The organism is Methylobacter sp. Wu8 (genome assembly GCF_036440755.1).
Taxonomy (GTDB): Bacteria; Pseudomonadota; Gammaproteobacteria; order Methylococcales; family Methylomonadaceae; genus Methylobacter_A; species Methylobacter_A tundripaludum_A.
This window is the reverse complement of the sequence record NZ_JAZGVT010000069.1, coordinates 1-57,671: the sequence shown is the minus strand read 5'-3', so window position 1 is coordinate 57,671 and position 57,671 is coordinate 1. Positions and strand designations below refer to the sequence as shown.

The following is a 57,671-nucleotide window of genomic DNA, read 5'->3' as shown; positions in this document are numbered from 1 at the left end:
GCGCATCCTCCATCGCCCGGTCTATTTCGACATTAAACCAGCTATCGATCCCCTGATGCAGAAACTGCATCGAAAAATAAAACACAATAGCCGCAGGAGCCAAAGCCAATACAACAAACAGCGACACCATGCGCGTGGTCAGCCTCGACCCCGCCTCGCGTTTTTTTAACTGCCGCGCCAGAGAATAAATATTGGCCCCAACCAGTCCCAACAACACCACCGAACCCAGCGCGTTGACCAACAACAGCCATGAATACATCGCGCTCAGTTCTGAAGATTCCTGCGTTGCCGAACTCATCAGCTGCAGCAACAGCAAAATCAGGCCAAACAGCGCTAATATGGATAGACTGACGGGGGGTTTTATTTTGTCAAAGGCCATAATGTCCAATCACTGGATAAGTACCATTGAGGGTTAGCATAGGCGACCGGGCGGAGCGGTAAAGGCAGAGCGTCCCGGTCCAGCGTTACTTTTATGCCTACCGCATAGCGCTTTCCCGACTCATAAAACGCCTTATCCATTACGCGAAAATCACGTATCGTTGACATCAGATCAAGCGCCGCAGACAGCGTGGAAAAATTATATATCTCCCCGCCGCCCTCATTCCTGACCCGGTACATATTCAACAACGCGTGATACTGAATGCGGTAACGTATAGCGGACTTACTCAGCGTCTTGTCCCAAAAAAAATCGCGATGCTGTTGCGTCTTGACATGTATATCCCAATACAAAGGCACACCGTTTTGCAACGCCTCCTTTGCCCGTGGACTAAGCTGATAATCTATATCCGCAGCCAACACATAGCTATCGCCTTGCAAAGCAATCTCGGCATTTTTCACCACCACGCCGAACCCTTCAACTCGGCTCAGGACAGGCACTTCGGATGTGCTCGGGACAGGCGTGTCGGCATGACCTAAAGCAGGCGGCAGCCAGACCAAAAAACAATACAGCAATAAAGACTTATTGTTTGCCGATGCGCGCATAATAAAACCCGTCCATTGCCGATTCACCGGTAAAAATCTGCCGCCCGCATGCTCCGGCGCTCCCCCAGTCTGCCTCTATAGGCGACTCGACCGCATCGTTGCGCCCGGCTAGAAAAGCTTGGACCTGTTGCTCGTTTTCCTGCTTCAAAATGGAGCAGGTCGCATAGAGCAATAACCCGCCGGGCGCTAATAGCGGCCAGACGGCTTGCAGGATGGATTTTTGCAAAACCTGCAATTGCCCAATATCCTCGGCTCTGCGCAATAATTTAATGTCGGGATGACGGCGAATAACGCCCAAGGCCGAACACGGCGCGTCCAGTAAAATCCGGTCGAACAGCTGGCCGTCCCACCACTCTTCGGGCTTTGCCGCATCGCCGACGACCAGTTTGGCTTGCAGGTTTAAACGCTGCAAATTTTCGCTGACCCGCTGCATTCTGGCCCCGTCTATATCGACAGCAACCAACTCTTTCAGCTGAAGTTGAGTTTCAAGAATGTGCGCCGCTTTTCCACCCGGCGCGGCGCACACATCGAGCACCCGTTGTCCCGGCCGCACATCCAGCAATCCGGCCGCCAGTTGCGCGGCGGCATCCTGGACGGAAACCAGCCCGTCGGCAAAGCCGGGCAGCAACTCCACAGGCGCCGGCTTGTCCAGCCTGATCGCCGACGGACAAAAGCTGACGGCTTGGGCCGCTACATCCTGCCCTGTTAGTCGTTGCAGATAACTTTCGCGGCTGGTTTTCGCCAGATTGACCCGTAACACCATCGGCGGTTGCCGGTTGTTTTCCAAGAAAATATTTAACGCCTGCTCCGGCCAATCCCGCTCAATTTGCTTGATCAGCCAATCGGGATGACTCAGCGCTGCGACCTGGAATTTATCAGCCTTATGTTCAAGTCCTTCCTGCTCGCGCAGATAGGTTCTGAGCACCGCATTGATCAGCGACTTGGCCCACGGTTTTTTGCGCGCGGCCAAAACCGTTTCGGACACTGCCGCATGGGGCTTTACCCGCATGAATTTAAGCTGGTACAAACCCACCAAAGCCAGCGCCTTAACGTCGGCATCTTTTAGCGGTTTATCCAGTAATTGACTTAAAATAAAGTCCAGCCGGTGAAATTGCCTGCAAACGCCATAGCACAGCGCTTGAATGAAAGCCCGGTCTTTACCTGATTCTATGGCCGAAAAAGCATTATCCAAGGCGGCGGTTAAAGACTGTCCGTCTTGCAAAACACGGGACAATACCCGGGCCGCGACTAATCGTGTATTCACCGGGTGTTCAACCTAGTTGTACTCCGTTAACGTCGTGAGCGCTCAAAAAAGCCTGGACAGGCATACGTTTTCCGCCCGGCAACTGCACTTCCAGTAACCTTAAAAAGCCGAAGCCGGTCGCCACGTCCATCTGTTTATCGGCACAACGCACGGTGCCGGGTTCCAGCTGTATGGACGAATCATCCGCTTCCGCCGCCCGCCAAATGCGCAACACATTGCCTTGATAAAGCGTCTGCGCGACAGGCCACGGATTCAAGCCTCTTACTTTTCGCGCTATATCCGCAGCAGGTTGGGTCCAGTCGATAGCCGCTTCGCTTTTTTCCAGTTTTTCGGCATAGGTCACCAGCGCCTCGTCCTGCGGCTCGGGATGAACGGTTCCGGCCTCTATCTGCGCCAGCACTTTAGACAGTCCGGTTGCGCCCAACGCAGCCAATTTGTCATGCAAATCGCCGGCCGTATCGGCCAGGCCGATTTCGCATTCTTCCTTATGCAGCATATCGCCGGCATCGAGTTTGCGCACGATCTGCATGATGGTCACGCCAGTCTTTTGATCACCGGCCATCAATGCCCGCTGAATCGGCGCGGCTCCGCGCCAGCGCGGCAGCAATGACGCATGCACATTGATGCAGCCCAGCTTGGGCGCATCCAGAACGTCTTGCGTTAAAATCACGCCGTAAGCGACCACGACCATCAAATCGGCATTCAATGCACGAATCTGCTGCAAGTCCTCGGCGGTCTTCATCGTAAGCGGCTGATAAACAGGGATTCCGGCAGTTACCGCCAGTTCCTTGACCGGACTTGGCTGCAACTTGCGGCCCCGGCCCGCCGGACGGTCGGGCTGGGTGTATACGGCGCAAACCTCGTGCTCGGAGTCCAGCAACGCTTGCAAGCAAGGCACGGCGAACTCAGGCGTTCCGGCAAAAATAATCCTCATACTCAACCCACTTCCTTTTTATGAATTTTTTCCAATTTTTTCTTAATCCGCTGCCGTTTTAACGGCGAAATATAATCAACAAACAGTTTTCCGTCCAAATGATCCAGCTCGTGCTGAACGCATACGGCCAGTAAATCCCTGGCGCTTAATTCAAAAGACTTTCCTTCCTTGTCGAGCGCTTTCACGATGATATGTTCGGCCCTGTTCACTTTTTCAAAAAAACCGGGTACCGAAAGACAGCCCTCTTCGGACTCCTTAACCCCGTCTTTTTCAATAATCTCAGGATTGATTAAACATAACGGACTGTCCTTTTCCTCGCTAACATCAATGACGACTATCCTCTGATGCACGTTGACCTGCGTTGCGGCCAATCCTACGCCATGCGATTCGTACATGGTTTCAAGCATATCATCGACCAATTTTTTGACGTTATCATCGACCGTTTTTACGATTGCCGCCTTCTTGCGCAACCGCTCATCCGGAAACTCGAGAATAGATAGAATACTCAACAAACTCTCCACTATAATAATTGAATACTGGAATTCTATCTGAATTCCTCTAAACTTTGAATTCACACAGCATAAAAAGACTCCTCAGGACCCCAAATGGCTTTTCGAACACTCACAGGATTGGTCGCTTCTCTGCTCATCAGCTTAAGCGTGTGGGCCGATGACCAATCCGCCTGGAGCGGATTGGCACGCAATGCGCCCACAGGGGCACGGACATGGACAGCCCGTGATGAAATACAAGTAAACCCGTCCCACCCCGACCAATATACCGTCGTCAAAGGCGATACATTATGGGAACTGTCCGGTAAGTTTTTAAAGCACCCCTGGCAATGGCCTGAGTTATGGGGCCGCAATTCCCAGATTAAAAATCCAAATCTCATTTATCCCGGAGATACGATTTATTTTTCGATGGTCGACGGCAAACCGCAGCTCAGTCTTTCCAGAAGCGAGCTGCCCCAAACCCAAGCCGTCTCCAATTCTCCCTGCGTGCTTCGGGAAGAAGACTATAAATACGGACGTAAAGACTTCGCCGTCGCCGAAGATGGCAAGTTACTGCCCTGCATCCGGGAAACCAATCTAAAACAAGCAATCCGGTTAATTCCTGTCGAAACCATAGCAAGTTACCTTTCATCGCCCAAAGTAGTCGGTGAAGATGAACTGGCCAATGCGCCCTATATTGTCGCCTTTGCCGGCGAGCATATCATTGCGGGAACCGGCGACCATGTTTACGTCCGTTCGATAACCGACTCGAAAAACCCGGCACACACCATTTACCGGCCGGGAAAAACTTATATCGACCCGGAAAGCGGGGAAATCCTAGGCTATGAAGCGCAATATATCGCCGACAGCTTATTGCAACAAACCGGCGACCCTGCAACCTTGGCCGTAACCAAAGCAGCCGGAGAAATTCGCACCGGCGACCGGACCATGCCCAATACCGAGGAAGATATTGCGTTAAATTATTTTCCCCGTCCGCCTGAGCAAAGCGTAAAAGGCAGCATTATCAGTGTACTGGGCGGCGTTTCCCAAATCGGCCGGTATAGCGTGGTCGTCATAAACAAGGGCGCCACAGACGGCCTTTTAGCCGGACACGAGTTGGAGATTTATAAAAGCGGCAAGGTTGTCAGAGATTTTTACAGCCCGACTAAAAGCGATACCGTTACTCTTCCCGATGAAGTCGCCGGCACGCTGATGGTTTTCCGCCCGTTTGAGCGCGTCAGTTACGCCCTGGTCATGAAAGCGACCCAGGCCCTTCATGTCTTAGACAAAGTCCAAACCCCCTGAACATTACCTCACAACAAACCGGCCTAGACATAAAATACTGGCTTGCGCTATTACGCACGCCCGGAATCGGTTGCCGAACATTCCTCCGCTTGCTCGAAAGTCATACGCCCGCACAATTATTTGCGGAATCGTCATCCGCACTGAGCGCCTTGGGCCTGAAAAGCGACATCGTCAATGCGATCAGGAATCCTGACTGGTCTCGTATCGACTACGACCTGAACTGGCTGAATCAAGACAACAACAGCGCAATCACCCTCGACGACGCGGACTATCCGCCGCTGTTAAAGGAAATCGCCGATCCTCCGCCTATTCTGTTCGTGCGCGGCAACCCTGAATTGCTATCGCTGCCGCAGATTGCAATCGTAGGCAGCCGCAACCCTTCGACTTCAGGCCTGGACATCGCCTTTAACTTTGCCAAAATCCTGAGCCGATACGGTTTTGTAATTACCAGCGGACTCGCTTTAGGCATTGATGCAGCCGGCCATCAGGGCGCATTAAAGGCCAACGGCTATACGATTGCGGTAGCCGGAACCGGGCTGGATCGTGTCTACCCTGCCTGTCATAAGGACTTGGCCACCGAAATCGTCAATACCGGCGCGATAATTTCGGAATTCCCGCCCGGCACGACCGCCAAAGCCAACCATTTTCCCCGACGCAACCGCATTATCAGCGGCCTGTGCCAAGGCTTGCTGGTGGTTGAAGCCGCCAAACAAAGCGGCTCGCTGATTACGGCCCGGATGGCGCTCGAACAAAACCGCGAAGTGTTTGCGATACCCGGTTCCATTCATAACCCGCTGGCCCGCGGTTGCAACGCATTAATCCGCGAAGGGGCGAAGCTTGTCGAAACAACCCAAGATATTCTCGAAGAACTAAATCAATATAATCAACAGGATGAAAATTTCACCCCACCGACAATGCAATCAACACTTGACCTGGAGCAACAAACATTATTGAATCTTGTCATGTTTAGCCCAACTTCTATCGATACGCTGGTTGAAAACGCCAACGAATCCGTCGAGGTTATTTCGTCAATGTTACTGATTCTGGAACTGCAAGGTTACATAGAGGCAACTCCCGGAGGTTGCTATACTCGAATCAAATAACCAACCAAGAGCCCATGAAAGAAAATATTTTTGATGTCCTGATGTACTTATTCGAAAACTACATGGAAGATGAAATTGAAATTCTTCCGGACAGCGACATCGTCAGAACAGAATTGTTGGAAGCGGGCTTTGAGCAAATCGAGGTCAATAAAGCCTTCGACTGGCTGGAGTCGCTTAGCCTGCAACGGGCGATAAAAGCATCCGCCTCGCCAGCATTCCGCATTTTCTGCACTCAGGAAAAGGCCAAACTCGATCTCGAATGCCGCAACTTGCTCACATTTCTTGAAAACAGCGGCATCCTGAACTCAGCCAACCGGGAAATTGTCATCGACCGGGCCATGGCGCTGGAAAACGAAGAAATATCGATGGAAAAGCTAAAATGGATCGTGCTGATGGTATTGCTCAGCCAACCGGATGAGGAAATCGCCTTCTCCAGAATGGAAGATATTGTGTATGACCTTATCCCAACTTATTTGCATTAAAAAATAGGCGAAAGGCGAAGGGCTAAAGGCAAAAAACGTACACTTTCGCCTTTAGCCCTTCGCCCTTCGTCTTTAGCCCTTCGCCTTTCATCCTTTTAAATAAATGAGTAAAAATCTCGTCATCGTAGAATCGCCTGCAAAAGCCAAAACCATAGAAAAATACTTAGGCAAAGATTTTCAGGTTCTGGCCTCATATGGACATGTGCGCGACCTGATCCCCAAAGAAGGCGCTGTCGACCCGGATCATGACTTCGCAATGAAATACGAAGTCATCGACCGCAACCAAAAACACGTACAAGCCATCAGCAAAGCCCTTAAAGCCTCGGACGCCTTATATCTGGCGACCGACCCTGATAGAGAAGGGGAAGCCATTTCCTGGCATTTGCTTGAGCTGCTAAAAGAAAAAAAACTGCTCAAAGACAAGCCGGTGTACCGGGTTGTGTTCCATGAAATCACCAAAAAAGCCGTCACCGAAGCCATCGCCAACCCGGAAGAAGTTGCGATCAATTTGGTCAATGCCCAACAGGCGCGCCGCGCGTTGGATTATCTGGTCGGCTTTAACCTGTCGCCGCTGTTATGGAAAAAAATCCGCCGCGGTCTGTCGGCAGGCCGCGTACAAAGCCCCGCCTTACGCATGATCGTCGAGCGCGAACTGGAAATCGAGGCATTTAAATCCCGCGAATACTGGACGATCGACGCTGCATTGACCGCGCAGGATCAAGCCTTCAAAGCCAAACTGACCCAGTTTGACGGCGAAAAAGTCACGCAATTCAGCATCACCGATGAAGAGCTGGCGGAAAAAACCAAGCAAACCTTGCTGGATGCCGCCGACGGCCAATTAATGGTCGCCAAGCTGGAAAAGAAACAGCAAAAACGCAACCCTGCCCCGCCGTTCATCACCTCGACGCTGCAACAGGAAGCCTCGCGCAAACTGGGCTTCACCACCAAGCGCACGATGATAGTCGCCCAGCAGCTTTACGAAGGCATCGATATAGGCGGCGAGACTGCCGGTTTGATCACCTATATGCGTACCGACTCGGTCAACCTGTCGGTAGACGCCGTCGAGGAAATTCGCGCGCTGATTGCCGAAAACTACGGCGCTGAAAATGTGCCGAAAGAACCTCGAGTCTTTAAGACCAAATCGAAAAACGCCCAGGAAGCGCACGAAGCGATACGCCCGACTTATCCAAGGTACTTGCCGAGCCAGCTAAAAGCGCACCTGAGCATCGAACAGTTCAAACTCTACGAACTGATCTGGAAGCGCACGATCGCTTGCCAGATGATTCATGCGACGCTGAACATGGTCGCCGTCGACTTGACCTGCGGCGACGGCAAACACGTATTCAGGGCGACCGGCTCCACAATCGCCCATCCCGGCTTCATGGCCGCCTATCTGGAAGGCAAAGACGACAGCAACGAGAGCGACGACAAGGAAAGCTTCCTGCCGCCGATGGAAGAAGGCCGCCCGGTCCAGCTTAACGACATCAATGCCGCACAGCACTTCACCGAGCCGCCGCCACGCTACGGCGAAGCCAGCCTGGTAAAATCCCTTGAAGAACACGGTATCGGACGTCCATCGACCTATGCGTCGATTATTTCGACCCTGCAAAACCGCGAATACGTGACTCTGGACGGCAAACGCTTCTACCCGACCGATGTCGGCCGAATCGTCAACAAATTCCTGACCGAGCATTTCACCAAATACGTCGATTACGATTTTACCGCTAACCTGGAAGACGAACTGGATGCTGTGTCGCGGGGAGAAAAGGACTGGATACCGTTAATGCGCGATTTCTGGCAACCTTTCACCACGCTGATTCAGGAAAAAGAAGAAAGCGTCCAGCGCAAGGATGTCACCCAGGAAGCCATCGACGAAAAATGCCCCGATTGCGGCAGCCCGCTGTCGATCCGTTTAGGCCGGAACGGCCGGTTTATCGGCTGCACCAACTATCCCGAGTGCTCCTATACCCGGAACCTGAACGACGATGGCGGCGCCGGCGACGAGCCCGAAGTCGTGGAAGGCCGCGTCTGCCCTAAATGCGAATCGCCTTTAGTCATCAAGACCGGACGCTACGGCAAATTTATCGGTTGCAGCGCTTATCCCAAATGCAAGCATATCGAACCGTTGGAAAAACCGATGGATACCGGCGTCGAGTGCCCGCAATGCAAAAAGGGCAACATTCTCAAGCGCAAGTCCCGGAACAGCAAGATATTCTATTCATGCTCGGAATACCCGAAATGCGATTACGCATTATGGAACGCGCCGATCAAAGAAAGCTGCCCGGAATGCGCGTGGCCTATATTGACCGTCAAGGAAACCAAACGGCGCGGTGTTGAAAAAGTTTGCCCGCAAAAAGACTGCAAATACGCAACGCCGTATGAGGGCGATCCGGCGGATGTACTGGGGCCTAAGTAGCGTCGGCATCCGGCTCACTCGGCTGGTTCCCAATCTCAAGAGACTGTGAAAGTATTAAGAATTTGGAGTGCAAACCTAGGTTTGCAATCCAGAAATTATCTAAAAAAATCAATAACTTGAAAAAAGTTTTTTAAACCGGTTTTTACAATACTTTCACAGTCTCTCCAGATTGGGAACTGCTAATGGCGAAGCTCCAGCTTCGCGAAACGGAAACGAACCCACTTAGCCCAAACTGTTCGGAGCAAAAATGGAGTCGCTGCTGGACGGACTCAACGAGGCACTGATCGCATGAACACACAACAAGACATCCGCTGGAAACAACGCTACGAAAATCTGCAATCGGCTTATCAAAGGCTACAGCACGCCGTACAGGCCAACGCGCAAACTCCCAACAATGACTTGATCCAAATGGCGCTGATCAAGGCGTTTGAAATGACCTTTGAGCTGTCATGGAAAACCATGAAGGACTACCTCAAGTACAACGGCATCGACGTGAAGCTGCCGCGGGAAGTCATCAAACAGGCTTTTGCTAACGACATCATCATCGACGGCCAGCTGTGGATAGACATGCTTGAAGACCGCAACCTGATGGCCCACACTTACGACGAGGCCCGCGCGCTCAAAGCGGTAAGCCATATTTGCCAGCGTTATATGGGAGGGCTGGAGCAACTTCATCAATACCTGCTCGCAAGGCTGGCTTGATGTTCGGTTTAAGCGCGGAGACTCTGGCGGCTATTCAGGCTTGCTTGCAGCGATATCCGGAAATTGTTTGGGTCAAGATTTACGGCTCTCGCGCCAAAGGCAATTATGAACGAGGCTCCGACATCGACCTGGCCTTCAGCAGCCCTACCGACTGCTCGGCGGACTTGCTCGAAGCACTGGACAACCTGCCCACCCCTTACCTGTTTGACGTAACCCATTACGAAAGCCTGAAACACGAAGGTTTGAAAGCCCATATTGATCGCATCGGGGTAGTGATTTATCGGCGCGGCGAATTGAATGAGGCACTGATGGCGTGATGAATGAGTTCAAAGAAAAAGCAACTTAGCCTCGGTAAACTAAAAAATGCCCTATCACCCCCTATTCAAGATAAAAAACGCCGTCCGTCATCTCAAGGCCGGCGCAGTGATTGCTTACCCCACAGAAGCCGTCTACGGCTTAGGCTGCGACCCGCTTAACGAAGCGGCGGTGATGACCCTGCTCGACATCAAACAACGCCCGATAGAGAAAGGCCTGATACTGATCGCCTCATCCCTGGAGCAACTGCGGCCCTACCTCGTCTTAAACCAAACCATCATCGAGCGCATAACCCCCACTTGGCCCGGCCCTGTGACCTGGGTTATTCCGGCCCAGCCCTGGGTTCCGAAATGGCTTAAAGGCGAACATCAATCCTTGGCCGTCAGAGTAACCAATCACCCGATAGCCCGCGATTTATGCGCCCAATTCGGCAGCCCGCTGGTATCCACCAGCGCCAACCCCACGACCCGGCCCGCCATCAAAGAATCGAGAAAACTGCTAAAAACCTTTGTGGATTCCAATATTTTTATCGTTCACGGCAAAGTCGGCGAGCTGGCACAGGAAACTGCGATTTATGATGCGGTAAGCGGCACGCGGTTGCGTTGATTCGACAGATGCAATCGCTCGGAGTTTTACATCGCTCCTGAGTTGGAGTGATAAAGCAATAAACTCAGCGACTTGCTCGTTGCAATGCTTTGTTAGCAGCCAATTCTTCAAGGCGCTCAGCTAACCATACCTTTATGATGGACTGACGCGTCACCCCGATCCGGTCGGCTTCTTTATCTAAGGATTCGATCATCCAAGCGGGAAAGTCAACATTCACACGCCTCTGATCCTGCATAGTTCTCTTTGCTTTGGATAAGTCCAAAGCATCCAGAATGTCACCATCCTCATCAAATTTTTTATCGAATTCATCAGCTTTCATACAAGGCTACCTCTTCTTTTCGTGACTGGCGAACGGACACAATTCTTATGCAATCCTTTCGATATGTAATCACGCCAGACCAATGTTTTCCGGCAATCATGCCAATAACCAAGAAACGTGGTTCATCTGCTGTTTTTGCCGGGATCTCAAGCAAATCAGCATCATCCCAAAGCTGCTGAGCATCCACAAAATCAATACCATGCTTTTCAAGATTTGAGTGACTCTTGTTTTCATCAAATTCAAATTTAATCATGGTATAGAAAATATACCAAAATGACTCTTATGACAAGCTTGCAAAAAATCCAGAGATATTGCTATTGGAAGGAATTATTACTACCATGAAATCAGGAGGTTCTTATCATGGCTCATGTTGAAAAATTTAGTATCGCTTTATCCCCTGAAATGGCGGAGGCTGTTCGCCAATGCGTCGAAAGCGGCGAATATGCCAACAGTAGCGAGGTTATCCGCGAGGCTTTGCGCGATTGGAAGCTGAAACGTTCCTTGCAACAGAATGAAATCGAGGAGTTGCGTAACCTTTGGCAGGCCGGACTGGACAGCGGCCCTGGTCATTTAACCGATATGAGCGCGATTAAAGCAAAAGCCCGGCAACGGCTTTTGTCTCAAGACACAGAGCAGCACTAGAAATATTAGACTTTCATACCTGTGATTCAACGAACCGCACAAGCCGAGGAAGACCTGATTGATATATGGATTTATATCGCTCAGGATAACCCCGGAGCCGCGGATCGTGTGCTTGACGACATCGAGAGCGCTTCCATGCGCTTGCAGATAATCCGTTGATGGGACGATTGAGGCCCGATATTGCCCCGGAACTTCGCTATTTTTCGGTGGGTAGCTATTTGATTTTGTGCCGCACCGTACAGGATGGTATCCAGATTGTCCGTGTCATACATGGAGCTCGTGATTTGCCCAATTTATTCTGAGTCAAAATGTCGGGCAACGAAAAGATGTTGCCCTACCTACTCGGCTGTCGGATAGCTAAAGACCAATGAAATGAGATTGACTTTGAACAGAGTATCCATGCTCTTGTCATGCCACAACCACCAATAATCTTAATCTTGTTCACTAATATAGTTTTCTAATTTCGTTGCAAAAACCCTAAAACAGTCCATTTCTTCTTTTGTAACTAATTTAGCATGAGCATCTGCTCTATATTTATTGACTGCCTGCATTGCCGCATTAAAAGATTGCTTATCTTTACCAAAAAGATTCTCGAAAACTTGCCACTCTTTTTCAATTATTTTTCTAATATCCTCAAAATATATTTCTGACTTCTTAGGGTCAAAAATATCCTTATATGAATAAGGACTATACTTACTTTTTCTTTTCTCGCCATATATATCTAAGACTTTGCTTTTAGCTTCACTTTCTCCATAACATTGCCGCAAACCCTTTCGAACAATTTCTCTAAGTTTAGGTTCTATGCTATTTCGTCTTTCAGATATTTCAGCAAGCATTTCTTTCTCTGAAAGATTTAACTTTTTATATTTATTAGCCTCAACCAGAAAAATCTTAATTGATTCAATCTTAAACGTAAAGCTACCCAAGTTTCTGTCGAGAATGCCATATCCGAGCAAATGATTAGTATATTCTTTTGAAATATTAGAAAACCCATTAAACATCTCCATATCACCCAAGGCGAGATACTTTAACATTTCATACTCATCATTATAATACTCCTTTAGAACAGTAAGAATCATTTCAATATAATTAGAGTATTGTTCATTAAAAATCCTGACTCCTTGCTCATAAACAGATTTGTCTATACGAACTGGTCGTTGCTCTTCAGAAACAAGTTTATTTATAACACTACAAACATTTCTTATTAAAAAAGGATGTCCTCCAAAATCTTCTGTTAACTTGGAATAAATAGGTTCATCAAACTGTAGTCCCATAATCCGACCGAGTGTTCTGACCATCTCTCTAGTCTGAGGAACGTCAAAAGACGGAATGTACTCATATGGTATTTGACAAAAAATAGGATTATCAACACCGTTTATCCTATCTATTTCTACACATTTTGGGTTTGTTCCTGCTATTAAGTATGTGAACAGCTGATTATGCTTTTGAAAAATATAGCGTAGAGCTTGCCAAAAGAAAACAAAATCTGATCCGTTTTTCCAATGCTCGGACGCTGATATTCCAGGTGTAATATGCTCAATTTCATCAAAAATAAGTAAAAAATTTTTCTTTTTTATTCCGCCATATATTTTAAGCAAGTCTTTTTCAAATGTGGTAGCTGCTTCTTCCTCAGAATACTTAGATTCGTCAGATGTTTTTACACTAAATTTGTTTTGAGACTTTAATTCATCAATGACATACCGCAAAGCTGAAAACCATCGTTTTTTGTGAAAACTGGGATTTTGGCAGTCAATAAAGACAGAAACACCACCCTGTACTTCTATAACTCTTCTGATTCCAAAAATAATTGATGTTTTACCAGTTTTGCGTAAACCAAACAAACCAGCGTTTTCGCTGCTGCGATGCCGATTGACTAATGTATGTACTAAATCAGTTCTACCAAAAAAATACAGATCTTTCTTTAAAGGTGCTTGAAAAGAAAATAAATCTCTACTGTAAAAATACTCTCGAAAACGATTGCGAACAAAAAATGAGTCAGAATTCTCTAGAATCTCCTTGAAATTAAAAGGCACGATGATTTGATACTCCGCATCGCTCTTTAAAAGATCACGGATTCTTACTTCTATATTTTTATCTCTGCTAATTAATACACTGCAAACTCTTTCAATACGGAGCTCTTGATGTTTATTAATTGCATAATCAAAAGCATCTAACGTTCTTGGTTCAAAGTCACTATAGTCACTGAAAACCGCGATAATTTCCCTTTCTATATTGAATAACTCTTGAAGAGTGGGTGTAGGTTTGAGTAAAAAATATTTATAAGAACTCGTTGCGGCAAGCTTTATAACTCCACCACCATTGGTGATATACCAATCTGAACTAAGTTTTTTTATAACGTTCTTCTCTTCCTCACTAAAGTGTTCAAGATTTAGATTTGGATTAATACCTGGTGTAACTTTAGAAGTTTCTGCCATCTGTTCACTCAAATTGTTTAGGAAGTTTAATAACTATCTATCTGCCAATCAAAAGCGCACAGGATGCGCCGAGGTACGAAGCGCATCCTGCGTCTATCAAGATAAATCAAACATTACAGACGAGACGATATGCCTCGTCCGCAAAAGCGCTATCCAATAACTTCCAAACCGCCCATATAAGGCCGCAACGCCTCAGGAATATGGATACGTCCTTCTGCATCCTGATAATTTTCCATGACCGCAATCAGGGTTCTGCCCGCCGCCAGACCTGAACCGTTCAGGGTATGCGCCAGCTCGGGTTTGCCGGTTTCCGGGTTGCGCCAACGCGCTTGCAGACGGCGCGCCTGGAAGTCTTTGAAGTTGCTGCATGATGATATTTCCCGATAGGTGTTTTGTCCCGGCAGCCAGACTTCCAGGTCATAGGTTTTGCTTGATGAAAAGCCGGTATCGCCTGCGCATAACAACATCCTGCGATAAGGCAGGTTGAGTTTTTTCAGCACGGCTTCCGCATGGCTGGTTAACTCTTCATGAGCACGGACTGAATCTTCTGGTGCAACGATTTGCACGATTTCGACTTTTTCGAATTGGTGCTGGCGGATCATGCCCCTTACGTCGCGGCCGTAGGCGCCGGCCTCGCTACGGAAACAGGGGCTGTGGCAGACGAATTTAAGCGGCAGGTCCTTTGCGTCGATAATCACGTCCCTGACGATGTTGGTGACCGGCACTTCGGCGGTCGGGATCAGGTATAAGGCAGGATCATCGCTGGCCTTGAACAGGTCGGCTTCAAACTTGGGCAGCTGGCCTGTGCCGCGCAAGCTGTCGGCATTGACCAGGAACGGCACGTAGGTTTCGCTGTAACCGTGTTCGGTAGTATGGGTGTCGAGCATCAGCTGGATGATGGCTCGTTGCAGGCGCGCCAGCGGCCCGTTTAATACGACGAACCTTGCGCTGGCGATTTTTGCGCCCAGCTCAAAATCCATGCCTATCTTCGCGCCTAAATCGACATGATCTTTTGGCTCGAAATCGAAGCTCGAGATCTCACCCCAGCGGCTGATTTCGAGATTGTCGTCCTCGCTCTTGCCGTTCGGCACGGATTCATCGAGGATGTTGGGGATGCCTTCCATCAGGGCGGTCATTTTCGCCTGAATATCGGACAATTCGGTTTCCGCGGCTTTCAGCTCGTCGCCCAAATGCTGAACCTGATCCAACAGCGGCTGCACGTCTTCGCCTTTGGCTTTGGCGATGCCGATGGCTTTCGAGCTGCTGTTGCGTTCATTTTGTAATTCCTGAGTTTTAACCTGGATGTCTTTGCGCCGGGCTTCCAACTCGGAGTAATACTCTGGGTTAAAATCGAATGAACGCCTGTTAAGCTGTTCCTTAACAAAATCAAGCTCGGTTCTGAATAAGCGGGGATCTAACATGATTGCGTAGTTACCTTTAATAAAATTGTGTAGTTGACTTCGCGCCGCTGGAGCGGCGCAGACTGCATTCCCACGCCGGAGCGTGGGAACGATAAAATATATATGAGGCCAAAGGCGAAAGGCAAAGGGCGAAAAAAACATGAGCCTTTCGCCCTTTGCCTTTCGCCTCTAAATCTGCCTGCCCACCAGCAAACCCATCCAAATCACCAAAACACAAATCAGGCCATTGCCGACAAACGTGCCCAGCATTAAATTCAAATTGGCGTCGAATGAATATCCATGCTCCACCAAATACAGCAGCAGATATAAGCCGGACAGGGTTAAAAAGACGCCCACCAAGACCACGGTCAATACGACGCGGTATTCCACGGCCAGCGCCACTTTCTGCAATAAAATAGTCGCGATGATGCCGATCAAAAACGCGCCTATCGCGTTAATGGTCATCAACGCATAAGGGATCATGCCGCCCGACCATTGGATAACGCCGCCCGCATAATAAAACAGCCCTCTGCCGCACAGCAAGCCGATCCAGATCGCCACTATGCAGGCCGTAACGCTGGTGAATATATTCAGCGCCGCTTTGGTTAAATTGCCCTGCTCTATCAGATAAAACGTTTCCAAGGAAAACGTGGAGAAAGTGGTAAACGCGCCGATAAAGCCAACCAAAATGGCTGCCCTGTATTCGAAGGTGATGGTGATGCGTTGCTGCATCAGCGATTCGGTCAGCAAGCCGAGCATAAACGAGCCGATCACGTTGACGACTAAGGTCCCATACGGAAAGCCGCGCCCCAGCCACTGGTAAATGCCCGATGACACCAGGAAGCGAATCACTGCTCCGAACGATCCGCCCAGCGCAACAGCAAGGATCTGGTTCATAAGTTAAAACCTGATGAAGTGCTCGCGGTAATAACGCAGCTCTTCAATCGACTCGATAATATCGTCCAAGGCCTGATGCGAGGACGCTTTTTGAAAACCGTCTTTTACCTGCGGCGCCCATCGGGCGGCCAGCTCTTTAACCGTTGAAACATCGATATTGCGGTAATGAAAATACGCTTCCAGCTTAGGCATGTAACGGTACAAAAAGCGTCTGTCCTGGCCGATGCTGTTGCCGCAGATCGGCGAGGTATTTTCCGGCACCCATTGCTTTAAAAATTCAAGCGTTTGCCGTTCCGCTTCCGCGGTATCGATAGTGGAGGCTTTGACCCGTTCGATTAAGCCGGATTGTCCGTGGTGCTGCTGGTTCCACTCGTCCATTTCCGCCAACGCCGCATCGGACTGATGCACAGCCAACACCGGACCTTGGGCCAGAATATTCAAATCTTTATCGGTAATAATCGTAGCAATCTCGATAATCAGATCGCTGTCAGGGTCCAGCCCGGTCATTTCGAGGTCTATCCAGATAAGATGCGATGGGTCCTGCGCCATTTGTCGATTCCATTGTATATAAGGGGGCGGTTAGTGTAGCATTGGCTAATCTGTACGTCTAACCTTAAACTTTGAAGAATCCGGCTCATGAACAGCTTTACCATCGTCTTTTTAATCGCGCTAACCCTTTCTTTTTCAGTCCAGTTTTGGCTGGCTAAGCGACACGCCAATTATGTTGCCAAACACCGATCAGCGGTGCCCGAAGCGTTCAAAAACACCGTCTCGCTGGAAGCCCATCAAAAAGCGGCCGACTACACGCTGGAAAAAAGCAAACTGGGCGATATAGACAGCCTCATCGGCGTTATCCTGCTGTTAGTGATGACTCTCGGCGGCGGGATTAATTTCGCTTTCGAGTTTTGGGCATCGATAATTTCCAGCCCGTTGATGGCGGGTTTGGTGGCTGTAGGCAGCGTGTTCCTGGTCATGACGCTGGTTGAAATCCCCAGCAGCGTCTACCAAACGTTTGTGATTGAGGAAAAATTCGGTTTTAACAAAAGCACCCCGCAGCAATTCATCAAGGACCAACTGCTGCAACTGGTTTTGATCGCCGCGATCGGCATGCCGTTGCTGGCTTTAATCCTGTGGGTCATGGACAGCATCGGCTCGCTGTGGTGGTTATGGGCCTGGGGCATCTTGATGGGCTTTGCGCTGTTGATGAGCTGGCTGTTCCCTACCGTGATCGCGCCGTTATTTAATAAATTCACCCCGATGGAAGAAGGCTCGTTAAAAGAGCGTATTCAGGGTTTGCTTGCCCGCTGCGGTTTCAGCAGCCAGGGCATCTTCATCATGGACGGCTCCAAGCGTTCAGGCCACGGCAACGCTTACTTTACCGGCCTCGGCAACAACAAACGTATCGTGTTTTTCGACACCTTGGTCAACTCGTTGGAGGATGAAGAGCTGGAAGCCATACTGGCTCACGAACTGGGACACTTCAAGTGCAAGCACACGATCAAGATGCTGGTTGCCAATGCCGTTATGACGCTGATCAGCTTTGCGATTTTAGGCTGGCTGATCGACCAGCCATGGTTTTACAACGGCCTGGGCGTACAGCAGCCGTCGCACGCCGCCGCATTATTATTGTTCATGTTGGTGTCATCGTCGTTTACCTTTTTTATGCAGCCGATCACCGCCTATTTTCAGCGCAAATTCGAATTTGAAGCCGATGATTTCGCGTCAAACAACGCCAAAGCCGAAAAACTGGTCAGCGCGCTGGTCAAGCTGTTTGAAGAAAACGCCAGCACCTTGACGCCGGACCCACTGTATTCCGCTTTCCATTACAGCCACCCGCCTGCGGCTATCCGTATCGCCAATTTAGAATCCAAAATACGTGTCTGAGTTAATCGAAGGACTGGTCATCTCCCATCTAGGCCAGGGCATTGCGGTTGAACACGGCGACAAAATCGTGCTTTGCCAAACCCTGCGGCGGCTTGAAACCGTCGCAGTCGGCGACCGGGTGTTATGGACGCAATCCTCGCCCGACCAAGGCCGCATAGAAGAAATCCAGCCCCGGCGTTCGCTGTTGATGCGCCCGTCCAGAAACGGCAAGACCCGCCCGGTTGCCGCCAATATCGATACCGTTTTTGTCGTCTTTGCGGTCGAGCCGTACTGCGATTTTTTGCTGATAGACCAATACTTGGCGATTTGCGAAAACCGCAATATCGACGCGGCTCTGGTGCTGAATAAAACCGATCTGGCACAATCGGCCGGTATTGAACAGGAACTGCTGGACTATACCAACCTAGGCTACGCGCTGTACCGGGTCAGCGCAGCGAAGAGTTCTGGCCTGGATGAATTGAAACGCGCCTTAAAAGATCAAGTCAGTATTCTAGCGGGGCAATCCGGCGTCGGTAAGTCATCGCTGACCAATGCGATTATTCCCGACAAGGAACTGAAAACCAACACCATCTCGGCAACCACCAAACACGGGCGGCACACCACCACCGCCGCAACGCTGTACCACATGGCCGAAGGCGGCGATTTAATCGACAGCCCCGGCGTCGCCATCTTCGGGCTGGCAGGCCTGACCGAACAACAACTGGCTTACGGCTACCGCGAATTCCAGCCGTTGATTGATAAATGCCAGTTCAAGGACTGCCGCCATCTGGTTGATAAAGGCTGCGCGGTGCGTGCGGCTGCGGAAAACAGGGATATTTCAATGACGCGGTATCAGCGATTTTTAAAACTCAGGGAAAAAATGCCGACATCGTATGCCTGATTGCGGATCGGTAACTTGTCTCAATCTCCTACAATAAAAACGATTATCGGTGGCTAAAGAAGTCATATCTGCTTATAATATATAGTTTTGTTAGTCTTTTCGGTAACCTTTTAAGTACAGATAAAGCCGTTTCTTATCTGGCCTGCATGAACAAACGAACTAATCAAACACGAGAACTATGGAACAACACAATCTTACCCTAGGCATCCCCGGCTTTAACTACTCCGATTTATACGATTCTGCGCGTCTAAAAGATTTGCTGGATGTATTTGATGCGTCGGTTGAACGCCATGATTCAGAGCTGCATAGCGAATTCAAGGCTTACCGCGAAAATCAGGGCGAAGGGTTGGCACCAGAGACTGTTTCCGATCTGCTGGTGCGGATGGGGCCTTATGTCGGTCAGTTTGTCGCCACACTTTTTAATGTTTCCGAGCAACACCAGGCTCAGGGCGCAAAAATCAAGGATGAAATCGATACCATTTTTACCTATAAGAATGAAATCGTCGATAAGCTCGCGTTCTTCTTTAAAGGCCAGGATGCCAGCGACTGGGCCATCCCCGACGTTCTGAACCGTTTTGACCTGCTGATTGAAGCGGGCTTTCCCGAGGCCAATCAGGATGAAGACGCCGAACATCGCGTTGCCCGCGTCGGCGCAGCTATCGGATTGCTGTACAGTCATTACAAGCTGGTTGCCAAAGGCAAAGACAGCGATTACGAAAATGCCGATTTGGTTGCAGAAGCGCTACGCGCCAAACTCTCCGCACATCAAGAAGCGGCAATCGAATTTAAAGACATCATCGGCCAGCAAGACTTGGCTGAATTTATCAACGGCCTGATGGACATCGTTCTGCGCTGGAGTTTTGTCGCCCAGCAGGATAACGACGTGGTAGCGAGCTGGCCGAGCTTCAAACTGCCTGGAAAACGCGATTTCGACCATCTGGTCGAGCATGAACTGGTCGATCGCGGCGAATTCAAGGCCTGGATGGGCGAGCAGGAACACCGCCGCCGCAGGGACGGTTTTAAACTGACCGATCCGCGTTATAACCAGCGCCAGGTACTGTCCGAAGTCAACCATTGCATTTACTGCCACGAGCGCGATACCGATTCCTGCTCCAAAGGCATGCGCAATAAAAAAACCAATACCTTCAAGGTCGATCCGCTGGGCGTGACCACCATCGGCTGCCCGCTGGACGAAAAAATCTCCGAAATGCACTTGGTCAAACGCCAAGGCGACAATATCGGCGCGCTGGCGATTATTGCGATCGACAACCCGATGTGCCCCGGCACCGGCCACCGTATCTGCAACGAATGCATGAAAGGCTGTATCTACCAAAAAACCGATCCGGTCGACATTCCGCAAATCGAAACCAGCGTACTGACCGACGTGTTGTTCATGCCCTACGGCTTTGAAATTTACAGCCTGCTGACCCACTGGAACCCGCTGAACGTCAAGCGTCCGTACATGCTGCCTTACAACGGCAAAAACGCGCTGGTGGTCGGCCTCGGCCCCGCCGGTTACACGATGAGCCATTATTTATTGAATGAAGGCTTCGGCGTCGCCGGTATCGACGGCCTGAAACTGGAGCCGCTGCCGGTGGAATTGACCGGCGACAGCAACAACCTGCCCGCGCCGATCGTGAACTTCCAAGACCTGTACGAAGATCTGGACAAACGCATCCTGGCCGGTTTCGGCGGCGTGGCCGAATACGGCATTACCGTGCGCTGGGACAAAAACTTCCTGAAAGTCATTTACCTGACCCTGCAACGGCGCGCGGCGTTCCGCTCTTACGGCGGCGTCCGTTTCGGCGGCACGATTACTATTGAAGATGCGTGGAAAATGGGCTTCGACCATATCTGTATCGCTTCGGGCGCAGGCCAACCCACTGTTATCGGCCTGAAAAACAATCTGATGCGCGGCATACGCAAAGCCTCGGATTTCCTGATGGCGCTGCAATTAACCGGCGCAGCCAAGAGTTCTTCGCTGGCAAACCTGCAGGTGCGTTTGCCTGCCGGCGTTATCGGCGGCGGCTTGACCGCGATGGACACCGCAACCGAATTGCTGGCCTATTATCCGGTACAGGTCGAAAAAATCCTGCATCGTTACGATACGCTGGTTGCCAGATATGGTGAGCAAGCCGTGCGCAGCCGTTATGACCAGGAAGAAACTATCATACTCGATGAATTCCTGGCGCACGGCAAAGCCATACACGCCGAACGCCAACGCGCCGAAGCGGCCGGTGACCTGCCCAATTTCCAACCACTGGTCGAAGCCTGGGGCGGCGTCACGCTGTTCTACCGCAAAGGCATAAGCGATGCACCCGCGTATCGGCAAAATCACGAAGAAATCGTCAAAGCCCTGGAAGAAGGCATCGCCTTGGCCGAAGGCATGAGCCCGCTCAGCGCAGAAGCCGACGAATTCGGACACCTGAACGCAGTCGAGTTTGAAAAACTGGTATTGGAAGACGGCCGCTGGAACAATTCCGGGCAGAATGTCACCGTGCCGTTGCGCAGCTTGTACGTTGCAGCAGGCACATCGCCGAACACCATTTATCAAAGCGAATATCCTGACACCTTTGTGATGGACAAATGGTTCTTCCAACGTTATCAACCTGAATGGAACAACGACTCAGTCGAATTGGTTCCGATGCACGATGAAGCATTGCCTAAGCTGGGCAAACCCGCGCCGCTGACATCTTACCAAAAAGACGGCAAATTTATCAGCTTCTACGGCGACAACCACCCGGTTTACGCGGGCAACGTGGTCAAGGCCATGGCCAGCGCCAAGAACGGCTACCCTTACGTGGTCAAGCTGTTTGAAAAAGAATTGGCCGGATTAAATCCCGTGCAACAGCCGGAACGCGATGCGGCGTTGAAAGCCTTATTCGCCCGGATGGACGAATCGCTTAAAGCCACTATCGTCGCCATTAACCGCCTGACGCCGACCATTGTCGAAGTCGTGGTCAAAGCGCCGATGGCTGCGGAAAAATTCCAACCCGGACAATTTTACCGCGTGCAAAACTACGAAGCTTTCGCGCCTGTCGTCGAAGGCACGGTGCTCGCCGCCGAAGGTCTGGCGCTGACCGGCGCGGAAGTCGACAAAGAAAAAGGCACGGTTTCGCTGATTGCACTGGAAATGGGCTCATCTTCTCGGCTGTGTGCCACCTGGAAAGTCGGCGATCCGCTGGTGCTGATGGGCGTGACCGGCACACCGACCGAAATCCCGACCGGCGAAACCGTATTGTTGCTCGGGGGCGGTTTGGGCAACGCGGTATTGTTCTCGATCGGCAAGGCGTTACGGGCGGCCGGCAATAAGGTCATTTATTTCGCCGGTTACAAATACGCGCAAGACCGCTTCAAGGTCGAGGACGTCGAAGCCGCCGCCGACATTATCATCTGGTCGGTCGATAGAGGCGAAGGCGTCACCGCGATTACCCCGACCCGTCCGCAGGACAAGACCTTTGTCGGCAATATCCTGGAATGCATGCTGGCTTACGCCCAAGGCGAATTAGGCGAACAGCCCATTTCGCTGGCCGATGTCGATCACCTGATCGTAATCGGCTCGGATCGCATGATGGCGGCAGTGAAAAGCGCCCGCTTTGATGTGCTGAAGCCCTATCTGAACAAAGCGCATCACGCGATCGGCTCGATCAACTCGCCGATGCAATGCATGATGAAAGGCATTTGCGCCCAGTGCTTGTGCAAACATGTCGATGCAGAAACCGGCAAGGAAGTGTTCGTATACTCCTGCTACAATCAGGACCAGGATTTGGACAAGGTCGATTTCCCGCATTTGAATGCCAGGTTGCGGCAAAATACCGTGCAGGAAAAATTGTCTAATCTTTGGCTGGATTATTTGCTGGAAAAACAGTAACTATTAAAGCCAATATCAATGCTCTACAAGAGCAAATATTGGCTTAACAGTTGCATAACAAAAATTTATAGGTATAATAGCCAGCTCGAAGTTGCATTAACTTCAGGCGCGTAGCTCAGTTGGTTAGAGCACCACCTTGACATGGTGGGGGTCGGTGGTTCGAGTCCACTCGTGCCTACCAAACATTAAAGCACTGCACCGCAGTGCTTTTTTTATTGTAGACACTAAAACACAAATACAATATGCCGGTAATTACCCTTCCCGATGGCTCCAAGCGAGAATACGACCACGCTGTAACAGTGATGGACGTTGCGCTGTCTATCGGCTCGGGCTTAGCCAAAGCAACTTTGGCGGGCAAGGTTAACGGTGATCTGGTAGACGCCAGCACCTTGATCGATCAGGATGCAACGCTGCAACTAATTACTGCAAAGGACGAAGACGGCATTGATGTCATTCGTCATTCAACTGCACATCTTTTGGCTCAGGCCGTCAAACAGTTATTTCCTTCCGCACAAGTGACCATCGGGCCGGTTATCGAAAACGGCTTTTTCTACGATTTTTCCTATGAAAGACCTTTTACGCCGGAAGACCTGAGCGCCATTGAAAAAAAAATGGAACAGCTGGCTAGCGAGGATTATCCAATCCATCGCTCAGTGCTGTCGCGGGATGAGGCAGTCAAATTTTTCAAGGACCTGGGCGAGGCGTATAAAGCCGAGATTATCGAATCCATCCCTGTCAACGAAGACTTGTCTTTATATCAGCAAGGCGGCTTTACCGACCTGTGCCGCGGCCCTCACGTACCCAGCACCGGCAAGCTGAAAGTCTTTAAGCTAATGAAAATTGCCGGTGCCTATTGGCGAGGCAACTCCGACAACGAAATGCTGCAACGCATTTACGGCACGGCATGGGGCGACAAAAAAGACTTGCAGGCCTACCTGCATCGCCTGGAAGAAGCGGAAAAACGCGATCACCGCAAACTGGCGAAAACTCTGGATTTATTCCATTCTCAGGAAGAAGCTCCCGGCATGGTGTTCTGGCATGAAAAAGGCTGGGTCATCTATCAACAAGTTGAGCAATACATCCGTGAAAAACTGCGGGTAAACGGATACGGCGAAGTCAGGACGCCGCAGGTCGTGGATCGCTCCCTCTGGGAGAAATCCGGGCACTGGGAAAAATTCGGCGACATGATTTTCACCACGCATTCCGAAAATCGTGATTACGCGATCAAACCGATGAACTGCCCTTGCCACGTACAGATCTATAATCAGGGCCTGAAAAGCTACCGCGATTTACCTATCCGCTTGGCGGAATTCGGCTCCTGTCACCGTAACGAACCTTCCGGCACCCTGCACGGTTTGATGCGGGTCAGGAACTTTGTCCAGGACGACGCGCATATCTTCTGCACCGAAGGCCAGATTCAGAGTGAGGTCTCGACCTTTATCGACATGCTGTTCGATGTTTACAAAGATTTCGGTTTTGAAGAAGTTATCATTAAATTGTCCACCCGCCCCGAAAACAGGGTCGGTGACGATTCGGTCTGGGACAAGGCGGAAAACGCCCTGGAGCTGGCGCTTAACACCAAAGGCTTGAAATGGGATTTGCAGCCGGGCGAAGGCGCTTTCTACGGCCCTAAAATCGAATTCTCATTAAAAGACTGTATCGGACGAGTCTGGCAATGCGGCACCATTCAGGTGGATTTTTCGATGCCGGGCCGACTCGATGCCACCTATATCGCCGAAGACGGATCAAGGCAAGTGCCGGTTATGTTGCACAGGGCGATACTCGGCTCGCTGGAACGCTTTATCGGCATCTTGATCGAGCAACATGCCGGAACCTTCCCGTTATGGCTGTCTCCAGTACAGGTAGTGGTACTTAATATTACCGACAAACATGCCGAATATGCGTCGAAAGTCATGCTAGACCTTGAAAAACAAGGCATTCGGGCAAAAATTGACTTGAGAAATGAGAAGATCGGGTTTAAAATCCGCGAGCACTCTATGCAGCGCGTACCGTATCTTGTCATCATCGGTGACAAAGAATTAGAACAACAAAGCATTACAGTACGCACGCAAAAAGGTGATGACTTAGGTAGCCTGTCAGTCCATGAATTTACCGAACGGTTGAAACAAGAGATTGCAGGCCGACAATGAATATTTTTGGAGGATTAGGATATCGCTGCTAAAAAAGATGAAACGCGCCTGAATGACCAGATAACCGCCAGACGAGTGCGGGTAACGGGTCCTGATGGTGAAGCGTTAGGTATTATCTCGTTAGATGAAGCCAAACAGATTGCGTATGCCGCAGACCTGGATTTAGTGGAAATATCGCCGAATGCGGATCCTCCGGTTTGCAAAGTGATGAACTACGGCAAATACCAGTTTGAGTTAAACAAAAAGCTGGCCATTGCCAAAAAGAAACAAAAGCAGGTTCAGGTCAAGGAAATTAAATTCAGACCCGGAACCGATGAAGGGGATTACCAAGTTAAATTGAAAAGTTTAACCAAGTTCCTTAACGAAGGCGATAAGACCAAAATTACCTTGCGTTATCGCGGACGCGAAATGGCTCACCGGGAAATCGGCGTTGATCTGTTGAAGCGGATAGAAAAGGATTTAGAAGAACTCGCAATCGTCGAGCAGTTTCCTAAAATGGAAGGCCGCCAAATGGTTATGGTTATGGCCCCGAAAAAGAAAAAATAACTGCGCAAACGATTACAACGAAACTCGTAGAGGCTTTGCCTTGCAAAGTCTCTACAGAGCAGCACAGGATGAGCTGCTAGGCATCATATACTAATGCCGGTAATTCTTCAGGGCCATGCATTTTGCCTTGCTGGGTTACAACTCAGGGATTTATTTTAATTAATTGGAGCAAACAAATGCCAAAGATCAAAACTAACCGTGGAGCTGCCAAGCGTTTCAGACGCACAGGCAACGGCGGTTTTAAATGTGGACAGTCCCACAGACGTCATATTCTGACTAAAAAATCGACTAAAAGAAAAAGACAGTTACGCTCGCCGGCAACTATTCACCCGTCAGATGTGCGCATGGCCGCACGCATGATGCCGTACAGTTAATCAAGGAGTAGATAATGCCTAGAGTTAAACGCGGCGTAACAGCCAGAGCAAGACATAAAAAAGTATTAAAGCAAGCGAAAGGTTACTACGGCGCACGAAGCCGGGTTTATCGCGTTGCCAAGCAAGCGGTCATCAAAGCAGGCCAGTATGCATACCGCGACCGTAAACAGAAAAAACGCCAATTCCGCGCTTTATGGATCGTCCGTATCAATGCGGCGGCCCGTCTGAGCGGAATGTCCTACAGCCGCTTCATCAATGGCTTGACTAAAGCCAACGTGAAGATAGACCGTAAAGTTCTGGCCGATATTGCAGTTCGCGACATTAACGCTTTTGCGGAAATTGCGAAAATTGCGAAGGAACATCAAAGTAAACCTTAAGGAACAATCAGGATTTTTAGTTAACTGAAATTCTGTTATTCCCCCCTCCCTTTCTGTGGAGGGGCGGGATTAAGGTTTTAACCCTTTCCCGATAGATAAAAATTCCCCCCACCTTAATACAACAGCGAGCTAAACCGTGTCCGCTACCCTAGAAGAAATTCTCGCGCAGGCATTACAACAGCTTCGCGACGCACAAGACCTTAACCAACTCGACCTGGTTCGTGTCCAGTATCTCGGCAAAAAGGGTTTATTTACCCTCCAGATGAAAGAACTCGGCGCACTCGATCCTGAGCAAAGACGCGCCGCCGGTCAAGTCATCAACCAAGCCAAAGATCAATTTCAAGAGCAACTGGAAGCCAAAAAAGACCTGCTGCAAAATGCCGCATTAGAAGCCAGGCTGGCCAGCGAAAGCATCGACGTTACCCAGCCGGGCCGAGGTCAAACTGTTGCAGGCTTGCATCCGGTGACAACTACATTACGGCGCATCTCCAAGATTTTTGCCGGCGTCGGCTTTCAGGTCGTTGAAGGACCTGAAATCGAAGACGATTATCATAATTTCGAGGCATTGAATATTCCAGCCCATCACCCGGCCAGGGCGATGCATGACACCTTTTATTTCGATGCCCACACCGTATTAAGAACCCACACTTCGCCGGTACAAATCCGGGTCATGGAATCGGAACAGCCGCCACTGAAAGTGATTGCGCCGGGCCGCGTGTATCGCTGCGATTCGGACATTACTCACACGCCGATGTTCCATCAGGTCGAAGGCTTTCTGGTCGATACCGACGTCAGCTTTGCCGACTTAAAAGGCGTGGTTTACGAATTCCTGCGCGCCTTCTTTGAAAAAGACATTCAAGTGCGCTTTAGACCGTCCTATTTCCCGTTTACCGAACCATCCGCGGAAGTCGATATTGAATGTGTGATGTGCGGCGGTCAAGGCTGCCGGGTATGCAGTCACACAGGCTGGCTTGAGGTGATGGGTTGCGGCATGATCCATCCCGAAGTTTTCAAAGCGGTAAATATCGACAGCGAGACTTATAGCGGGTTTGCATTCGGCATGGGCGTGGAGCGCCTCGCGATGTTGCGTTACGGCATTAACGATTTGAGACTGTTTTTTGAAAACGATCTTAAATTTCTGGAACAATTTAAATAAGTCGTCGTTACACGGGAAAACTTGAGTCATGCAAATTAGTGAAGCCTGGTTAAGAGAGTATGTCAATCCAGCAATAACAACAGAGCAACTGGTTGAGCAATTGACCATGGCTGGCCTTGAGGTCGATTCGGTAACGCCTGCGGCAGCGGTATTCAGCGGCGTAGTCGTCGGCGAAGTTCTCGCGATGGAGCAACATCCCGATGCCGACCGCCTGAGAGTTTGCCAAGTCGCGGTAGGCGAAGCGGAACCGCTGCAAATCGTCTGCGGCGCCAGCAATGTTCGGGTCGGTTTGAGAATCCCTGCGGCATTGATCGGTGCGGTATTGCCGGGCGATTTTAAAATCAAAAAATCCAAGCTTCGCGGCGTAGAATCCTATGGCATGTTGTGCTCTGAAAAAGAGTTAGGTCTAGCCGCCGATGCCAACGGTTTAATGGAATTGGCCGCCGATGCCCCGGTAGGCGTCGATATACGCGACTACCTATCGCTGAACGACAACATCATCGAAGTCGACTTGACCCCCAACCGGGCTGATTGCTTGAGTGTTGAAGGCATAGCGCGCGAAGTGGCGGTACTGAACAAAATGGACTGGTCGGCCACGCAAGTTGAAAAATCCGCAATCACTCACACCGACACGCTAACAGTCTCCGTCAAAGCGACAGACGCTTGTCCGCGCTATTTGGGCCGATTGATTAAAGGCGTAAACCCTAAAGCCGAAACCCCGTTATGGATGCAGGAACGCCTGCGCCGCTCTGGCGTAAGAAGCTTGAGCGCAGTGGTCGATGTCACCAATTACGTGTTGATCGAATTAGGCCAACCCCTGCACGCCTTCGATGCCGCCAAATTATCCGGCGGCATAAATGTGCGCTATGCCCAAACCGATGAAAATGTCGCCCTGTTAAACGGCCAGACCATTAAGCTGGACAACGAAACCCTGGTTATCGCCGACGACAAACAAGCCTTGGCCTTGGCCGGCGTAATGGGCGGCAGCGAATCCGCAGTTAGCGACGAAACCCAGGATGTGTTTCTGGAATGCGCGTTTTTCACCCCACGAAGCATCGCCGGTAAAGCGCGTAACTACGGACTGCATACCGACTCATCGCACCGTTTCGAACGCGGCGTTGACCCAACTTTGCAGGAACGCGCCATAGAACGTGCGACCCAATTAATTGTCAGTATTGCTGGCGGCAGCGTCGGCGCAATTACCGACGTGACAACAGCATCAACCCTGCCGCAACGCCCAGCCGTATTGCTCAGAAAGCAGCGACTGGAAAAAACCTTGGGTATTGCCTTGGCCGACGAGCAAGTCGTCGATATTTTTCAACGCCTGGGAATGTCCGTGCAAACACAGCCGGATAGCTGGTCTGTGACGCCACCGGGATGCCGTTTCGACATCGCTATTGAAGCCGATTTGATCGAGGAAATTGCCCGCATTATCGGCTATAACAACCTGCCGAACAGCAGCCTGCTGATGCGCTCCGAACTTGGCAAAGCCACAGAAGGCTTGATGGACCTGGATCGCGCTAAAGATTTGCTGGTTGACCGTGGCTATCAGGAAGCGATTACCTACAGCTTTGTCGATGAAGAAATACAACAAGCCATCGCCCCTGACGATGACGTGGTCCGGTTAAAAAACCCGATTTCCTCTGACTTGTCGGTCATGCGCACTACTCTTTGGTGCGGTTTGTTAAAGGCCGCCCTGCACAACACCAATCGCCAGCAAAACCGGGTGCGTTTTTTTGAAACCGGCCTGCGCTTTGTTAATAAGGACGGCGCCACACAACAGCAAAAAATGCTGTCCAGCTTGACCTTGGGCAGCGCTTATACAGAACAATGGGGGGTCGCAACCCGAAAAGTCGATTTTTTCGACGTTAAAGCCGATGTTCAAGCCCTGTTTTCATTGACCGGCGCAGATGTACAATTTGTCCCGGCCAAACACCCCGCATTGCATCCAGGACAAACGGCTGAAATATTATCCCCACAAGGTGACAAAATCGGCTGGCTGGGCATGCTGCATCCAACTCTGGAAAAACAACTGGGATTTGATACCCAGGTTTTCCTGTTTGAACTGGATCAGAATCTGCTGCTGAACAAACAAATCCCGAAGTTCAAGCCGCTGTCAAAATATCCTTCTGTACGTCGCGACATAGCCTTGATTGTTAAGGAAGAAATTGCCGTCAGCGAAATAATAGACTGCATTAAAGGCTGCGCTGAACAGACCTTGCAAGACGTAGTTGTCTTTGATATTTATCGTGGAAAAGGCGTCGAAGAAGGCAGTAAAAGCGTCGCTTTGAGTTTAATCATACAAGATTTTTCACAAACCCTAACAGATTCTGAAATAGATGCTATATTTAGCAGACTGTTAGAAACATTGACCACAAAAATAAGTGCAAAGCTGAGGGATTGATAATGGCATTAACTAAAGCTGATTTTGCCGAAAGGCTGTTTGACGAGCTTGGCTTAAACAAGCGCGAAGCTAAAGATATGGTCGAAATGTTTTTTGAGGAAATCAAAGGCTCTCTGGAACACGGCGAGCAAGTAAAAATTTCCGGTTTTGGAAAATTCGAACTGCGCGACAAAAGCAGCCGTCCCGGCAGAAATCCAAAAACAGGCGAAGAAATTCCCATAACCGCCCGCCGGGTGGTCACATTCAGATCAGGTCAAAAACTAAAAGCCAGAGTGGAAGCGTATGCTGGAGCCGAGTAATAATAATGAGCTGCCGGTCATACCGGCAAAACGCTATTTCACCATCGGTGAAGTCAGTGAATTATGCGGCGTAAAGCCCCATGTGCTTCGCTACTGGGAACAAGAGTTCACCGAGCTTAGCCCGGTAAAAAGACGCGGCAACCGTCGTTATTACCAGCGCCACGACGTGCTGATGATACGGCAAATAAGATCCCTGCTGTATGAGCAAGGCTACACCATCGGCGGCGCCAGAGCTCATTTAGGCAGCGACGACGCCAAAGAAGATTCAACCCGCACCAAGCAGTTGATTCATCAAATGGTTAGCGAATTGGAAGAAATTCTGGAGCTGCTCAAGTAGATTTTTCCCATTCAATGCCGCAAATGTAGTACAATCTGCGGCATTGAATTATTGGGGATTGTGTTCACAATCCTTTCAGCTTTAAATTCTTTATTTCACTGTCGGGGCGTAGCGCAGCTTGGTAGCGCACTTGTCTGGGGGACAAGGGGTCGTAGGTTCAAATCCTATCGTCCCGACCAATTGAAACAAAGAACTGCACCATATAGAATCGAATAAAAAGAAACCTGGGTATTTCCGGGAGAGCATTCGGGATAGCACTTTTCAATTGTTGCTGTTTATTACTGTAATCAAAATAATTTATTATCGTAACTATGCCGCCTAAAGCTTCTCAATCTCAAAAAGTTGCAAACTTCTTAAAAACTAATCCGCTTACTCGCTTTAGTGCTAGAGAAATTGCAGATGCCATTGTTACACAACACCCTGAAGACTATTGTGAGAAACGCGAAAATCCACGTTTTTCCGACAATAAGTCATTTATTTCACAAATAGTTGCTGAAATAGGTGCACAAAAAGATCAAATATTAAAAGCTAATCCACATATATTTTGGCAAGACAAACCACGCCCCCGCGTTTACTGGTATGACCCTGACGCAACGCAATCGCAAAAAAGAGCGGATAATACGTCAGAAGATGAAGAGATAACCGAAGAAGAACAGGAATTTATTCAACCAAGCAGCGCATTAAGCAATTCCGCTTTTAGCGAACAACAACTTTATCCGTTATTAGTTGAATATCTGAAATCCGACCTTAATTTATTTTGCCAGCGCATTGATGAGAAGCGCTCTAAGAATCAACGCGGCAATGGCGGTAATCAATGGTTACACCCTGACATAGTGGCCATGCAGCCTGTTGACAAGGGTTGGAATGATTTAGTTAGGACTTGCGTATCACAAGGCGGCGGGCAAAGTGTAAGACTATGGTCATTTGAAGTAAAAAAAGAACTCAATAGCTCAAATGTTAGAAAGAGTTTTTTCCAGGCAGTGAGTAATTCCAGCTGGGCAAACGAAGGTTATTTAGTAGCTACGCTCTTAGCTGACAACGTCGTTGAGCAGGAATTGCGCATGTTGTCCGCATTGCACGGCATCGGTGTTATTTTACTGAATTCGGAAAATCCATCCGAAAGCGAAATTTTGTTGCCCGCGATTGCCAGACCTGAGATTGATTGGCAATCAGTCAATAGGATCGTAGTAGAAAACGAAGACTTTAAAGATTTTGTTGAATTGGTTTCTACTTACTACCAAACAGGACGAATTCGCAGTAAAGATTGGAATAGAGTTTAGCCCCATACAGAGAATAGCCCGGCTGGAGCTTTGCGAAATCCGTGACGCCCCCATCATCTTAAAAAATAGACGCAAAAGAACCGGTATCACTTGAGCATACTCCGTAAGCTGAAGAGGTTAGACTTATCTCGCATCATTCATAAACCCCTTCATTTTCATATCTGATTTTAGAATGTGATCAATAAGCCAATCTCTTAAGACATGGTTAATCTTTTCACTCATGCTGTCAGCTTCATTCTGCGAAGCGCCTGTCTTGTTGATAAATGTATAGATTTCCTCTCTAATGGCATCCAGTTCAACTATAAGCGCCTCATGCCCTGTTTTATTTTCCTCATAATAAGGAAACATATACTTGATTTGCAGCTTTTCTTCATGAATAAAATGTTCCCTGGCGGATTCATATAACTGATCGATAAAAAACCTTACAGAATCCTTTTCATGCGGATTACGCAGCACTACTTCCAGCACATTAAGCAACGTTAATAATAATTTGTGTTCCATATCAATAGTCGAATTGTCCACACTGAATCTGGAATCCCATTTAATTGGCATAGGTACCCTCTAGGTTAATTTAGTTATTGATCCATCATAAACATTCATCCTCATTGCACAGCAAACGCCCGGATGGAACTTTGCAAAACCTTGGGCTTCATGGCTCCGATCATCCCGTATTCCGGCTACGCTACATACAAGCTACGCGATTTTCAAACGCCGCATCTCAATGGTACGAAAAACATCGGCAAACATGCCTTTAGTCAGTCTCTTGGTCTGCACGTTGTACCGGCTGCTGTGATAGGAATCGACCAGCGTGCGGCCATCAGGCAAGGCATGCTGCGCATTATGGGCAAACTTGGCGCTGCTCAGTTTCAGTCCGTAAGCTTTTAATACCGCTTGATGGGCAATCGAACCTAAGGCCAGTATGACCGCCTGCTCCGGCAAGGTTTTTATCTCGGCAGATAAAAAATTATTACACTGGTTGATTTCGGCATTGGTCGGTTTGTTTTGCGGCGGCAGGCATTTAACGGCATTGGTGATACGGCAGTTTTTAAGCGCCAAGCCGTCTGTCAATGACTCGGATTTTATTTGGTTGCTGTAGCCGAACTCGTAAAGCGCCTCGTACAGCAGCAGCCCCGCATAATCGCCGGTAAACGGCCTTCCTGTGGCATTGGCTCCATGCATGCCGGGAGCCAAGCCGACTATCAGCAATTGGGCGCCGCTGTCGCCAAACGGCGCAACCGGACGCGCATGGTAGCCGGGGTGCTTTTGCTTAACGTCACACAGGAAATCATCCAGCCGTTTACACTGCCTGCAATCTTGATCGAATATTTGTTTGGAATACATGTTTTGTTTTTGATTAATTCACCACGAAGATACAAAGAGCACGAAGTTTTTACTCGGTCTTTTCTTCGTGAACTTCGTGTCTTCGTGGTGAGTGGTCTTCATTAAGTTCATAACGGATTGAACCCACCTTGTTACTATCCGAAGCCAGCAACTGCAACTTCTCAAGCCTGGGCAGTTTTTTTATGACGATTTCCCGTTTACTGGCGGAACTGCGGTCATGGCCGTTCTCGACATAGACCAGCTGTTTGGGCTGTCTGCCGCGAAAATATTTGGCGCCTTGCCTGTCTGCATGCTGATTAAAGCGCCTCACAACATCGATGGTGATGCCGGTATAAAGCGAGTCATCGGAACAAAGGATAATATAAACCTGCCAGTTCACGACGTCACACGGCCGTTCCGAAGACGGAACCGACGGCTGCGGTCAGCCCCATAGCCAATGCGCCCCAAAAGACGACACGAAAAGCGCCTTTCATGATGCCTGCCCCGCCGCTATAGGCCGCCAACATGCCCAGCACCGTTAAAAACAGCAACGATGCCGCTGACACCGGCACGATTAAATCGGTCTCGGGGGCAAATAGGACGATCAATAAAGGCAACACCGCGCCAACGGCAAACGTGGCGGCCGAAGTCAGCGCCGCCTGGATGGGTCTTGCGGCGCCCGTTTCAGATATACCCAGTTCGTCGCGGGCATGCGCGGCTAACGCATCATGCTTCATCAGTTGCTCTGCAACCTGCCCGGCCAGTACCGGATCGAGCCCGCGCGCCACATAGATGGCCGCCAGTTCTTTGTGTTCATGGTCCCCATCTTCATCCAGTTCTTTACGCTCACGCTTTAAGTCGGCCTGTTCGGTATCGGCTTGCGAGCTGACCGACACATATTCACCGGCCGCCATCGACATCGCCCCGGCAACCAGGCCCGCAACACCGGCCAGGACTATCTCGTCATGCGTCGCATCGGAGGCCGCGATGCCGACTATTAAACTGGCCGTGGACACGATGCCGTCGTTCGCACCTAATACCGCCGCGCGCAGCCAGCCGATGCGATGACTCCTGTGTATTTCGTGGTGAGGTGACATTGGGTTTCCTTTTTTGTAACTATCTAGCCATCAAAGCTATGGGGTACGGATAAACCTAAACCGGAGCCAAAATTAAAAGCTTTTTAGTCACTACGAAAACACGAAGAAAAAACTTCGTGTTCTTCGTGGTGATATGTTTCTAACAGCTGAGTGGCTAAAAATCCGAAAGCGTTTTCGGCGGAACGGCCGCCCGTAACGCATTCAATACCGCAAGCACATCGATGATTTCCTGGATTATGGCTCCTGCTACCGGCGTCAAGTAACCCAATCCGGCAAACACCATGCCTATCAAACTCAGCGCCATGCCGCCCACCGCGCTTTGCAGCGCAATTTTACGCATCCGCTCGCCGATATGAAACAACTCATCGACTTTTAGCAACGAACTGTCCATGATCACCGCATCCGCCGATTCGCCGGTAATGTCGCTGTTCTGGCCGAAAGCTATGCCGATGGTCGCGGCAGTCAGCGCCGGGGCGTCATTGATGCCGTCACCCAGGAACACGGTTTTTGCAACTTTAGTCTCATTGCGCACCAGCTCCAGTTTCTGCTCCGGGCTTTGGCTGAAATAAACGTGCTCAATGCCGACTTGTTCGGCCAGGAAGCGCACTTCCGACTCCCTGTCGCCGGACACCAGCATCACCTTATCAAACATATGGCTGGGGCGCAGGTGGTTGATAAATGACGAACTGTCGGTACGCACCTCGTCGCGAAATTGCAGGGTCGCCGCGTAAGCATCGTCAATCAGCACCACGCATTCCAAACCGCCGGTGACGGGCGGCAACTCTTTGGCAATATCCGGGTGCTGCTCGACAAAATTTTTACGGCTGGTGATCTGAACCTGTTTTCCGGCCACATTGCCTTTAAGCCCCTCACCCGACAACTCGGTGATATTGGTCACGCTTAATAACGATAACGCCGACTTTTCCGCCGCCGCAACGATAGCGCGAGACAGCGGATGTTTGGAATATCGCTCCAAACTGGCAATTAAGATTAACGCTTCCTGCTCGTTATAACCCTGGCTAGGAATCAACGCCGTCAGCGTCGGACGGCCATAAGTCAGGGTGCCGGTTTTATCGAAAATCGCCGTGCGGCAAGTACCGATGGCTTCCAGTATGGCGGGATTCTTGATGATGATTTCCCGCCGCGCGGCCAGCGAAATCGAACTGATAACGGTGACCGGAATGCCGATCAGCAACGGGCACGGCGTGGCGATAACCAGCACGGCCAGGAAACGGATCACATCGCCGCTGACCGCCCAGGCACTCAATGCAATGATGACCGCCAGCGGCGTGTACAGTGCGCCAAGTTGATCGCCCAGCCGCCTGATGTTGGGCCGATACTGCTCGGAAGACTTCATTACGGCCATGATCTTCGCATAGCGGGAATCGACAGCCCGCTTGTCCGCGCGTATGGTCAGCGCCGAATCGCCGTTGATCGCGCCGGAAAGCACTTGTGAACCGCTGACTTTCGACATCATATACGGTTCGCCGGTCAGGTAGGACTCGTCCATCGTGCTGGAGCCTTCCAGTACCGTGCCGTCAACGGGACAGATTTCATGCGGCAGTATCAACAGGGTGTCGCCGATATGAACCTGCCCGGTGGTAATGTCGGCCAGTTGATCGCCGGACTTTCTATGCGCGACGGACGGCATCCGCTTGGCCAATGCCTCAAGCACCGAAGAGGCTTTGCGCACCGCATAGGATTCCAGCACCACGCCGCCGGACAGCATCAGCACCACCAGGCTGCCGGCCAAGTATTCGCCCAATAAAACCGCCGTCACTATCGACATGCCTGCCAGCAGATCCGCGCCCCAATCGCCCTGCCCCAATTTCGCGCCGAGTTGATAAACCAACGGAATACCGCCCAGCGCCAAAACGGCAAGCAGGGGCAGTTGCACCAGCTCAATCGGGAAAGCGAATTGCCCTTGGTAAATTTCGGAAAACGCCGAGCTTAAACCCGCATTTAGAGATAGCGTATAGACTTCATGCCCTGTATCCAACGCATAATGCAGGACCAGATAGGCGCCAATGCCGAGCAGGCTCAAAATAGCAATGATGTTTTCGGATATTGCGCGGGGAATCGTTGCTGGCTTATCGGTCATCGTCTCGGCTTCGCAAAATGGACAGTGCTTTAGTTTAATATAAAAAACCACGAAGACACGAAGGACTCGAAGTTTTTACCTTAGCTTTTCTTCGTGTCCTTCGTGTCTTCGTGGTGAATTAATCCACTTAAATAATTCAAACCACTTGCTACGCAACAAAGAAGGCGGCGCACGGCACGCTACGCAGGATTTTCGCTATCGATAAAAAAGCAATCCACTGCGAATTGCTGCCGGGTTCTTTCCATTAACGCCTGGATGCCGAACTGTTCCGTGGCGTTATGTCCGCCCGCAAACATGTGTATGCCCGCCTCCTGACTTTCGTGCCAGTCGTGCTCGCTGATCTCGCCGGTAATGTAGGCATCCAGCCGCTCTTTTTGGGCCAAGCGCCATTCGCTGTTGGCGCCGCCGGTAATGATGCCGACCGACCTGATCAGCGCCGTGTTATCGGGCGTTGCCAGAATAACGGCGTGCTTCAATACGGCTTCGAGTTTCTGTTGCAGCTCGACGGCGGTCAGCGGCTGTTCGAGCATGCCCTTAATGCCGGTCGCGGAGCCTTTGTAATCGCCGAACGGCTGTTGCTGGTTGCAATCGATCAACTGGCCCAAGGTCGCCGCATTGCCTATGTCCGGGTGACCGTCCAGCGGCAGATGATAGCCGAACAGGTTGATGCCGTTTTTTACCAGCGGAAAAACTCGCCGAGCGAATGCGCCGGTCAACGGTTTTGCGCCGTGAAATGTCCAGAACAGGCCGTGATGAACGACCAATGCATCGGCCTTGTTTTCGGCCGCCTGATTAATCGAATCGCGGGTTGCCGACACCGCAAAAGCGATACGCTCGATGGCTTCAACCCCTTCTATTTGCAGGCCGTTAGGGCAATAGTCGGCGTAGGTTTCAGGACGTAGCAAAGCCTGGTAATAGTCGCTCAATTGGTGTCGGAGAATCATATTGCCAATGCCTCGAATTGCCGCCAAATGGTTTTAAAGGCTTCAGTCAGCCGTTGATCGTCCGCCGCGATACGCTCGGATATTTCAGCGATACTAAACCAGCCGCCTTCGTCAATTTCGTCGGACGCCAACACAAACGGGCCGTTATGCATGCAGCGGTAAACCTGGATAAATTCCATGCCGATAGCCTCCGTGGCCGGTAATTTGAATAGCGGTTCCAGAGTGTGAGCGTAAATACCCAGCTCCTCTTCAATCTCCCTGACGGCGCTGATGCCGTAGTCCTCATCCGCATCAACATGGCCTGCCGCCGAGGTGTCCCAAAGGCCGCCATTGAGGTCTTTTTTCATCGAGCGTTTTTGCAGGAATAACTGCCCCAGATCATTAAAAACCAGGATATGTACGGCGCGGTGCCTAAGGCCTGTCGCATGGACGATGTGGCGTGGACAGGCGTCGATGATGCAGTCGTTTTGATCAACGACGGCGAGTAGTTCGGTGTTCATTAATAAGGTAAGAAATCGATTAAATTTTTTTATTCACCACGAAGAGCACGAAGCTTTACGTTTTTTCTTCGTGTCTTCGTGATAAATATTAGAAATTGAATTTTAGACTTTTATGAGATCTACGCAAACATAGTTCCTGCGTATGGGTTACTGCGGGGGACTGGGCCATGCTCACATCCTGGATGTGAGCATGGTTTGAACAATTCTTAGCTAACGCTGCCGGCTTCCGTTGCGGCAGGCACTTCAATCAACCGGCCTGATTTAACGTCGTAGATATAACCGTAAACAGGAATGTCGGACGGAACCAGCGGGTGATTCTTAATGCGGGTTACATCTTCCAAAACACTTTCTTCTTGGTTTTTAATGGTCAACCAGTCGACATATTTGCCTTCGGCTGAACCTGGGCCTTCGCAGCAATCATGCCAGCCGCCGGCATCAATAGAGGCGGTCTTTAAGCTGCTGCCCAACAGGCCGCGCATGATGTCGTCGGTAAATGTTTCCATGCCGCAGTCAGTATGGTGAACGACAAACCATTCGCGGGTTCCCAATAATTTATAAGAAATAACCAAGGAACGGATGGCGTCGTCACTGGCGCGACCGCCTGCATTACGGATGACGTGGGCATCGCCTTCGGATAGACCGGCATATTTGGCGGGGTCTAGACGGGCATCCATACAGGTCAGGATAGCAAAATGCCGTCCTGGAGGCATAGGCAATGCGCCTTTGTCGCCAAAATCATTCACATAATCTCTATTTGCCGCTAAAACTTCATTAAGAATTTTGCTCATAAACACCTCTTATTATAATTTTGGACCATAAAAAAGCCGCTTGTTCCTGATCACTAAGGGGAATGATAAAGACCAAGCGGCAGTAAGAACTATCTCCGAGCTGAAGTCTACTCCAATAAATCAAGGTTTCAAATAGCGATATAGGTTATACAATATAAACTTAAAGTTTATAAAGGTGCGGACATGGCTAAATTAAACAACACGCAGGTATTTTGCCGGATTGTTGAGCTGGGTACTTTTGCGGCGGTTGCCCGTGAAATGAACCTTTCGGCTATGATGATCAGCAAATACATGGCTCAGCTGGAGGAGTCTCTGGGGGTTGCCTTGTTAAACCGAACAACCCGGCAGCTGAGTATGACGGAGGCAGGAAGAATCTACTATCACCGCAGCAAGCAGCTGCTGGATGATTTCTCGGAACTTGAGGAATACACCTCGCAGCTGGGTCTACAGGTAAAAGGCACGTTAAAGATCAGCGCACCGATCGATTTTGGCGGACTCTATATGGTGCCCGCGATTGATGCCTATCAACGCGGATATCCCGATGTCAAAATTTTGATGACCTTGCACAACAGCCAGGTTAATTTAAGCGAAGGCAGTTTCGATTTGTCTATCCTGGTCACGGATACGCTGGATTTGGGCGTGGTTGCCAGAAAAATCGCCCAAACCCGGTTATGCACGTATGCATCGCCCGGCTATATCGCCGAATACGGCGAGCCGCAAACCATTGAGGAGTTAAGCTCACATCGCTGCCTGCACTATATGGATACCCCGCATAGAGATTATTGGGTATTCAATGTCGGCGGCGAGGAGATTAAAATCAAGGCGAACTGGCACTTTGCCTCAAACAACGGCCGGGCTCTGTGCCAGGCGGCCGCGTTGGGCATGGGCATCACCCAGGCGCCTGAATTATCGGTGATCAATTATTTGGAACAGGGGAAATTGGTAGAAATTTTGCCGAACTTTCGCATCCCGTCGCTTAAAATTTACGCCACCTACCTGCAAAGACGCTTTCTGCCCGCCAAACTGGCGACGTTTGTCGATTTTTTAATCAAGTACTTTGCAGAAAACAACAGACTCATGAAAATAACCTGAACCTCCTCTAAAGGCGCACGACATGGCAAGACGAAACAAACACAGTCTGGAAGAAATCCGGGAAATGGTTCTGGATGCGGCGGAAACCATCATTATCAATGAAGGTTACTCGGCGTTAAAAGTGCGCAGGATTGCGATGGACATCGGTTATACCGTCGGCAGCATCTATATGGTGTTTGCCAACATGGCCGATTTGGTCATCCACATTAAAGCGAATACGGTGGATGACCTTAATTTGGAGTTACAGCAAGTACCGGGCTGCGCTCCCGAACACTCTATAGCAGAGCTGGCCAAGGCTTATTTAAGGTTTGCCGGGAGAAACTTTAACCGTTGGAGCATGATTTTTGTACAGGATACCGAGTTCCCCGACTGGTACAGGCAAAAAATCGATCGGCTTTTCAGCCGTGTGGAAACGCAATTCGCGCAACTTGCGCCAGGCTGTTCAGAACAACAAAGCAGACAGGCGGCGCGGGCGCTGTGGAGCGGCGTTCACGGCATTTGCACCTTGTCCTTGACCGGTGAACAGGATGCGAGTGCTATTAACGACATAGAAAACGACGTTGTGTTGCTGGTGGAAAGTTTTATTGGCGGATGGACGAAAAAATCAGCGCAAGGCTGAGCCTTATCTATCGACTTAAAACACGAATGGGTTTCGCCGCCGCTCTAGCCCTCGTAGCCAGATTGACCGCGCAATAACCCGGCAAATTCTGCTGCCGGTACCGGACGGCTTTTGAAATAGCCCTGATACATATCGCAGCCTTTTTCCTGCAAAAATGCGAGCTGTTCCGGTGTTTCCACGCCTTCGGCCAAGACTTTAAAGCCCAAGATATGCCCCATCGCAATAATCGTGGCGGCAATCTCCATGTCGTCTTGCAGATCGGGAATATCGTCAATAAAGCTCTTATCGATTTTTAGCAAATCCAGCGGAAAATGCTTAAGATAAGCCAGCGACGAATAGCCGGTGCCAAAATCATCAATCGCCAACCGGATGCCCTGTCCGCGTAAGCAGTTAAGAATATCCGCCGCGTTGTCCTGATTCGCCATCAGTCCGCTTTCGGTTATTTCCATTTCCAGCTGTTTGGCCGGAAAACCGGTTTCAGCCACCACTGTAGCAACCAGGCCGCAAATGTCGCTACGGCGAAACTGGTGCGGCGACACATTGACCGCCAGGGTTATCGGCGGCAAGCCTTCATCCAGCCATTGCCGGCCTTGACGGCAGGTTTCCCGCAGCACCCATTCGCCAACCGCGAGAATCAGGCCGGTTTCTTCGGCAACGGGGATGAACCGGATCGGCGGAATCAGCCCTTCAACCGGGTCCTCCCAGCGCACCAATGCTTCGGCACCGACGATGCGGCCACTGGCAATATCGACCTGAGGCTGGTAAAAAACACGCAGCTCCTGCTGTTCGATCGCCCGGCGCAGACGCGATTCCAGCGCAATGCGTTCACGCGCCGCGAGAGTCAAATCTTCCGAAAAATAAGCAAAACAGCCGCGCCCGGCGTCTTTAGCTTGATAGAGTGCGGCATCCGCGTGATCCATCAGTATCTCGGGATTATCGCCGTGTTGCGGATACAAGCTGATGCCTATGCTGACGCCAATCAATATGTCCTCGCCATGAGCCACACAAAAAGGCTTGCTTAAGTCGGCAATAATGTCTTCCGCCACGCGCGCGGCGTCTTCAGGGTGGGCGATGTCTTCCAGCAATACGATAAACTCATCGCCGCCCAAACGGGCCACCATATCGACATCGCGCAGCCGGCCTGTGATTTTTTTCGCAACTTGTTGCAGCAACTCGTCGCCCGCCTGATGCCCCAGACTGTCGTTAACCGCCTTGAACCGGTCCAAATCGAGCATCAGCAACGCAAGTTGCTTGCCCTCGCGCCGCTCGACATCAATGCCGTGTTTCAACCGCTCTTGCAGCAGCCGGCGATTCGGCAGCCCGGTCAGCGGGTCGTAGAAAGCCAGCTGTTTGATCTGCTCTTCAGCCACCTTCCGCTCGGTGATGTCGATATGGGTGCCGACATAATGGGTAACCTCACCGTCATCCCCTTTCACTACCGAGATAATCAGCCATTTGGGGTAAATTTCCCCATTCTTGCGCCGGTCCCAAATTTCTCCCTGCCAGGTACCGTCGCGCTTGATGCCTTCCCACATTTCCGCATAAAAAGCCGCATCATGACGGCCTGATTTGAGCAAATTTATCCGCTGACCGACGGCCTCTTCCTTTGTATAACCTGTGGACTCGGTAAAGGCCCGGTTAACCTGCAAAATAATATTCTCGGCATCGGTGATCACCATCGGCTCCTTGGACTCGAACGCGATGGCCGCCACGCGCAGATCCGCCTCCGCTTGTTTATGCAGCGTAATATCCCGTAATGCGCTGGCGAAAAACAAGCCTCGTTCCGTTTTAATCGGGCTTACGCTGATATCCACGTCAAAGCTGCTACCGTCTTTTCGGCGCGCCTGTAATGTTCGTCCGCTCTTCAATGGCCTGGTGACCGGTGAGTCGACAAATTTGGCGTGCAGCTCAGGATGCTTTGAGCGAAAGCCTTCCGGCACCAAAATTTCAATCGACTGGCCGATCAGTTCTCCAAGCTTGTAACCCAACAACAATTCGGCTTGCTGATTAACCTGGGAAATAATGCCCCGCCTGTCGCTGATCAGCATCGCGTCCGGTGTGGCGTTGAAAATGGCGCGTTGATAACCTTCACTTGCCATCAGTGTCTGTTCGGCTCTCCTGCGTCCGACGAAATAGGTGGCCAGCGTCATGCCTGTTCCAGACAGTATCACCATAAAAAACCAGTAATTGGCCAGGCTTGCGCTGAATCTTGTCGAAGCAGGCACGTCCGCTATGTTGCCTGCGAAAAAACCGGTTCCCTGCTGCACGCCAAGCAACCCCATGACCGCCGACATGACCAGTATGACCACCACGCCGTGGGCCTCCAAACGCAACACGGCCCAACTCACAATCAGAAACATCCAGTAGCCCTTGGCGATATGGCCTACCGAGTCGTGCAACCACCCCATGAAAATCGCCTGACCGACCAGAAAAGCCAGACCGAATAACAACATGAACTCGGTCAGCCGGTTCAGCCCCAAGCCGTAATCCGGCGCCCGCCGCCAAACCAGGATAAACGGCGTGACCAAGGCTATGCCCAAGACATCCCCCATCCATCTATAAACCAGACTCGGGTAAAAGGATTCTTCAGCCGGGAATCCGGTAAAAAACAACGCCCCGGCCCCTATCAGTGCGGCTATAACGCTGGCGATACCGCCGGCTATCAGTAATTGCAGGTAGTTGCGGGTGGATAGAACGGTTTGGTTAAAAATATCGTTCCGCCTTAGCAGCCAGGCGGCCAAAAGCGCCTCCAGCGCATTGCCCATAGCGACGGCTGCGGACGCCAGAAAAGAGTCGAGAACCACCACGTTGACCAACAATGCGCCAAGGAATACGCCGTAAACGTACCGGCTCCCGCCCATCAACAAAACCGACAGCGCCAGTCCTGCGGGCAACCAAAGGACGCTGGTAACGCCGTTATCTGAACAATAGGCGAGAACAACCAAACCGATCATGGCGTAGAATGCAGCGACAACCAATTGCTTTAACAGCGCTGCAAAGTGATGGAAATTTATCATTATTATTATTTTTCCCTTGTTTTTACCCGCTCAGCGGAGAAAAACAGCGCTGAGTGATGCTTATTTGTGTAGCGTTTCAGCTACCTTCGCATATATTACAGCATTTTTAAGCCGCGATAATCCCAGCCCATTTTCCATTCTTGCTGAACTTGTCGCCCCTATGCCGAGTGAACCCGCTTTCGACGAGACTCGTTGAGCGTAGTTCAAGCACTTAGACCCGAACGGTAAATGATGTGGTTTTCAATTAATAATGAGGGAATACTATCCCTGTGTTCGGGATATTCATCGGCATTGCATTTAAGGTGAAGTCATTAACGGTTTCGGGTTTCGGTGTCGCCCGACGCATGCTGTTGATGCCGCAACAACTCGGCAAACTCACTCGCAACCAGCGGTTTGCTTTTGATATAACCCTGATACATATCGCAGCCTTTCTCCTGCAAAAAGGCCAGTTGAGCCGCTGTTTCCACCCCTTCCGCCAGGACCTTGAAACCCAGAATGTGCCCCATCGCGACAATTGTCGCGGCGATTTCCATGTCATCTTGATGGAACGGAATATCGTCGATAAAACTCTTGTCGATTTTCAATACGTCCAGCGGAAAATGTTTAAGATAAGCCAGCGATGAATAACCGGTGCCGAAATCGTCAATCGCAAAACGGACGCCTTGTTCGCGAAGGCTATTAAGAATGGCCGTTGCGTTCTCCTGATTCTCCATCAACCCGCTTTCGGTTATTTCCAACTCCAGCAGCGTGGGCGGGAAACCGGTTTCCGCCAACACTGTAGTCACCAAAGCACAAATATCGCCACGGCGGAATTGGTACGGGGAAACATTAACCGCCAAGGTTAACGGCGGCAAGCCTGCATCCAGCCACTGCCGGCCTTGGCGGCAGGTTTCCCGCAACACCCATTCGCCAATCTCGAGAATCAATCCGGTTTCTTCTGCAATGGGGATAAAACGGAGCGGCGGAATCAAGCCGTCAACCGGATCTTGCCAGCGTACCAAAACCTCTGCGCCGACGATACGTCCGCCGGCAATATCGACTTGGGGCTGAAAGAAAATGCACAAGTCCTGCTGTTCAATGGCGCGGCGCAGCCGTGTTTCCAGCGCAATGCGCTCCCGGGCGGCAATCGTCAGATCTTCAGAAAAATAGGCAAAACAGCCTCGCCCCGCATCTTTAGCCTGATACAATGCGGCATCGGCATGATCCATCAGAATATCGGGACTGTCCCCGTGTTGCGGGTATAAACTGATGCCGATACTGGCGCCAATCTGCACGTTATTGCCATGAAGCAGACTAAAAGGCTTGGTTAAATCGGCGACGATTTCCTTAGCCACCCGCGCAGCGTCTTCCGGCTGCGCAATGTCTTCCAGCAACACGATAAACTCATCGCCGCCCAAACGGGCCACCATATCGACATCACGCAACCGGGCCGTAATTCTTGTCGCAACCTGTTGCAACAATTCGTCGCCCGCCAAATGCCCCAGGCTGTCGTTAATCGCTTTGAAGCGGTCCAGATCCAACATCAACAGCGCCAACTGCTTGCCTTCACGCCGCTCCATATTAATGCCGTGTTTCAAGCGCTCTTGCAGCAACCGGCGATTGGGCAGGTGGGTCAGCGGATCATAGAAAGCCAGCAATTTGATTTGCTCTTCGGCCGCCTTACGCTCGGTAATGTCGGTATGGGTGCCGACATAATGCGTAATCTCGCCGTCGTTGCCTTTTACCGCAGTAATGGACAACCATTTGGGATAAATCTCGCCATTCTTGCGCCGGTCCCAAATTTCTCCTTGCCAAGAGCCGACGCTTAAAAGACTTTTCCACATCGCCGCATAAAAAGCCATATCATGCCGCCCCGATTTGAGCAGGCTTATTTTCCGGCCCACGGCCTCCTCTTCCGTATAGCCGGTAGATTCGGTGAAGGCTTTGTTGATTCGTAGGATGACGCTGGCCGTATCGGTGATGACCATTGCTTCCTGGGATTGAAAGGCAGTGGCGGCGATACGCTGGTCAAGCTCTATCCGATTGCGCTCGGTGATGTCTTGCGCACTGCCCACCATGCGTAGCGGCTGTTGCATTTCATCGTATTGCAATCCGCCGCTGCCGCGGACCAACCGAACGGCCCCATCCGGCAGCATGATGCGGAAATCCAGCTCCCGGGATTTCTTCCCGGACCGGCATTCACCGAGCCATCTTTTCATCGCGGTGCGGTCACCGGGATGGATCAAGTCGAAAATCGCTTCCTGGGAAAGCGGGAATGTCTCCGGCTTAACGCCGTAAATCCGATACATTTCTTCCGACCAGCTAATGCGGCCGGTCGCCAGCTCCACCGACCAACTGCCGACATGGGCGATACGTTGCGATTCGGACAACATCCGCTCTTTGTCCTGCAATATTTGCTGCACCTGTTTGTGTTCGGTAATATCGATTGCCGAACCGATATAGCCGGCAAATACGCCGTTTTCATCATAAAGCGGCGTACCCTTATCCAAAATCCAGCGCCAATCGCCGGCCGCATTGCGTAGACGGTATTCGGTGGTAATGGTTTCGCGGAGTTGGGTATCTCGGTAATACGCCACGAAAGCGGTTGCTCTGTCATCGGGATGAATGGTGCTCGCCCAACCCTCATAAGTCATAGTCTGCGCCGAATCCAGGCCGGTGAAATCAAGCCAGGATTGGTTGACAAAAGTGGGCTCTCCCAAGGCATCGGTAATCCAGATCATAATCGGGGAGCTGTCGGCCATCCGGCGAAAACGTTCCTCGCTTGCCCGCAGCGTAGCCTCGGCTTGTTTCCGTTCGGTGATGTCCCGCAAGGCGCTGGCGAAAAACAAGCCTTGTTGTGTATGAATCGGGCTTAGACTGATTTCCACATCCAATTCACTGCGGTCTTTTAGCAGCGCCTTGACCGCACGCCCCACGCCCATCGGCCGGGTGACTGCCGAGGCGGCGAACTGCGCCCGCAATGCCGGATGATTCTCGCGGTAGCGTTCCGGCACCAACACTTCAATCGATAAGCCGAGCAACTGGTTAATCGGGTAGCCCAGCAAGCGCTCGGCCTGCTGGTTGGCCATGGTGATAATGCCTTGTTCATTGCTGATCAGCATCGCATCAGGGGTGGCATCGAAGATAGCGCGCAGATAGGTTTCGCTTGTTTGCAGCTCTTTGGGGCTAGGCAGCAATAACAGTTTTGGGATTAACGGCCAAATCAGCACCGCCGTGACCAGCGAAACCAGCGCCGTGGCGAATTTTATCAGGCCGTCCAGCCAATAATCGGGATGCCAAATTGTCCAGATGCTGATTAAGTGCGTGGTGCCGCACAAGCAAATAAAAATCGCAAACAGCACAAACACCCAGCGGTAAGCCAAGTCGGTGCGTTTTTTGACGAAATAGAATAATGCAAACGGAATGGAATAGTAGGCGAGCGCAATAATGCTGTCGCTGACAATATGCAACCACAAAATTGACGGCAGCCATAGATAGCAGGCGCCGTGAGGCATAAAACTACCGGTGCCGGCCAGTAAATCGTTAAACCATGAAAACATTCAGTCTTATACTCCGTTTTTCCCGTTCCCGCGCACTGCGTGGAGCGTCTGGGTGGATCGAGGTGTGCAGTAACGAAGCAAAAACGAATCGTTAGAAATCTTCCTCTGTCAATAACGTTGTCAACTGCCTGTCCGGATCCGTGATGATCCACAGTTTTTCAGTACCTACGTAATAAACCGACATGACCCTTTCCACCGACTCAGGCAGTAATGCAAGCGTATTTTCACGCCAATCCGTCTCCGATACTTCCCCGTAATCGCCTCTTTGATGTCTGTCCAATAAGTCGCCAATAGGCACCTTAAAACCGGCAATAATCGAAATGGCCGACGGAGTCATGGTGATTTTTCCTAGTTCAAACAGATTCATTTAATCGGCCCTCTATTATTGTAATCCAAAGCGTACATATTATTGTTAACCGTTTCTTATTTTTGTTGATTATCAGGCAGATGCAACGATACCAGAAAAGTGGCGCCAAAGACCAACGCCCCCAGCACAAACATTGCCGCGACAGGAGCTATATGATGCGCCGCGGCAAAAGTATAGCCGCCGACCGCCAACAGCATGGCAAGATTTTGAAAAAAACCTTGCAGAGCCACCGCACTGCCGCTACCGATGCTTTGCTGACCTATTTCCTGCAACGCGGCGTTGACGGGGACGATAAACATGCCGCCCATCATGCCGATGAAAAACAGGGTAAAACGAGCCGGCCAGATACTGTCCATCAGGCTCAGCACAATGATGAACGCCGCCATTAAATACGCCGGGATTCTCGCGCGACGCAAATGTTCCAACGGAATCATCCGGGGCACCAAGGCCGATCCGGCGATAATTCCGACAGCGAGAAACAAGGTCAGTTCCGCAATTTCGGTCGCATTTTTGGACAATAAAACCAGCGGCGCCCAAACCACAATAATCACTCTTAAGGTTGCCGCAGCGGCCCAGAACAAGGAGCCGCCCAAAATAGCGAAACGCGAACGCGGTGTAATAAAAAACGCTCCTATTTCCTTCCAGAAAGCCATGATTCTGGAACCTGGGATAGTCTCATGCTTAAGTATTCGGACAGGCAAGGACAAGGTGATCAAAGCCGAAGCCGTAAACATAACAATAGTTCCTGTCAACGCCCAGACTATCGAATAATCCGCCACCTTAGCACCTACTATCATGCCCATTAAAATGGCCAAAATAGTGGAGCCCTCGATCCAGCTGTTCGCTTTAACCAGAAATTCATGCCCGGCCAACTCAGGCAGGATGCCGTATTTAGCCGGACTGTAAACGGCCGCGCCGACACCGACTATGCAATAAGCAATCAGCGGTTCCACGTTGCACAGCAATAATCCGGCTCCCGACGCTTTAATCAGATTGGCGATAATCAGCACCCTGGATTTGGGATGGTTGTCGGCGAAGCCGCCCACCCACGGCGCAAGTACTACAAAGGCGACCAGAAACACGCTTTGCAAGGCCGGAACATACCAGCCGGGCAGCTGCGTTGACTGCATCACCATCGCAATCACCGTGAACAATATGGCGTTGTCGGCAAATGCGGATAAAAACTGGGCGATCAGTAAAGGATAGATTTGTTTGTTCATGGTAATGACATTAAGGTGGACAGAAATTTAACGTTCAATTTTTATTTCTTTTTTTTATCTCTGTAGAAAAGTTTGAAAGCATTGGTTCCTTTCATAGCAATTTTCTTCATTTCGAACAAAGTTGTTGTTTCTATAAGGGTTGATAATTTGGCATAACCAAAATTTCTGGAATCAAAATCAGGGTGCTGTCTTTTGATTAATGAGCCGCAAACCCCCAGTTCGGCCCACCCTTCTTCATTACTACATTCATTAGCGGCATTACGCAACATATTCATCAGTGTAGTATTTTGACAAAGCTGTTGCCGAGAGAGCTGATTTTGTTTTTCTGTTGTTTGTTTCAGTTCTTCTGTTTTTAGAGAATCAGTTTTCTCAGTATCCATATCTAATGTCTTCAAGACATCTATATAAATAAAATCGTCACAAGCATTCCGAAAGGCAATTGGAGTTTTTCGTTCTCCAACGCCATATACATGAATATGCGATTCTTTCAGTCGTGTAGCGAGCTTTGTAAAGTCACTGTCACTAGAAATTAATGCAAACGCGTTGAATCTTTCTGAATACAGCAAGTCCATAGCATCAATAATCATTGCTGCGTCAGAAGAATTCTTTCCTGAGGTGTAAGCGAATTGCTGGATGGGTTGAATTGCCAACTCGTTCATCGGCGTTTTCCAACTTTTTAGCATTGAGCTACTCCAATCACCATAAGCTCTTTTAACAATAAGGTAACCGTATTTTGATAGCTCAGTGATAATTGCTACCAGAGCGCTTTGCTGAGTGTTCTCTGCATCAATGAGAACTGCAATTTTTTTCTCTGGATGAATCACTCACAAGCTCCTTGTATAAAATACTTAAGAGACTTTACCGGCCGCCAGCTCCGTAGCCGCCAGGTAATTGGTTTTACCTGTCGCCATCACCGGAATCGAATCGACGATCAAAATCTTCTTGGGCAGGCCGATAGAAGCCACGCCTTTGGATGCCGCCGCCAAATCGTTAACAGTCGCCTGTTTCTGGGTGGTCAACAAAATAATTTGTTCGCCTTTTTTTGCATCCGGCAGGCTGATGGCCGCGTGATGCCCATCCGGCCAGGCATTAGACGCCAGTTGTTCTACCGCGGTTAATGAAACCATTTCCCCGCTGACTTTGGCAAAACGCTTGCTTCGGCCGCGTATACTGACAAAGCCTTCATTATCGACATGCACAATGTCGCCGGTGTCATACCAGCCTTCGCCATAAATCGACTTGGCTGGGACCAATTTCCCCGGATTATCAGGCAACAGATAACCCAGCATGATATTGGGTCCGCTGAGATGAAGCCTGCCCGCATCCTCAATGCCATCGACAGGTTCCAGCTTGTAGCCCATGAACGGCATCAACCGGCCCACGGTACCGGCTTTATAATCCATCGGCGTATTGACGGAGGCAATCGGCGTCGTTTCAGTCGCGCCGTAACCTTCCAGGATGCGTATGCCGAATTTATCGGCCCACAGCTGCCGGGTCGTTTCCTGCAACTTTTCAGCGCCGGCAACCACATAACGCATATTGAAAAAATCGTAGGCGTGGGCTTTTTTGGCATAGCCGGCCAAAAAGGTGTTGGTGCCGAACATGATCGTGGCGTTGGTTTCGTATGCAATCTCAGGAATGACCGCGTAATGCAGCGGCGTCGGATAAAAGAAAGTGGTCATACCGTGCAGTACCGGCAGCATGGTGCCGACGGTAAAGCCGAAAGAATGAAATATCGGCAGAAAGTTCAGCACCACGTCTTGCGCATTAAAATTGATACGGGCTTCCAGCTGTTTAAGGTTGGACAGGATGTTTGAGTGGGACAGCACCACGCCTTTCGGCGCGCCTTCAGAACCGGAGGTAAATAAAACCACGGCTGGACTGTCAGGATTGTATTGGGTGTGCTTGTACCAGAGATTGGCGGTTTTGCATTGCGCCAGCGCCTGGAATTTGTCCCATACAGACAGGCGCGCGGCCAAGTCTTCCAGGTAAACCAGCTTGACCTGTTCGCCTAAGTGTTCGGCTTCCTCGGTTAACTTACCCATTTCTATAAAGCGCCGGGACGTCAAAACGGCTTTGACTTGCGCAGTGTTGCAAGCGGAAACCATGCCGGCCGAACCGGTTGAATAGTTCAACATCGCAGGCACCCGGCCGTAAAGTTGCAGGCCCAGAATGACTGACAGGGTTTTGGTCGAGTTGGGCAAAAACACCCCGACTTTTTCCCCTTCGGCGGTCACCTGCTTTAAGGCGTTGCCTATCGCAATGCTGCGGGTAATCAAATTGTCATAGCTTAGCGGCATACGCTCCAGATCGTTGGCGACCGTATGTTTGCCGCCGTGTATTTTGCGCGCTTCAAGCAGGCTGGCGAAAATGGTTTGCCGGTAATGACTGGTCGCAAACATCATTTCGGTCATGATGTCGGTCAAAATATGTCCGCTGTATTTACGGCGGCTTTTGCCTCTTAACTCCGGGGGAGGCGAAACGAAGGTATGGGGCAAAATCTGGATCGTGATTTTGGGGAATAAACGCATGCGGACGATATTGCGCAACTTGGAAAAATGCGTATATTCGGCGCCCTCGATGCGTACAGGTAATATGGCCGCTCCAGATTTATCGGCGACCATGCCGGTACCGTCGTAAATCTTCATCAACGATCCGGTTACCGTAATGCGGCCCTCTGGGAAAATAACGGTGCGGGTGTCAGTCTGCAAATGATGAATCAAATCCTTCAATGATATGGGATGGGTCGGATCCATCGGAAATACGCGGGACAAGCCCAAAAAAGGCTTTAACCACCAGCTTTGGGAAATATGGGTGTTGATCGCAAATGTGATGTCATCGGGTAAAAACACACCCAACAGTAAGGGATCAAGAAAGGACGTGTGATTGGATATAATCAGGACTCGTTTCCCGGCCTTGTGGTAATTGTCCAATCCTCTTATTTCGACCTTGTAAATCAAGGTCAGCAGCCAGCGCAAAATATTTTTCAGCATTTAAGTTTCCTCCTCCTCGTTTCATTTTAGCAGATGTTTTATTTTACCCAGAATAATCATGGGAGCAGGCCGCTCTGTTTGTCCTATGGCATCATCCCGATAACTCAGCGCTTCGTTTTTCTCCCTTTCCGCAAAAAAATGCAGCTTATGCCTGTACCGGCGATTATATTTTCCATTTATTACACCACGGCGCATAGGTTGAGAAAAAATCGCCCGACAGCGTTATAATGAATTATTTAATCGCCAAGCCGCTGCAAAGCAAAGCCGTCAGCCAATGAAAATACTTAATATTCATTTTAAAAATATCAACTCATTGGAAGGCGAGAGCCGGATCGATTTTGAACAGTCGCCTTTTTCGGATACCGGGGTTTTTGCGATTACCGGCCCTAACGGATCGGGAAAGTCCAGTATTTTGGACGCCATCACGCTGGGCTTGTATGGCGAAACTTTCCGCTTTGACCGACCGGCCAAACATGTGATGACCCAACACACGGCTGAGTGCTACGCCGAAGTTGAATTTACTTTGGATAAGGTGAAATACCGGTCCAGCTGGCATGTGCAACGGGCCGATGCAAATCCTGACGGCGAGCTGGCGCCGCCTGACATGAAATTAACCCGTTTAAGCGACAACGAAGTGTTGGCCTCCACAGTCCAGCAGGTATGCGCACGGATTACCGAAATTACCGGGATGAACTTCCGCAACTTCACCCGCTCGATCATGTTGGCGCAGGGCGATTTTGCCGCGTTTCTCAATGCGCTGGACACCGAGCGCATGGATATTCTGGAAAAAATCATCAGCACCGACATTTATTCCGACTATAAAAATGAAGTCATTGCCAAGGCCGCCGATGCGCAACAACGCCTGGATAATTTAAAACAGGATTTATCGATCATACCGATCATGGAACCGGAAACACTGGAAGCCGGCGAACATGACTTGATCGACTTTATTGACCAGAGGGCCGAGCTGCGGGAACAACAAAGCAGCCTGAAACAACAGCAAGCCTCGCTGCAAAATGCGCTGGACTTGCAAGGCCGGATTGCCGGCCAGGAAAAAAATCTGGAACAAACCAAAGCGCTGGCGGCGACCGAACAGCAAAAACTGGACAGGCTGGCGTCGGCGCAGGATGCGCTGCTTTTTTCGGACGACGTGCTGGCGATCAAGGAAAAGCATCATGAAATTCATCAGGATAAAACAGCACTAGCCGCCCTTCAAAGCGAACTTAAGCAGATACAAGATTACCTCGGCAAAGACACAACCGCACCGGCCGGTTTGTCCGCTAAATCGGTTACGGAGCAGGGGCAAACGCTAACCAACCTCAGAACCCAGATAAGTCTGCTGACTGCGCAGCAGCAGTCGGAATCCGACTTGTGGCAATCTTTAAATCTACAGATTGACGACAGAACCTCCGTTCTTGCTAACGTGTCAAAATGGCTGGAAGAACATGCTGCGGACGAATCGCTGCTGACAAGCTTTCCCGAAACAGCACGGCTAAAAAATCTCCGCGCCGAACTGGCCGAGTTAAAAGAAAAGCAAAAAGCATTCGCCAAGTGGTCGAAAAACACCACGTCATCGCTGAAAAACAGCCAATCCGCCATTGCCCAGGAAAACAAAAGGATCGCCGAATTAACGCGCAAGTTACCCCTGGCGGAAAAGGAACTGAACGAGTTGGCCCGGGGAAGAAATCTGGCCGAACTTGAAGAACTTTTGCAGGAACAGCGGGAGCGGGTCAAGGATTTTCGGGAACTCTACAATCTGGCCAGGGCGAACCAAAAGCTAAGCCAAAGCGGTTTTAGTTTTTTCGGCATCTTTGGCCGTAAAGAGCAACCGAATCATGACATTGAAGAACTGGAAGCCAAACTTGACGAATTAAAACGGGAAATCAGCCGGGAAGACAATATCAGGCTCACGCTGGAAACAGCGGTTTTCCGCGAAACCTTGCTGAAAAAAATGGCTTCAGACCGGCAGTATCTTGACGATGGCGAGCCCTGCTTTCTATGCGGCGCGCTGGAACATCCCTACGCAAAACATCCGCCGAGAGAGGCCAATTCCCAACAGGCCTTGGCGGATCAAAAGGTGAAACTAAAAGCCTTAAGAGTGGCCGGCGGTAAACTGGCTCAGCAGATTAAAACCGCGCAAAAACTGGCGGAGAAAAATCAGGCCAACCAGACGCAGCTGCTTAAGATCCGTTCCCAATGGCAAACCTTGAGCAACCGGCTATACACGGCAAGCGAAGACCTCAGCATCAGCAAATTGCGCTTGCACAGACGCCTGCTCACAGAACAAGTAAGCGAATTAAAGACCATTACCGGCGTAGTCGCCGGCTATCGGAAAAAACAGGTCGGCATCGATCAACTAAAAGCCCTGATCGAAAAGGGCGAAGCCACGATTGAACGCTTGCAGCTCAATACCCGGCAACTGGACGCCGAATGGCGGGAACGTCCCCAGGACGAAATCAATTACGAAGCCGCATTGGCCGCCGGCCAACAGGAAGAACAACAACTGGCCGACAAGGTGCTTGCGCAATTAACCTTATTGGGCGAAAAAATGCCCTCCAAAGGCAAGGAAGATGCATTGTTTGACCGGCTGAATGCGCGCCGGCAGGAGTATCAAAGTTATGCTTTCCGTCAAAAAAACTTAGCCGAGGAACTGGAAGGATTGAAGGCAAAAGCCGATCATTGCCGCGTTGAAATAGCCGCATGCAACGAAAAGCTTGAGCGCTTCAACCGTCAATTACAAGCCGAAGAAATCGTCGGCCTGCATTTAGCCTTGATTGAAAAGCAAAAACTGATTGTCGGCAAGGAACAGCTGATTGCCGAGCTGGAAGCCGAGCTCGCCGTACTGAAACAGGCGTTGCAAGGCAAGTTACTGGGAACGCAATTTGCCGACCTGCATCAGCTGACTGAAACGCTGGAGCTGTTGCAGCACCAACCGGAACTGGAACGGCATCTGGCCGAGCTGGAACAGGAAATCGACGCCAAAACGATAGCACTGGAACAGAGCCTGCTTGAGTTGGAAGCTGAAAATACGTCCATTGTAACCGGCATAAGCTCTGAACAACTGGATATCCAACTAAAGAGCGTTACCGAGAAATTGGCGATAACCGAGCTCGAAGTACAGCGCCTGGAACAGCTGCTGAAAGAGCAAAAACAATACCAACAAAAGGCCGACGCCATCCTGGCCCAGTTACAGGATCAACAGGAAATTACCCGGCTATGCAACGCCGAAGCGGCTCAGATAGCCGAAGAAAGCGGCATGGCTTTCCGTCGCCGGGTGCAAAAACGGGTGGCCGACCGGTTACTGTCCCAAACCAATGCGGTGCTGGAAAAAATCAGCGGCCGTTATTATCTGCGGCAAACGCCCAGTGAGCAGGGTCTGGCGTTGGAGGTTGAAGACACTTACCAGGGCAATGTACACCGGCTGCCCAAGACCTTATCCGGCGGCGAAAGTTTTGTCGTGAGCTTGGCGCTGGCGCTGGGGCTTTCGGAATTGGCCAATAACGGCAAATCCGTGGATTCGTTATTCCTCGATGAAGGCTTCGGCAACCTGGATGCGGACACGCTTTACACGGTCATCAGCACCTTGGAAGGCTTGCATACCCACGGCAAAACCGTCGGCGTTATTTCCCATGTCGAAGGCGTCCAAAAACGCTTTAAAGCCCAGCTGCAAGTGGTCAAAAAGCCTAACGGCATGGGCATGTTGAAGCAGGCGTCGTAAGCTTGGCTTTGCGCTCAGCAGAACCAAGTCCTCACGGTAAATAAACACTCCACTTCATACCGCCCAGCGCTTCGCTTTTTTTGCCTTCCAGCGCCCCGCCCAGCAGCCCGACCAATTCATAAACGACGGCCATGCCGATACCGTGTCCGTGGATGTTTTCGTCGGCGCGGACGCCTCTTTTTAAAATCTCGGCCAATTTTTCGACCGGGATTCCCGGCCCGTCGTCTTCAACCTCCAACAACACCGCAAAATCCCGCCTGCCTCTGCGCTGATTCACGGAAATGCTGACTTTGGCAGTGCTCCGGCACCACTTGCTGGCATTATCCATCAGGTTTCCGGCGATTTCATACAGGTCGCCTTCTTCATAATAAACCGGGACTTGTTCCGGCACTGTTATATCGAACTTTATGTTTTTATCGATATAAACTTTAGCCAGCGACGCGCTTATCTTTTTAATAATCCCCGATAAATCGACGGATCCTGCGGTTTTATGCTCGCCTTTGGCCGCCGCCCGCTGTAATTGGTACTCGACAATTTCGTCCATGCGCAAGATCTGTTCTCTTACCGACTCCTTGTTGTCGTTGAAAGACTCGGTGCAGCCGCGCAATATCGACAGCGGCGTTTTCAGGCTGTGCGCCAAATCCGCCAGGGCGTTGCGGTATCGTTCCAGATGCGCACGCTCGCTGTTGATGAAGGCGTTAAGATTGCCGGCAAGGCCTTCCAGTTCCGTTGCATAGTCCCCGTCCAGATGGGTTTTGCGCCCCTTTTCTATCGCCTCCAGGTCTTTTACGATAATCCGCAACGGCTTTAAGCCCCAGCGCAATAAGACCAGTTGAATAAATATCAAAACCAGGCCTAAAGCCAGCAGCCAGATTCTTAAGGTTTTCCTGAACCGCTCCACCTGATTGACGACAAACTGGGCGTCTTCAGTCACGGTAAAGATGTATTCGCGCTCGATACCCACTACATTTTTCCAGATGACATCATAATGCAGCGCGTAACGCCCCTGCTCGGTCAATAAAAACTGCATGGTGCCTGGGCTTAATTCCGGCGGCGGCGTCACATTGAGCCCAATGGCCGATGGCGAGCGCCATACCGGATTCTTTTTGGCCAGCTGTATAAAGCCGTAAAGGCCGGAACCCGGCGTTGCAAACCTGGGCTCCGGCAAGCTCATCGGCATGTATAAGTCGCCGTTGTTTTTAAGTTCCGCAGCCGACAGCAGCGAATAGACATGAACCTGCAATTTTTCCATCAGCGCCTGTTCGGCGCTTTCGCGAAAGCCCTGTTCAAGCACCACCGAAGCCAGCGCGAAGAAAGCGGCAAGCACAAGGCCTGCCGAAACCAGCAAGCGTAAGCTTAGTGATTTAATTTGCATTGAAATTTGGGAGTCGAATTAACCCTGCTTGGCGGAAATCAGGTAACCCCGCCCACGCAAGGTTTCAATGGGTTTGCGCGTACCGTCGGGATCGAGTTTTTTCCGCAATCGGCCGATAAAAACCTCGAGGACATTGCTGTCACGGTCAAAGTCTTCATCATATATATGCGCGGTCAGAACGGATTTTGAAACGACTTCGCCCTTGCGGAACATCAGGTACTCCAGCACCTTGTATTCGTAAGCGGTTAATTCCTGTTTAACGCCGGATACGGTGACTTCCTGGGCCACCGTATCCAGTTCGATATTGTCATGCGTTAAGATCGGATGCGCCTGCCCGACCGACCGCCTGATCAACGCGTTAATCCGCGCCTGCAGCTCTTCATAATGGAAAGGCTTGACCAGATAATCGTCGGCCCCCGCCTCCAGACCTTCCACTTTTTCCTGCCAACGGCTACGGGCGGTCAAAATCAGGATGGGTACCGTCACCTTGTCTTTACGCAAGCGTTTGATCAGTTCGATGCCGGAAAAGTCGGGCAGGCCGATGTCGATAACGGCCGCATCGATCGGATATTCCTTACCCATGTAATAGCCGTCGCTGCCGGTATTCGCGGTATCGACGGCAAAACCTTTATCGGCGAAGAACTGCTGGATCTGTTCGCAGAGTTTGACTTCATCTTCAACAACTAGGATACGCATGTTTTTTCGTCTGCCGAGGTTAACTGACTAATTGCCCGGTTTCCGCATCGATCTTGTAATATTGGATGCGTCCGTCAGGCGTCAGGACTTTAATGATATGGACTTCCTTGCCGTCGATTATTTCTGTTTGCGCGCCCAACACCTTGTTGTAGGTGCCCTCGATTATTTGTTTGGTCGCCTCATCCAAACTGATCGTTGCCAACAGGGTGCTTTCTGCAAAACAGTTGTTGGAAAACAACCAGATGACTGCAATGACTTTAATCAAATTTCTCATGGGCGATCCAAGTTATCTGGCCACAAAGTTTGTTCAACGTAACTACAAAATAGAACACGGATGACGCGGATTAAGGAACGTGCATAAAATAACTTGAGCAAGTTGTATTTTTCATTTTTTAACCATGAAGGACATGAAGCGGCATGAAAGGTTTAAGTCTTCAT

At 50.4% G+C, this 57,671-nt stretch carries 52 protein-coding genes and 2 tRNA genes (1 of these 54 running past the window's edge); 26 read left to right on the top strand and 28 right to left on the bottom strand.

What is annotated here, in order from left to right; all coding sequences use genetic code 11:
* The 5 genes in view from V3O24_RS13045 to def are tightly spaced (at most 7 nt apart) and all read right to left on the bottom strand, a layout consistent with a single transcriptional unit that may run on beyond the window.
* On the bottom strand, nt 1-379 hold the start of the coding sequence (locus tag V3O24_RS13045) for an ATP-binding protein (RefSeq protein WP_104424124.1). 1,769 nt of this gene lie to the left of the window's left edge; only the first 379 of its 2,148 coding nucleotides appear in the window; it begins with the start codon at nt 377-379; its stop codon lies off the left edge, out of view.
* Complete coding sequence (locus tag V3O24_RS13040) at nt 361-981, bottom strand: DUF4390 domain-containing protein (RefSeq protein WP_104424123.1); 621 nt, start codon at nt 979-981, stop codon at nt 361-363. Before V3O24_RS13040 ends, V3O24_RS13045 begins: the two co-directional genes overlap by 19 nt.
* Complete coding sequence (gene rsmB, locus V3O24_RS13035; protein WP_331307560.1) at nt 959-2,245, bottom strand: 16S rRNA (cytosine(967)-C(5))-methyltransferase RsmB; 1,287 nt, start codon at nt 2,243-2,245, stop codon at nt 959-961. The genes V3O24_RS13040 and rsmB overlap by 23 nt, the downstream gene beginning before the upstream one ends.
* 7 nt (nt 2,246-2,252) lie before the next feature.
* Entirely contained in the window at nt 2,253-3,179 is a 927-nt protein-coding gene (gene fmt / locus V3O24_RS13030; RefSeq protein WP_331307559.1) for a methionyl-tRNA formyltransferase, read from the bottom strand.
* A 2-nt stretch (nt 3,180-3,181) separates the two neighbouring features.
* A complete protein-coding gene (gene def, locus V3O24_RS13025) occupies nt 3,182-3,688 on the bottom strand; it encodes a peptide deformylase (RefSeq protein ID WP_104424251.1) in 507 nt (168 codons plus the stop codon).
* A 96-nt stretch (nt 3,689-3,784) separates the two neighbouring features.
* On the opposite strand from def, the gene V3O24_RS13020 reads away from it, so the two are divergent.
* From V3O24_RS13020 to V3O24_RS12990, 7 genes are all read left to right on the top strand, one after another.
* Nucleotides 3,785-4,972 (top strand): LysM peptidoglycan-binding domain-containing protein, encoded by a 1,188-nt coding sequence (locus V3O24_RS13020; RefSeq protein ID WP_331307557.1) that lies wholly within the window; start codon nt 3,785-3,787, stop codon nt 4,970-4,972.
* Nucleotides 4,973-5,061: 89 nt separating this feature from the next.
* Entirely contained in the window at nt 5,062-6,075 is a 1,014-nt protein-coding gene (gene dprA, locus V3O24_RS13015) for a DNA-processing protein DprA (RefSeq protein WP_331307556.1), read from the top strand.
* A 14-nt stretch (nt 6,076-6,089) separates the two neighbouring features.
* Nucleotides 6,090-6,557: a DUF494 domain-containing protein gene (locus V3O24_RS13010; protein ID WP_331307555.1), complete on the top strand. Its 468-nt coding sequence runs from the start codon at nt 6,090-6,092 to the stop codon at nt 6,555-6,557.
* A gap of 103 nt (nt 6,558-6,660) precedes the next feature.
* On the top strand, nt 6,661-8,973 hold the full coding sequence (gene topA, locus V3O24_RS13005; protein ID WP_331307554.1) for a type I DNA topoisomerase: 2,313 nt from the start codon (nt 6,661-6,663) through the stop codon (nt 8,971-8,973).
* A 288-nt stretch (nt 8,974-9,261) separates the two neighbouring features.
* Nucleotides 9,262-9,675, top strand: coding sequence for a nucleotidyltransferase substrate binding protein (locus V3O24_RS13000; protein WP_331307553.1), 414 nt, complete (start codon nt 9,262-9,264; stop codon nt 9,673-9,675).
* Entirely contained in the window at nt 9,675-9,992 is a 318-nt protein-coding gene (locus tag V3O24_RS12995) for a nucleotidyltransferase domain-containing protein (RefSeq protein ID WP_331307552.1), read from the top strand. The genes V3O24_RS13000 and V3O24_RS12995 overlap by 1 nt, the downstream gene beginning before the upstream one ends.
* A gap of 46 nt (nt 9,993-10,038) precedes the next feature.
* Nucleotides 10,039-10,596 (top strand): L-threonylcarbamoyladenylate synthase, encoded by a 558-nt coding sequence (locus tag V3O24_RS12990; RefSeq protein WP_331307551.1) that lies wholly within the window; start codon nt 10,039-10,041, stop codon nt 10,594-10,596.
* Nucleotides 10,597-10,660: 64 nt separating this feature from the next.
* Here V3O24_RS12990 and V3O24_RS12985 read toward each other — a convergent pair whose 3' ends face one another.
* Together V3O24_RS12985 and V3O24_RS12980 are read right to left on the bottom strand one after the other, a co-directional pair.
* Complete coding sequence (locus V3O24_RS12985; protein WP_331307550.1) at nt 10,661-10,915, bottom strand: CopG family transcriptional regulator; 255 nt, start codon at nt 10,913-10,915, stop codon at nt 10,661-10,663.
* The gene (locus tag V3O24_RS12980; protein WP_331307549.1) at nt 10,905-11,168 is read right to left on the bottom strand and encodes a BrnT family toxin; all 264 of its coding nucleotides are present in this window, start codon (nt 11,166-11,168) and stop codon (nt 10,905-10,907) included. The genes V3O24_RS12985 and V3O24_RS12980 overlap by 11 nt, the downstream gene beginning before the upstream one ends.
* A 107-nt stretch (nt 11,169-11,275) precedes the next feature.
* On the opposite strand from V3O24_RS12980, the gene V3O24_RS12975 reads away from it, so the two are divergent.
* Nucleotides 11,276-11,557 (top strand): type II toxin-antitoxin system ParD family antitoxin, encoded by a 282-nt coding sequence (locus V3O24_RS12975; protein ID WP_331307548.1) that lies wholly within the window; start codon nt 11,276-11,278, stop codon nt 11,555-11,557.
* Nucleotides 11,558-11,578: 21 nt separating this feature from the next.
* Nucleotides 11,579-11,716, top strand: coding sequence for a type II toxin-antitoxin system RelE/ParE family toxin (locus tag V3O24_RS12970; RefSeq protein ID WP_331307547.1), 138 nt, complete (start codon nt 11,579-11,581; stop codon nt 11,714-11,716).
* A 272-nt stretch (nt 11,717-11,988) separates the two neighbouring features.
* Here the strand turns inward: V3O24_RS12970 and V3O24_RS12965 are convergent, their stop codons facing one another.
* From V3O24_RS12965 to orn, 4 genes are all read right to left on the bottom strand, one after another.
* A complete protein-coding gene (locus tag V3O24_RS12965; protein WP_331307546.1) occupies nt 11,989-13,992 on the bottom strand; it encodes a hypothetical protein in 2,004 nt (667 codons plus the stop codon).
* 149 nt (nt 13,993-14,141) lie between these two features.
* Nucleotides 14,142-15,413, bottom strand: a complete 1,272-nt coding sequence (gene serS / locus V3O24_RS12960; protein WP_331307545.1) for a serine--tRNA ligase — start codon at nt 15,411-15,413, stop codon at nt 14,142-14,144.
* 168 nt (nt 15,414-15,581) lie between these two features.
* Nucleotides 15,582-16,289 (bottom strand): fluoride efflux transporter CrcB, encoded by a 708-nt coding sequence (crcB, locus tag V3O24_RS12955; RefSeq protein WP_331307544.1) that lies wholly within the window; start codon nt 16,287-16,289, stop codon nt 15,582-15,584.
* A gap of 3 nt (nt 16,290-16,292) precedes the next feature.
* Complete coding sequence (gene orn / locus V3O24_RS12950; protein ID WP_331307543.1) at nt 16,293-16,838, bottom strand: oligoribonuclease; 546 nt, start codon at nt 16,836-16,838, stop codon at nt 16,293-16,295.
* Nucleotides 16,839-16,925: 87 nt separating this feature from the next.
* Between orn and V3O24_RS12945 the strand changes: the two genes are divergently transcribed.
* From V3O24_RS12945 to V3O24_RS12880, 14 genes are all read left to right on the top strand, one after another.
* Complete coding sequence (locus V3O24_RS12945; RefSeq protein ID WP_331307542.1) at nt 16,926-18,173, top strand: M48 family metallopeptidase; 1,248 nt, start codon at nt 16,926-16,928, stop codon at nt 18,171-18,173.
* Complete coding sequence (rsgA, locus tag V3O24_RS12940; protein ID WP_104424106.1) at nt 18,166-19,053, top strand: ribosome small subunit-dependent GTPase A; 888 nt, start codon at nt 18,166-18,168, stop codon at nt 19,051-19,053. The genes V3O24_RS12945 and rsgA overlap by 8 nt, the downstream gene beginning before the upstream one ends.
* A gap of 178 nt (nt 19,054-19,231) precedes the next feature.
* Nucleotides 19,232-22,924, top strand: coding sequence for an FAD-dependent oxidoreductase (locus V3O24_RS12935; RefSeq protein ID WP_331307541.1), 3,693 nt, complete (start codon nt 19,232-19,234; stop codon nt 22,922-22,924).
* Between the two features lie 104 nt (nt 22,925-23,028).
* Nucleotides 23,029-23,105, top strand: a tRNA-Val gene (locus V3O24_RS12930).
* 61 nt (nt 23,106-23,166) lie between these two features.
* A complete protein-coding gene (thrS, locus tag V3O24_RS12925) occupies nt 23,167-25,074 on the top strand; it encodes a threonine--tRNA ligase (protein ID WP_331307540.1) in 1,908 nt (635 codons plus the stop codon).
* Nucleotides 25,075-25,095: 21 nt separating this feature from the next.
* The gene (gene infC, locus V3O24_RS12920) at nt 25,096-25,620 is read left to right on the top strand and encodes a translation initiation factor IF-3 (RefSeq protein ID WP_104424103.1); all 525 of its coding nucleotides are present in this window, start codon (nt 25,096-25,098) and stop codon (nt 25,618-25,620) included.
* Between the two features lie 176 nt (nt 25,621-25,796).
* Complete coding sequence (gene rpmI / locus V3O24_RS12915; RefSeq protein WP_006892999.1) at nt 25,797-25,994, top strand: 50S ribosomal protein L35; 198 nt, start codon at nt 25,797-25,799, stop codon at nt 25,992-25,994.
* A gap of 14 nt (nt 25,995-26,008) precedes the next feature.
* On the top strand, nt 26,009-26,371 hold the full coding sequence (gene rplT / locus V3O24_RS12910; RefSeq protein WP_104424102.1) for a 50S ribosomal protein L20: 363 nt from the start codon (nt 26,009-26,011) through the stop codon (nt 26,369-26,371).
* Nucleotides 26,372-26,507: 136 nt separating this feature from the next.
* Nucleotides 26,508-27,527 carry a phenylalanine--tRNA ligase subunit alpha gene (pheS, locus tag V3O24_RS12905; RefSeq protein ID WP_331307539.1) on the top strand — a complete coding sequence of 340 codons (1,020 nt, stop codon included), beginning with the start codon at nt 26,508-26,510 and terminating at the stop codon, nt 27,525-27,527.
* Between the two features lie 28 nt (nt 27,528-27,555).
* Nucleotides 27,556-29,931 carry a phenylalanine--tRNA ligase subunit beta gene (gene pheT / locus V3O24_RS12900; RefSeq protein WP_331307538.1) on the top strand — a complete coding sequence of 792 codons (2,376 nt, stop codon included), beginning with the start codon at nt 27,556-27,558 and terminating at the stop codon, nt 29,929-29,931.
* Complete coding sequence (gene ihfA, locus V3O24_RS12895; RefSeq protein WP_219820839.1) at nt 29,931-30,230, top strand: integration host factor subunit alpha; 300 nt, start codon at nt 29,931-29,933, stop codon at nt 30,228-30,230. The genes pheT and ihfA overlap by 1 nt, the downstream gene beginning before the upstream one ends.
* Nucleotides 30,214-30,567, top strand: coding sequence for a MerR family transcriptional regulator (locus V3O24_RS12890; RefSeq protein ID WP_104424099.1), 354 nt, complete (start codon nt 30,214-30,216; stop codon nt 30,565-30,567). Before ihfA ends, V3O24_RS12890 begins: the two co-directional genes overlap by 17 nt.
* A 102-nt stretch (nt 30,568-30,669) precedes the next feature.
* Nucleotides 30,670-30,746 (top strand) — tRNA-Pro (locus V3O24_RS12885).
* Between the two features lie 132 nt (nt 30,747-30,878).
* Nucleotides 30,879-31,847 (top strand): hypothetical protein, encoded by a 969-nt coding sequence (locus tag V3O24_RS12880; protein WP_331307537.1) that lies wholly within the window; start codon nt 30,879-30,881, stop codon nt 31,845-31,847.
* 123 nt (nt 31,848-31,970) lie between these two features.
* On the opposite strand, the gene V3O24_RS12875 is transcribed toward V3O24_RS12880, so the two are convergent.
* The 8 genes from V3O24_RS12875 to V3O24_RS12840 form a co-directional block, all read right to left on the bottom strand.
* Nucleotides 31,971-32,399, bottom strand: coding sequence for a hemerythrin domain-containing protein (locus tag V3O24_RS12875; RefSeq protein WP_331307536.1), 429 nt, complete (start codon nt 32,397-32,399; stop codon nt 31,971-31,973).
* A gap of 141 nt (nt 32,400-32,540) precedes the next feature.
* Nucleotides 32,541-33,188, bottom strand: coding sequence for a uracil-DNA glycosylase (locus V3O24_RS12870; RefSeq protein WP_331307535.1), 648 nt, complete (start codon nt 33,186-33,188; stop codon nt 32,541-32,543).
* 49 nt (nt 33,189-33,237) lie between these two features.
* Nucleotides 33,238-33,567, bottom strand: coding sequence for a GIY-YIG nuclease family protein (locus tag V3O24_RS12865; RefSeq protein ID WP_258076642.1), 330 nt, complete (start codon nt 33,565-33,567; stop codon nt 33,238-33,240).
* Nucleotides 33,568-33,571: 4 nt separating this feature from the next.
* On the bottom strand, nt 33,572-34,264 hold the full coding sequence (locus tag V3O24_RS12860) for a VIT family protein (protein ID WP_331307534.1): 693 nt from the start codon (nt 34,262-34,264) through the stop codon (nt 33,572-33,574).
* A 154-nt stretch (nt 34,265-34,418) separates the two neighbouring features.
* Nucleotides 34,419-36,365 (bottom strand): heavy metal translocating P-type ATPase, encoded by a 1,947-nt coding sequence (locus tag V3O24_RS12855; protein WP_331307533.1) that lies wholly within the window; start codon nt 36,363-36,365, stop codon nt 34,419-34,421.
* Between the two features lie 179 nt (nt 36,366-36,544).
* Nucleotides 36,545-37,309 carry a Nif3-like dinuclear metal center hexameric protein gene (locus V3O24_RS12850; protein WP_331307532.1) on the bottom strand — a complete coding sequence of 255 codons (765 nt, stop codon included), beginning with the start codon at nt 37,307-37,309 and terminating at the stop codon, nt 36,545-36,547.
* Nucleotides 37,306-37,809: an NUDIX domain-containing protein gene (locus V3O24_RS12845; RefSeq protein ID WP_331307531.1), complete on the bottom strand. Its 504-nt coding sequence runs from the start codon at nt 37,807-37,809 to the stop codon at nt 37,306-37,308. Before V3O24_RS12845 ends, V3O24_RS12850 begins: the two co-directional genes overlap by 4 nt.
* 206 nt (nt 37,810-38,015) lie before the next feature.
* The gene (locus tag V3O24_RS12840) at nt 38,016-38,597 is read right to left on the bottom strand and encodes a carbonic anhydrase (protein ID WP_331307530.1); all 582 of its coding nucleotides are present in this window, start codon (nt 38,595-38,597) and stop codon (nt 38,016-38,018) included.
* Nucleotides 38,598-38,780: 183 nt separating this feature from the next.
* On the opposite strand from V3O24_RS12840, the gene V3O24_RS12835 reads away from it, so the two are divergent.
* A complete protein-coding gene (locus V3O24_RS12835; RefSeq protein ID WP_104425314.1) occupies nt 38,781-39,689 on the top strand; it encodes a LysR family transcriptional regulator in 909 nt (302 codons plus the stop codon).
* Between the two features lie 22 nt (nt 39,690-39,711).
* Nucleotides 39,712-40,308, top strand: a complete 597-nt coding sequence (locus V3O24_RS12830) for a WHG domain-containing protein (protein ID WP_331307529.1) — start codon at nt 39,712-39,714, stop codon at nt 40,306-40,308.
* 44 nt (nt 40,309-40,352) lie between these two features.
* Here the strand turns inward: V3O24_RS12830 and V3O24_RS12825 are convergent, their stop codons facing one another.
* From V3O24_RS12825 to V3O24_RS12800, 6 genes are all read right to left on the bottom strand, one after another.
* Nucleotides 40,353-43,325 (bottom strand): EAL domain-containing protein, encoded by a 2,973-nt coding sequence (locus V3O24_RS12825; protein ID WP_331307528.1) that lies wholly within the window; start codon nt 43,323-43,325, stop codon nt 40,353-40,355.
* A 311-nt stretch (nt 43,326-43,636) separates the two neighbouring features.
* Nucleotides 43,637-46,864 carry an EAL domain-containing protein gene (locus V3O24_RS12820; RefSeq protein ID WP_331307527.1) on the bottom strand — a complete coding sequence of 1,076 codons (3,228 nt, stop codon included), beginning with the start codon at nt 46,862-46,864 and terminating at the stop codon, nt 43,637-43,639.
* Between the two features lie 91 nt (nt 46,865-46,955).
* Nucleotides 46,956-47,231 carry a hypothetical protein gene (locus V3O24_RS12815; protein ID WP_104425317.1) on the bottom strand — a complete coding sequence of 92 codons (276 nt, stop codon included), beginning with the start codon at nt 47,229-47,231 and terminating at the stop codon, nt 46,956-46,958.
* A 56-nt stretch (nt 47,232-47,287) separates the two neighbouring features.
* On the bottom strand, nt 47,288-48,451 hold the full coding sequence (gene lplT, locus V3O24_RS12810) for a lysophospholipid transporter LplT (protein ID WP_331307526.1): 1,164 nt from the start codon (nt 48,449-48,451) through the stop codon (nt 47,288-47,290).
* A 41-nt stretch (nt 48,452-48,492) separates the two neighbouring features.
* Nucleotides 48,493-49,275 (bottom strand): NYN domain-containing protein, encoded by a 783-nt coding sequence (locus tag V3O24_RS12805; protein WP_181049953.1) that lies wholly within the window; start codon nt 49,273-49,275, stop codon nt 48,493-48,495.
* A gap of 24 nt (nt 49,276-49,299) precedes the next feature.
* Nucleotides 49,300-51,444 (bottom strand): AMP-binding protein, encoded by a 2,145-nt coding sequence (locus V3O24_RS12800; RefSeq protein ID WP_331307525.1) that lies wholly within the window; start codon nt 51,442-51,444, stop codon nt 49,300-49,302.
* Nucleotides 51,445-51,718: 274 nt separating this feature from the next.
* On the opposite strand from V3O24_RS12800, the gene V3O24_RS12795 reads away from it, so the two are divergent.
* Entirely contained in the window at nt 51,719-55,162 is a 3,444-nt protein-coding gene (locus V3O24_RS12795; RefSeq protein ID WP_331307524.1) for an AAA family ATPase, read from the top strand.
* Nucleotides 55,163-55,193: 31 nt separating this feature from the next.
* Here the strand turns inward: V3O24_RS12795 and V3O24_RS12790 are convergent, their stop codons facing one another.
* The 3 genes from V3O24_RS12790 to V3O24_RS12780 are packed head-to-tail and all read right to left on the bottom strand — an operon-like array spanning nt 55,194 to nt 57,507.
* Complete coding sequence (locus V3O24_RS12790) at nt 55,194-56,537, bottom strand: ATP-binding protein (RefSeq protein WP_331307523.1); 1,344 nt, start codon at nt 56,535-56,537, stop codon at nt 55,194-55,196.
* A gap of 18 nt (nt 56,538-56,555) precedes the next feature.
* Nucleotides 56,556-57,233 carry a response regulator transcription factor gene (locus V3O24_RS12785; protein WP_104425322.1) on the bottom strand — a complete coding sequence of 226 codons (678 nt, stop codon included), beginning with the start codon at nt 57,231-57,233 and terminating at the stop codon, nt 56,556-56,558.
* 19 nt (nt 57,234-57,252) lie between these two features.
* Nucleotides 57,253-57,507, bottom strand: coding sequence for a hypothetical protein (locus V3O24_RS12780; RefSeq protein ID WP_331307522.1), 255 nt, complete (start codon nt 57,505-57,507; stop codon nt 57,253-57,255).
* Nucleotides 57,508-57,671: the final 164 nt, after the last annotated feature.

Coding starts and splice junctions, on each gene's coding strand:
- V3O24_RS13040 (WP_104424123.1), bottom strand. CDS start 981: ATGCGCGCATCGGCAAACAATAAGTCTTTATTGCTGTATTGTTTTTTG.
- fmt (WP_331307559.1), bottom strand. CDS start 3,179: ATGAGGATTATTTTTGCCGGAACGCCTGAGTTCGCCGTGCCTTGCTTG.
- V3O24_RS13020 (WP_331307557.1), top strand. CDS start 3,785: ATGGCTTTTCGAACACTCACAGGATTGGTCGCTTCTCTGCTCATCAGC.
- V3O24_RS13010 (WP_331307555.1), top strand. CDS start 6,090: ATGAAAGAAAATATTTTTGATGTCCTGATGTACTTATTCGAAAACTAC.
- topA (WP_331307554.1), top strand. CDS start 6,661: ATGAGTAAAAATCTCGTCATCGTAGAATCGCCTGCAAAAGCCAAAACC.
- V3O24_RS13000 (WP_331307553.1), top strand. CDS start 9,262: ATGAACACACAACAAGACATCCGCTGGAAACAACGCTACGAAAATCTG.
- V3O24_RS12995 (WP_331307552.1), top strand. CDS start 9,675: ATGTTCGGTTTAAGCGCGGAGACTCTGGCGGCTATTCAGGCTTGCTTG.
- V3O24_RS12990 (WP_331307551.1), top strand. CDS start 10,039: ATGCCCTATCACCCCCTATTCAAGATAAAAAACGCCGTCCGTCATCTC.
- V3O24_RS12985 (WP_331307550.1), bottom strand. CDS start 10,915: ATGAAAGCTGATGAATTCGATAAAAAATTTGATGAGGATGGTGACATT.
- V3O24_RS12980 (WP_331307549.1), bottom strand. CDS start 11,168: ATGATTAAATTTGAATTTGATGAAAACAAGAGTCACTCAAATCTTGAA.
- V3O24_RS12975 (WP_331307548.1), top strand. CDS start 11,276: ATGGCTCATGTTGAAAAATTTAGTATCGCTTTATCCCCTGAAATGGCG.
- V3O24_RS12965 (WP_331307546.1), bottom strand. CDS start 13,992: ATGGCAGAAACTTCTAAAGTTACACCAGGTATTAATCCAAATCTAAAT.
- serS (WP_331307545.1), bottom strand. CDS start 15,413: ATGTTAGATCCCCGCTTATTCAGAACCGAGCTTGATTTTGTTAAGGAA.
- crcB (WP_331307544.1), bottom strand. CDS start 16,289: ATGAACCAGATCCTTGCTGTTGCGCTGGGCGGATCGTTCGGAGCAGTG.
- orn (WP_331307543.1), bottom strand. CDS start 16,838: ATGGCGCAGGACCCATCGCATCTTATCTGGATAGACCTCGAAATGACC.
- V3O24_RS12945 (WP_331307542.1), top strand. CDS start 16,926: ATGAACAGCTTTACCATCGTCTTTTTAATCGCGCTAACCCTTTCTTTT.
- V3O24_RS12935 (WP_331307541.1), top strand. CDS start 19,232: ATGGAACAACACAATCTTACCCTAGGCATCCCCGGCTTTAACTACTCC.
- thrS (WP_331307540.1), top strand. CDS start 23,167: ATGCCGGTAATTACCCTTCCCGATGGCTCCAAGCGAGAATACGACCAC.
- rpmI (WP_006892999.1), top strand. CDS start 25,797: ATGCCAAAGATCAAAACTAACCGTGGAGCTGCCAAGCGTTTCAGACGC.
- rplT (WP_104424102.1), top strand. CDS start 26,009: ATGCCTAGAGTTAAACGCGGCGTAACAGCCAGAGCAAGACATAAAAAA.
- pheT (WP_331307538.1), top strand. CDS start 27,556: ATGCAAATTAGTGAAGCCTGGTTAAGAGAGTATGTCAATCCAGCAATA.
- V3O24_RS12890 (WP_104424099.1), top strand. CDS start 30,214: ATGCTGGAGCCGAGTAATAATAATGAGCTGCCGGTCATACCGGCAAAA.
- V3O24_RS12880 (WP_331307537.1), top strand. CDS start 30,879: ATGCCGCCTAAAGCTTCTCAATCTCAAAAAGTTGCAAACTTCTTAAAA.
- V3O24_RS12875 (WP_331307536.1), bottom strand. CDS start 32,399: ATGCCAATTAAATGGGATTCCAGATTCAGTGTGGACAATTCGACTATT.
- V3O24_RS12870 (WP_331307535.1), bottom strand. CDS start 33,188: ATGTATTCCAAACAAATATTCGATCAAGATTGCAGGCAGTGTAAACGG.
- V3O24_RS12860 (WP_331307534.1), bottom strand. CDS start 34,264: ATGTCACCTCACCACGAAATACACAGGAGTCATCGCATCGGCTGGCTG.
- V3O24_RS12855 (WP_331307533.1), bottom strand. CDS start 36,365: ATGACCGATAAGCCAGCAACGATTCCCCGCGCAATATCCGAAAACATC.
- V3O24_RS12850 (WP_331307532.1), bottom strand. CDS start 37,309: ATGATTCTCCGACACCAATTGAGCGACTATTACCAGGCTTTGCTACGT.
- V3O24_RS12845 (WP_331307531.1), bottom strand. CDS start 37,809: ATGAACACCGAACTACTCGCCGTCGTTGATCAAAACGACTGCATCATC.
- V3O24_RS12840 (WP_331307530.1), bottom strand. CDS start 38,597: ATGAGCAAAATTCTTAATGAAGTTTTAGCGGCAAATAGAGATTATGTG.
- V3O24_RS12835 (WP_104425314.1), top strand. CDS start 38,781: ATGGCTAAATTAAACAACACGCAGGTATTTTGCCGGATTGTTGAGCTG.
- V3O24_RS12830 (WP_331307529.1), top strand. CDS start 39,712: ATGGCAAGACGAAACAAACACAGTCTGGAAGAAATCCGGGAAATGGTT.
- V3O24_RS12825 (WP_331307528.1), bottom strand. CDS start 43,325: ATGATAAATTTCCATCACTTTGCAGCGCTGTTAAAGCAATTGGTTGTC.
- V3O24_RS12820 (WP_331307527.1), bottom strand. CDS start 46,864: ATGTTTTCATGGTTTAACGATTTACTGGCCGGCACCGGTAGTTTTATG.
- V3O24_RS12815 (WP_104425317.1), bottom strand. CDS start 47,231: ATGAATCTGTTTGAACTAGGAAAAATCACCATGACTCCGTCGGCCATT.
- lplT (WP_331307526.1), bottom strand. CDS start 48,451: ATGAACAAACAAATCTATCCTTTACTGATCGCCCAGTTTTTATCCGCA.
- V3O24_RS12800 (WP_331307525.1), bottom strand. CDS start 51,444: ATGCTGAAAAATATTTTGCGCTGGCTGCTGACCTTGATTTACAAGGTC.
- V3O24_RS12795 (WP_331307524.1), top strand. CDS start 51,719: ATGAAAATACTTAATATTCATTTTAAAAATATCAACTCATTGGAAGGC.
- V3O24_RS12790 (WP_331307523.1), bottom strand. CDS start 56,537: ATGCAAATTAAATCACTAAGCTTACGCTTGCTGGTTTCGGCAGGCCTT.
- V3O24_RS12785 (WP_104425322.1), bottom strand. CDS start 57,233: ATGCGTATCCTAGTTGTTGAAGATGAAGTCAAACTCTGCGAACAGATC.
- V3O24_RS12780 (WP_331307522.1), bottom strand. CDS start 57,507: ATGAGAAATTTGATTAAAGTCATTGCAGTCATCTGGTTGTTTTCCAAC.